Below are 56,916 nucleotides of genomic sequence, written 5' to 3'. Positions count from 1 at the left end.
TCGCTCAGTCGCGGGCTTGGAGCGGGTACTCGGCCGTGCGCTGGTCCTGCGCCCGCTCGTTGCGGGTGCGCACCGGCGCGTCGTCCGCGGGCGGGTCGGGCAGGCCGAGCATCAGCAGCAGCTCGCGGCAGTCGTTCGCGTCGACCGAGTTGTCGGCGACGGTGCGCGCGGCCTGGTTGCGCTGAACGGTCTCGGCCCGGTCGGCCGCGGCCCTCGCGTCGGCGAAACCGACCGCGGCACCCTGTGATCGACCAGGTCTGGTCTGCGTCATGACGACCCCGCCTCCCCTGCCGACAGGGCCGCGCCACGCATGGGGAGAGCGTGGTGGATCGGACCGGCGTGCCTGCGGGCCGTAGGGGTAGATGATGTGAACGGATGGTCCGGCGACAAGCCGGTGCTCCCGTCCCCGGCCCTGAGGTGCGGCCGGACTGGATCGGGGACCGCGCCGGCCGAGTGCCGACAGCTCGTGCCCCAACTCGCCGGACTCTACTCCACGACCCTCGTCGGACGAAGCGCGCCGCCTGTTGTCAACAACCAACCAACTACGGCGAGGTGTTGCCAAGAACCGCCGATCCGCGCTTGACTGGCTGCGCTTCGTCGGAGGTGGACCGGAGGTGGACGTGGTCAACGTCAGAGTCGCGGTGGTCGGTGCGCTGATCGGGTTGGCCGGCCTGGCGGCGCCCGCCGCCGCCGAGCCCCAGGCCGTCGCACTGCCCGTGGTCGACATGGAGTCCGTGCTCAAGGCCGCGCAGATCGACCCGCGCCGGGCCGACTCGGCGATCACGCCGGGCAGCGGCGACAGCGTGCGGCTGGTGGAACGGGCGCTCGCCGCGAAGGGGCACCTCGCCTCGACCTACGTGGACGGGCACTTCGGCACCCGGACGATCGACGCCTACGCGGCCTACCAGCGCTCGCTCGGCTACACCGGGCTCGACGCGTCCGGCATGCCCGGACCGACGTCGTTGCGGCTGCTCGGCGAGACGACCTACACCGTCACCCGCGTGGTGTCGGCGGGCAGCCGGGTGACCTACCACAGCGCGCTGATGAACACCCGCACGAAGGCCATGCTGGTCGAGGCGGAACGGCTGCTGGGCCGGACGCTCGGCATCACGCAGGGCTCGTACAACCCGGGCGGCGTGCCCGGCTCGGCGGGCACCCACGACGGCGGCGGCGCGCTGGACATCTCGGTGTCGGGCATGACCGCGACGACCCGCACGAACGTGGCCAGGGTGTTGCGCCAAGTGGGGTTCGCCGCGTGGATCCGCACGCCCGCGCAGGGCTTCGACTACCACATCCACGCGATCGCGTTGGGCGACCCGGACCTGTCCACGGGCGCGCGGAACCAGGCAGGCGACTACTACCTCGGCTTCAACGGGCTGGCCAACCGCGGTCCGGACGACGGGCCGGTGGTGACCCCGAAGCGGACGTGGGAGGAGTACCAGCGCCTCTGAGCGCCCCTAGGATGGGCTGATGGCCGTCCGAACGGGGTCGCGATGAGCAACGTGGAGACCCACCCGTCCGAGTTGATCTGCGAGAGCACGTCCGGCGTCGCGGCGGTCGAGGTCCTCGACCCCCGCGACGTGCCGCTGGGCGGGCCGCGGGCGATGACCGTGCGCCGCACGTTGCCGCAGCGGTCGCGGTCCCTGATCGGCGCGTGGTGCTTCGCCGACCACTACGGGCCCGACGACGTGTCGGTCAGCGGCGGGATGGACGTCGCGCCGCACCCGCACACCGGGCTGCAGACCGCGAGCTGGCTGTTCAGCGGCGAGATCGAGCACCGCGACAGCCTCGGGGTGCACGCGGTGGTGCGGCCGGGCGAGCTGAACCTGATGACCGCCGGGCACGGCATCTGCCACTCCGAGGTGTCGACGCCGGAGACGACCGTGCTGCACGGCGTGCAGCTGTGGATCGCGCTGCCCGACGCCCACCGCGACGCGCCGCGCGACTTCCAGCACTACGTGCCCGAGGCGGTGGCGCTGGACGGCGCGTCGGCGAGGGTGTTCCTGGGCACGGTCGCGGGTCGGACGTCGCCGGTGCGCACGTTCACGCCGTTGCTGGGCGCGGAACTCGTGCTCGAACCCGGCGCGCGGGTGGCGCTCGACGTGGACGCGGCGTTCGAGCACGGGGTGCTCGTCGACCTCGGCGCGGTGGAGCTCGGCGGCACGGCGCTGGCGAGCGGAACGCTCGGCTACGTCGGCCCGGGCGCGGCGGTGCTCCACCTGGCCAACGTCACCGGGACCCCGGCGCGGGTGGTCCTGCTCGGCGGCGAGCCGCTGGGCGAGGACCTGGTGATGTGGTGGAACTTCGTGGGCCGCAACCACGAGGAGATCGCCCGCTACCGCGAGCAGTGGCAGGCGGCGTCGGAGCGCTTCGGCCGGGTCGAGGGCTACCCGGGCGACCGCCTCCCCGCCCCGCCGCTGCCGATGGGCCGCCTCCGCCCGCGCGGCAACCCGCCGGCCTGACCTGCTCAGCGTCCGCGCACGGGAGACGGGCAACCACCTGGCCTGACGGTCAGGACGGCGTTCCTCCAGGTGACCACGACTGGCAACGAGCGGTGCGGCTTCAACCGGCGGCGCGGGCACGGCGACCCCCGCGCACGACCGGCACGACGAGCGACGCCATGCCGCTGCCGACCGGCCGTCAGGCCTCCGGGACCTTCACGGGCGCGGCGCGTACATGATCACGGCCACGCCGAGCAGGCAGATCGCCGCGCCGACGTAGTCCCACCGGTCGGGCCGGAACTTGTCCACCACCACGCCCCAGGCCAGCGACCCGGCCACGAACACCCCGCCGTACGCGGCCAGGATGCGGCCGAAGTGCGCGTCCGGCTGCAACGTCGCCACGAACCCGTACAGGCCGAGCGCCGCCACGCCCGCGCCGATCCACAGCAGGCCGCGGTGCTCGCGCACGCCCTGCCACACCAGCCACGCGCCACCGATCTCGGCCAACGCGGCCAGCACGAACAACAGCAACGAGCGGACCACGGTCATGGCCGCGACGATAGCCGGCATCCCGCTCTTGACAACACCGGGTTCCGTTGTGAACAGTTGTTCATGAACAGACGTTCACAACCAGGGAGGCACCATGCCGAAGATCGTCAACACCCACCAGGCCGAGGCGTGGAACGGGTACGAAGGCGAGCACTGGGCCGAGAACCACGACCGCTACGACGCCGTGAACGCCGGTTTCAACGACCTGCTGATCGCCGCGGCCCGCCTCTCGCCCGACGACCGGGTGCTCGACATCGGCTGCGGCAACGGCCGGATCAGTTGGCTGATCGCGCCCCACGTCGCCCACGTCACCGGCGTCGACCTGTCCGGACCGATGCTGGCCCGCGCGCGAATGACGGCCACGGGCGTGCCGAACCTGACGTTCGAGCAGGGCGACGCGCAGGTCTTCCCGTTCCCGCCGCACGCGTTCGACGTGGCGGTCAGCCGGTTCGGGGTCATGTTCTTCGCCGACCCGGTCGCCGCGTTCGCCAACATCCGCGGCGCGCTGCGGCCCGGCGGGCGGCTGGCGTTCCTGTCGATGCGCGACCTCGGCGACCTGGCCGAGGTGTTCGCGGCGTTCGGCGGCTCGCCGATGTCCACGTCCACCGAGACCGGACCGCTGTCGCTGTCCGACCCGGCCGTGGTCGACCGGGTGCTCACCGGCGCGGGCTTCACCGACGTGACGGCCGAGGCGGTGGAGGCGGAGCAGGTGTGGGGCCGCGACGTCGCCGACGCGACGGAGTTCATCATGGGCTGGGGCCCGGTGCGGTTCGCCCTGCGCGACGCCTCACCGTCCACTGTGGACCGCATCCGCGACTCCGTCGCCGAGGCGCTGCGACCGCACGCCGACGGTGACGCGGTGCGGCTGCGCGGCACGGCCCGGCTCGTCACCGCGAGGGCGTGACCGTGGCCCGGGTGGTGGTCTTCGGCGGGTACGGCGCGGTGGGCCGGGAGGCGGCGGCCGTGCTGTCCTCGTCGCACGACGTGGTGGTGGCCGGGCGCAACCCGCCGGCGACGGTCCCGGGCGCCACTGCGGTGCGCGTGGACCTCCGAGGCGACGTGACCGGCGTGCTGGACGGCGCCGACGCCGTGCTGATGTGCGCGGAGGTCGACAACGCCCGGATCGCCCGTGCCTGCCTGGACCGCGGTGTGCACTACCTGGACGTGACGGCGTCGCACGGCACCGTCGCCGCGATCGGGGCGCTGGAGGGTGACGCGACCGCGTTGCTCAGCGTCGGCCTCGCGCCCGGCGTCACGAACCTGCTGGCCCGGCACTGCGTGGAGCTGACCGGCGCTCGGGACGTCGAGATCGGCGTGCTGCTGGGCGGCGGAGAGCGGCACGGCGCGGCGGCGGTCGCGTGGACGCTCGACGGGCTCGCCGACCTGGGCCCGTCCTGGCGGGTGGAGTTCCCCGCGCCCTACGGCACGCGGACCGTGCACGGGTTCCCGTTCTCCGACCAGCGCACGTTGCCGGACACGCTCGGCGTGGACCGGGTGCGCACGGGGTTGTGCCTGGACTCCCGGCTGGTGACCGCGCTGCTGCCCGCCGCCGCGCGGTTCGCGCACCGGCTGGGGCCACTGGCGAAGGCGCACGTCGGCGGTGACGGGTTCGCGGTGGCGGTGTCGGCGGGCGGGGTGACGTGCGCGTTCAGCGGGAGGCGGCAGAGCCGGGCCACCGGTGTGGTCGCGGCGCTGCTCGTCGACCGGCTGCCCGCCCTTCCGCCCGGCGTGTGGCACGTGGACCAGGTCGTCGACCCGGTGCCGTTCCTGACCGAGGTCGCGGCCCACGGCTTCGACCTCCACCTACCGCCTACGATGCACCCCGATGGCACCGCGACGAGCAGCAGCACTGCGTGACGGCGACGTGAGCCTGCGCGACCACCTGATCGCCGCGGCCACGCGCCTCATCGCCGAACGCGGCACCGCCGGGCTCACGGTCCGCGACATCGCCCGCGCGGCCGACGTCGCGGTCGGCGTGCTCTACAACCACTTCGCGGACAAGGAGGAGCTGCTCGCGCTGGCCCTGCACGAGCACGTCCGCGAGGTGGAGCGGCGCGTCGGCCGGCCGGCCACCGACGGCACGCTGGCGGAGAACCTGCACGCCTTCGTGACGCACGCGCTGGCCGTGCACGCGGCGTTCCTGCCCGCGTTCGCCGGGCTGATCGGCCACCCCGAGGTGTTCGCCCGGTTCGACGCCCTGCCCAACCCGATGGCCGATGGACGCGGCCTGCACGCCGCCCTGGCCGACTACCTGCGCACCGAACGGGACCGCGGCCGGATCGCCCCGGGCACCGACCTCCACGCCGTGGCCACGCTCGTCGTCGGCGCGTGCCACGAACTGGTCCTCCCCCGCCTCTACCGGGGCCTGACCGAGCCGGTGGACGTGCCGGCGGACCAGGTCGACGCGCTGGTCGCCACCGTCCTGAACGGCATCACGCCGCGCTAGGCGGGTCGTCGCCGTGGTCGTACTCGTCCGGCAGCTGGACGCCCTGCCGCCACTGCAGGCACAGGCCCTCGGCCAGGCGCCGCTCGTCGGCCCTGGTCCGGGGCAGCGGCAGGTGCAGGGCGGTCAGCAGGGCGAACCGACCCAGGTCGAACGCCACGGTGATCGCCTCGCCGTACGCGACCGCGGCGCGCACCGCGCCGGCGTAGGCGAGCCACCCGACGCCCAACGGGGCCAGCGCCAGCAGCCACCACCACCCGCTGCGGGCCAGCAGGCCGGCGGAGGCGACCGCGGTGATCACGCCGGTCAACGCGAGCCGCGCGGTGCTGTCGAGGCTGTCGCGCCGGGCGTCCACCACGGCCCGCACCTGGTCGGTCAGCACGGGGTACAGGCGCGGCCACGCGACGACCGCGTCCCAGCCGTAGTTCGCGCCCGCCCGCTGTTCGGCGGCGGCCAGCACGTTGCCGAGCGTCGTGGCGCGCACGTGCTCCTCGTCGGGGTAGCGCCGTTCGAGCCGCGTGCCAGCCAGGCCGGCGGCGAGGACCTGAGCCGGCGTCGGTTTGGCGTCGCCGGGCAGCTCGGTCTTCTTCACGAGCCTGCCGCGCCGCCACCGCTGCACCACCCGCAGCAGGAAATCCACCGGCGTGAGGAGCCGCGGCCAGTACCCCTCCAGCAGCCGCACCATCGACAGCTGCAACGGCATCAGCGCCACCGCGAGCAGCGTCAGCGCCACCGCGAGAACGACGACCTCGCCCGCGCCGAGCCCGGCGGCGGTCTTCCAGGCGCGCGAGAACGTCAGCGGACCGGGCGCGCCCGCCCAGACCAGCAGGAGCAGGAACACCGCCGCCGCGAGCGAAGGCAGGTAGCTCACGACCACGAAGCGCGGCGAGAACCCCTCGCCCGCCGGTTTGGCCAGTCCGGCGAGCGTCACGGCGCGGCCTCCATCGGACCGTGGCCGTTCGGGCACCCCGGCGCGCCGGACATGCCGACGTGCACGCGGTAGGCCGTGCTCTCGCACGTGCCGCAGGCGAAGCGCAGCAGCGCGTACCGCGTCGACTCGCCGGGCAGGGTCGCGCCGTCGCCCTCGCCCAGCCCGCGCACGGCCGATCGCCCCAGCCGGTCCAGGTGTTCCCGGGTGGTCACGCCGACCTCGCCGTCCTCGACGCGCAGCACCAGCGCCGGCACCGCGGCGTCCGCGGCGAAGACGGTCGCGGCGGCGCGGGCGGCGTCCGCCGGCTCCGTCCCGGGCGGCAGGTCCAGGCACGGCGCGTCCGATCGGGTGGCGCCGGGGTCGACGAGGACTCGGTAGAGCCAGGGCTGACCGGTCATGCACCGGGACGATACCGGGAGTAACGAGCGGTCAGCGGCGTGCGACCCCCATTCAGGGAGGTCGGTGTGGACGTCGGGCAACTGGTCGAGTCGCTGTTCCGGAGGGTCGACGCCTTCCTCGATCACGGGGACGCGGACCCGGTCCTCGCGCCCGAGGCGATCGAGGAAGCCGGCGCGCTCGGGGACGTGGGAGACCCGGACGCGCTCGCGGCCGTGGCGTGGTTGTGCTGGTGCCGGTACTTCGCCGGCGATCCGGGCCCCGACGTCGTGTCCGCCTACCTGGACCGGTTCCTCGCCTTGCGGCCGGAACACCCCGACGCGGTGCCGGACCACCTGGTGGCCGCGCTCGACCTGCTGGACGGCGACGACACCAGCGGCGACGAGTTCGACCCGCACTTCCTCTACAGCCTGGGCGGCGCCTTCTTCCGGCGGTTCGACGCGACCGAGGACCGGCTCGACCTCGATCGCGCGGTGGCGGCGATGACGGCGGCCGCCGCGCGGTTGCCCGCGGACCAGGAGTTCCACGGCGCGGTGCTGTGCCAACTCGGGACGTTCCTGACCCGGCGAGGTCAGTCGGACGCGCCCGACAACCCGGACCACGCCGAAGCCGAACGGGTGCTCACCGCGTCCCTCGCGGCGGCGCGGCCCGAGTGGCGCTACCGGCCGGTGGCGCTGATGAACCTGGTCAACCTGCGGGTCGTGCGGTACGGGAACAGTCCCGGCCCCGAGACCGCCCGCCGGCTGATCGAGGAGATGGCGCGGACGTTGCGCGAACTCGATCCGGGCGACGAGATCCGGGGGCTCACCACCGACCTGGCCGCCGACCTGCTCGTCGACTTGGGCGACCACGTGCGGCTGGAGGAGCCGGACACCATGATCGCCCTGTACCGCCTCGGGGTCGAGGCCACGGAGCCCGGTCAGCCGCTGCACTTCCACGCGCTGAGCGAACTGGGCGGCGCGCTCACCTTCCGCGGCGGCAACGGCGCCGCGACCGCCGACTTCGACGAGGCGATCGAGGTGCTGCGACGCGCCGCGGACCTGGCCGAAGGACCGCTGCTCGCCTTGGCGCGCACCAAGTTGTGCCTCGCCCACCTGGGCCGGTTCGAACGGCTCGAAGACCCGCGTGACATCGCGGACGGCGTCGCGGCGGGGCGTGCCGCCCTCGGTCCGGCGCGCGGCGAGCGGATGTTGACCGACTTCTGCGTGACGAATTTGGCGAGCGTGCTCATCTCGGCGCACGACTCCGGCACGGCCGGCGCGCTGGCCGAGGCCATCGAGCTGCTGCTGACCGCGGCGGACACCGAGGACGCGAGCGTGCGCGCGAGGGCGCGGTCGATGCTCGGCAACGCCTACCGCAAGTCGTTCGGCGAGACGAGCGACCGCACGACCCTCGACGAGGCGATCCGCCGCCACCGGTCGGCGATGGAGGCGTTCCCGCCGGAGCAGTTCGGCTACGCCGACCACCTCAACAGCCTGGCCGCCGCGCTCGTCGAGCGGGCGCGGCGGTTCGGTGGCGACGAGGACCTGGACGAAGCGATCGAGCTGTTCACCGCGGCCGCCGCCCTCATGCCGGACCGGCACCCCGAGCGCTTGATGTACCTGGCGAACCTCGTGCAGGCGCACCTCGACCGGTACGACCGGCACGGTGACCCGGAGTCCGCCGCGCGGGCGTCGGCCATCGCGCGCGAGATCACCGGCGCCGAGGCGCCCGTGGGGATGGCGGCCACCCAGCTCGGGGCGGTCGGCAGCGCGCTGATCACCGCCTACGACTTCGGCGGCGCCCCCGGCGACCTGGACGAGGCGGTGGCGGTGCTGCGGCGCGGCGTCGCGGTCACGTCCGGCCGGAACCCGGCGACGCTGAACCAGCTCGGCAGCGCGTTGATCCGCCGGCACGAGCGGACGGGCGCCGTGGCCGACGTCGTGGAGGCCGTCGAGGCCCATCGCGGCGCGCTGGCGGCGGTCGCGACGACGGACTCGCACCGGGGCGAGTACCTGACGAACCTGTCCAACGCGTTGGAGCACCTCTACCACGTCACCGGCGACCTCGGACACCTGGACGAGGCCGTGCGCGCGGGCATCGAGTCGACCGCGGTGGACGCGGGGTCGCCCACCCGCGTCTCGTCCCTGACGAACCTCGCGAAGGCCTCCGCGGCGCGCTACCACGCCCGCCACGACCCGGCCGACCTCGACCGCGCCATCGAGGTGGAGCGCGAGGCGCTGGCGCTCGTCGTGCCGGGCAACCCGCGGCGGGTGCGGTACCTGTCGAACCTCGGCGGCTCGCTCGCCGACCGCTTCCTGGTCACCGGCGAGGCGGCGGACCTGGACGAGGCCGTCGCCCTGCTGCGGGAGTGCGCCGAGCGCACGACGGCGGGCGACACGAGGCACGCGACGCACCTGTACAACCTCGGTCTCGTGCTGCTCCGCCGCCACCGGGCCGGGCACGACCCGGCCGACCTCGCGGAGGCCGTCGAAGCGCTGTCGGCGGCGGCCTCGGGCACGTCGCCCGCGATCGTGCGGGTGCAGGCGGCGCGGTTGTGGGCCGTGTCGGTCGCCGAGCACGACGTCGCGTCGTCGCTGGCGGGCTACGAGCAGGCCGTGGCGTTGTTCCCGGTGCTCGCGTGGCACGGCCTGCACCGCCAGGACCAGGAACGGCACCTGCTCGACCTGGTGGGCGTCGCCTCCGACGCCGCCGCGACCGCGCTGGCGGCCGGTCGGCCGGAACGCGCCGTCGAACTGCTGGAGCAGGGCCGGTCCGTGCTCTGGTCGCAGCTGCTGGACCTGCGCACGGACTTCCTCGCGCTGCGAGGTGTGCGGCCGGACCTCGCGCAGCGGCTGGAGGAGTCGCGCGACGGCCTGGAGGAGCCCGCGGCGAAGGGCGACGTCGATCCCACGCCTGCCACCCTCGACCGTCGCATGGCGCTGGCCCGGCAGTGGGACGAGACCGTGGCCGAGGTCCGCGGGCTGCCGGGACTGGCGGACTTCCTGCGGCCCCGCCCGTGCGCCGAACTGCTCGGGGCCGCGGCCGAGGGGCCGATCGTGGTCGTCAACGTGAGCACGGTGCGCTGCGACGCCCTCGTCATGACGCCCGAGGGGGTCGACGTGGTGCCGCTGCCGGGCCTGACCGCGCAGGACACCGCCGAGCGCGCGGACGAACTGGCCGCGGCGGCGCACGCCGCGCACGACCTCGCCGGTGTCATCGCGCACAACGCGGTGCTGGACGACGTGCGGGCGTGGCTGTGGCGGGTGGTGGCCGAGCCGGTGCTCGCGCACGTCGGCCCGGCGCCCCGGCTGTGGTGGTGCCCGACCGGCGCCCTGACCCGGCTGCCGGTGCACGCCGCGGGCATCCCCGGCGGCCCGGCGTCCGTACCCGACCTCACGGTGTCGTCGTACACGCCGACGGTCCGGGCGCTTTCCCTGGCGCGCGAGGCGAAAGCGACCCGGGGCGACGGGGTGCTCGTCGTCGCGGTCCCCGAGGTGGAGGGCGCCGTGCCGCTGGACGTCGAGCCGGAGGTCGCCGCGCTCACCGAGCTGTCCCGCGGTCGGTGCACCGTGCGCCGCTCCGCCGACGCGGTGCGCGACCGGGTGCTCGCCGACCTGCCCCGGCACGGCCACGTGCACTTCGCCTGCCACGGCATCGTGGACTCCGCCCGGCCGTCCGCCTCGGGCCTCCTGCTGCACGACGAGCGGCTGACGGTCGCCGACGTGTCGCGGCTGCGACTGGGCGCGGAGCTGGCCTACCTGTCGGCGTGCGACACCGCGAGCGGCGGCGACCTGCCCGACGAGTCGCTGCACCTGGGCGCTGGGCTCAACCTGGCCGGGTACCGGCACGTGGTGGCGACCCTGTGGCCGATCCACGACGCCACCGCCGGCGAGGTCGCCCGCGGTTTCTACGAGCACCTCGGCGCGTCGGCCGCGCCCGACCGCGCCGCGTTCGCGCTGCACGAGGCCGTGCGGGACCTCCGGGCCAAGGGCTGGGACACGCTGCCCGCCATCTGGGCCCCGTACGTGCACGTGGGGCCGTGACCCCAGCGGGTGTCGGGCCGCGTGGCTCACCCGTCCGACCGCGTCGCGTTCGTCGACGCGGTCGGACGCCCCCCTTCCGACACCCGCCGCAGGGTGTCGGCGACGAGCGGCGACCCCGCGTCCCCCTGGAGCACCGGGTCGGCCGGTCCGTCGTCGACGACGATGGCGGAGCGGCGGGCGGCGGCGCGAGTGAAACGGGACGCTGGGACACCGCGGATCCGTTGACCTGCAAAGACGTGGACCGGTGGGACGGCCTGTGGGACGCTGGGTGATCGAGGGGGCGGGGAATGTCGTTATCGGGGCACGTGGGCGCGTTCGCGCGCGCTCTCGCCGAGCTGAAGCGGCGCAGCGGGCGCAGCTACCGGACGTTGGGCGAGCGCACCGGGCTGAGCAGCTCCGGGTTGCACCGCTTCTGCCAGGGCCTCGCCGTGCCGGAGCACTTCGAGGTGGTGGCCAGGATCGCGCGGGCCTGCGGCGCGACCAAGGCCGAACTGGTCGAGCTGCACCGGCTGTGGGCGATGGCGACGTCGGAGACCGCAGGCGCCCACGACGAGCCGGTGGCGCGGCAGCTGCCCGCTCCCCCGGCCAGGTTCGCCGGGCGGGAACGGGAGTTGGCGCACGTCACGGCCGCGCTCGCGGCACAGCCCGCCGCCGTGGTGATCTCGGCGATCAGCGGCGCCGGGGGCATCGGCAAGACCTGGTTGGCGCTGCACTGGGCGCACCGCAACCTGCACCTGTTCCCGGACGGTCAGCTGCACGTCGACCTGCGCGGCTTCGACCCCACCGGCTCGCCGGTGCCACCGGAGGCGGCCGTGCGCGGCTTCCTGGAGGCCATGGGCGTCGCGCCCGCGACCATCCCCACCGACCCGCAGGCGCAGGTCGGCCTGTACCGCAGCGTGATCGCCGGTCGGCGGATGCTCGTGGTGCTCGACAACGCCCGGGACACGGCGCAGGTGGTGCCGCTGCTGCCGGGCAGCCCGACGTGCACGGTGCTGATCACCAGCCGCCGCCGGCTGACCCGCCTGGTCACCGCGCACGGCGCCCGCCACGTCGACCTGGACGTGCTGCCGGTCCACGAGGCGCGCAACCTGCTCGCCCGGCACCTCGGCGCGGACCGGCTGGCCGCCGACCCCCGCGCGGTGGACGACCTGATCGCGTTCTGCGCCGGCCTGCCGCTGGCGCTGGGCATCGTGGCGGCCCGCGCGACCAGCCACCCCGAGTTCTCGCTGTCCGCCCTGGCCGACGAGCTGCGCGACCACGCGGGCCGGTTGGACGCGCTCAACATCGACGACGCCGAGGCCAACCTGCGGGCCGTGTTCTCCTGGTCCTACCGGGCGTTGGCGCAGCGGACGGCGACCGCGTTCGGGCTGCTCGGCCTCGCACCGGGGCCGGACATCGGGCTGCCGGCGGCCGCGGCGCTGATCGGCACGTCCACCGCCGAGGCCCGGGTGCGGCTGCGCGACCTGGAGGCGGAGAGCCTGGTGCAGGAGCACACGCCGGGCCGGTACCGGATGCACGACCTGGTGCGGCTGTACGCGGCCGAGCAGGCGGCGCGCGACCTGGCCGGGCCGGTGCGCGACGAGGCGTCGACCCGGCTGCTCGACTTCTACCTGCACACCGCGTACTCCGGTGAACGCCTGCTCGACCCGCACCGGCCGCCGATCGTGATCGGGCGCCCGGTCGCCGGCGTGGCGCCGCACCCGCTGCCGGACCTGGCCCGCGCGGTGACCTGGTTCGAGGTCGAGCACGCCAACCTGATGGAGGCGCAGCAGCTGGCCGCGCGGGAGGGCAGGCACCCGACGACGTGGCGGCTCGGCTGGGTGATGCACACGTTCCACTACCGGCAGCGGCACCGCCGGGACAACCTCGTCACGTGGCGCACCGCCGTCGCCGCCGTCGAGCAGCTGGACGACCCGGGCGACCAGGCCCGCGCGCACCGGCGGCTCGGCGTGGCGCTGCTGGACGTCGGCGAGCACCGCGACGGGCTGGCGAACCTGCACCGGGCGCTGGAGGAGTTCCACCGGGCGGGCGACGTCGCGGGCCAGGCGCGCACGCACGAGGCGTTCGCCGCCGCCTGGGACCAGCAGGGCGACAGCGAACGCGGGCTGACGCACGCCTACGAGGCGTTGGAGCTCTACCGGGGGCTGGACGACCGGACCCGTGAGGCGAACATGCTCAACTCGGTCGGCTGGTACCACGCGGTGCTCGGCGACCTGGCCCGTGCGGCGGAGTACTGCACGGCGGCGTTGGCGCTGCACCGGCGGGTCGGCTACGCCGACGGCGAGGCGTACACGTTGAGCAGCCTGGGCCACATCGCCCACCGCACCGGCGACCACGCGCGGGCGGTCGAGCACTTCCGCGAGGCGATCGCCGTGCTGCGCAGCCTGAACGACCGCGGCGAGGAGGCGAGCACGCTGGACCTGCTGGCGCAGGCGCATTCCGCGTTGGGGCAGCACGACCAGGCCCGCGAGGCCTGGTCGCAGGCGCTGGAGCTGTACCACTCGCAGCACCGCACCGCCGAGGTCCTGGAGGTCCGCTCACGACTGGCCGCGATCGACACCGTCGCCTGAGCACCGGGGAGCCGCCGGGTAATCCGCCTGACATCCCGGACCGGACACCCCACCCTGTGTCCATGGCACCGGGGATCGACCTGTCCACCATGCGCGACGCGGTCGCACTCTGGAACGTCGACCAGGGCAGCGCCGCCGATGTCGTCCGCGCGGCGTGCGACCTGCTGGTCGCGGGACTGGACGGCCCTGCGCTGTGCACGCTCGCGGCCGTGTCGATCCACCACGCCGGCGAGGACGTGCCACGACTGCTCGAAGCGGCGTTGGCGGACGTGGGCCTCGAGCACCACCCGAAAGGCTCGGCGGCGGCCGGCGAAGCCGTGCTGAAGGCGATGGCGTCGCGCGTCCTGTCGGGGGTCCTCGCACCCCGGGCTCTCGCCGAGTGGGCGCACTCGACCTTCGGTCACGAGACGCTGCCCTCGGCGGAGCGCCTGGCGGAACTGGACGACGCCTACGACCTGTCCGGGTATCCCCCGGGCCTGACCTTCGAGCAGCTGGACACCGAGATCACCGCCGAGGCACGGCGCATCGTGGCGTCCGACTCCACGGCGGTCAGCGGCTGAGCGCGCTTCGGGTGCCGTGCGCGATCTCCAGGTCTTCCCGCGCGGTCACGACGAGGGTCCGGGCCCTCGCGTCCGGCCCGGTGATGTCGGTGTCGCCGTCGGCGCGCTCGTTGCGCTCCGGGTCGACCGCCACCCCGAGGAACGCCAACCGCTCGGCGGCACGGCGGCGCACCGCGGCCGAGTTCTCGCCGACACCGCCGGTGAACGCGAGGACGTCCAGACCGCCGAGCGCCGCGGCCATCGAGGCGATGCCGCCGACCAGCCGGTGGGTGTAGACGTCCAGCGCCAGCACGGCGTCCGGGTCGCCGCCGGCCGCCGCCGCGTCGATCTCGCGCAGGTCGCCGGTGCCGGCCAGCGCGGTGAGCCCGGACTGCTCCTCCAACGCGGTCGCGACCTCGTGCGGGGTCAGCTCCTCGTGCTCCTCCAGCCACAGCACCAGACCGGGGTCGACCGTGCCCGACCTGGTCGCCATCACCAGGCCCTCCAACGGGGTGAAGCCCATGGTGGTGTCGACGCAGCGGCCGTCGGCGACCGCCGCCAGCGACGCGCCCGCGCCCAGGTGGCAGCTGACGAGCCGCCGGCCGTGCGGCACGAGTTCGGCCACCCGGCGCGCGCAGTGTGCGTGGGACAGGCCGTGGAAGCCGTAGCGGCGGATCGCGTACCGGTCCCGCCACTCCCGGGGCACGGCGTACGTGGCCGCCGCCGCGGGGATCGTGGTGTGGAACGCGGTGTCGAAGCACGCGACCGCCGGCACCTCCGGCAGCAGCCGGTGCACCGCGTCCAGGCCCGCCAACGACTTCGGCTGGTGCAGCGGCGCGAGCGAGGTCAGGTCGACCAACGCCTGCCGCACCAGGTCGTCCAGCACGACGGGATCGGTGAACCGCGTGCCGCCGTGCACCACGCGGTGCCCGACGGCGTCCGGTGCGGGCCAGTCCTCCAGCACGTCGGCGAGCCGCTCCGGGTCCGGCTCGACGTCGGCGGTGCGATCCACCTCGTCGTCGGCCGCGAGCAGGCGCAGCTTCAGGCTGGACGAGCCCGCGTTGACCACCAGGACCCGCACGTCAGCCCCACGTCCAGTCGGCGATCGCCGGGTCGTCCTCGCCGTGCTCGCGGGTGTGCTGCCGGGCGGCGAGCCGGGCGTCCGCCATCCGCTGCCGCAGCGACGCCGCCGCGCCGCCCAGCGACGGCACCCGGTCGATCACGTCCATGACCAGGTGGAACCGGTCCAGGTCGTTGAGCATCACCATGTCGAACGGCGTGGTCGTGGTGCCTTCCTCCTTGTAGCCGCGCACGTGCAGGTTGGCGTGGTTCGTGCGCCGGTAGGTGAGGCGGTGGATGAGCCACGGGTAGCCGTGGAACGCGAAGATCACCGGCTTGTCCTCGGTGAACAGCGCGTCGAAGTCGCGGTCCGGCAGGCCGTGCGGGTGCTCGGTGTCCGGTTGCAGGCGCATGAGGTCCACCACGTTGACCACGCGCACCTTCAGGTCGGGCAGGTGCTCGCGCAGCAGCTTCGCGGCGGCCAGGGTCTCCAGCGTCGGGATGTCGCCCGCGCACGCCAGCACCACGTCCGGTTCGCCCTCGGTGGTGCCCGCCCAGTCCCAGATGCCGAGGCCACGCGCGCAGTGCGCGACCGCGTCCGGCATGTCCAGGTACGTCAGCGCCGGTTGCTTGCCCGCCACGATCACGTTCACGTAGTGCCTGCTGCGCAGGCAGTGGTCCGCGACCGACAGCAGCGTGTTGGTGTCGGGCGGCAGGTAGACGCGGACGATCTCGGCCTTCTTGTTCACCACGTGGTCGAGGAAACCGGGGTCCTGGTGGCTGAACCCGTTGTGGTCCTGCCGCCAGACGTGCGACGAGAGCAGGTAGTTCAACGACGCCAGCGGCGCGCGCCACGGGATCGCCCGCGTCGTCTTGAGCCACTTGGCGTGCTGGTTGAGCATCGAGTCGACGATGTGGATGAACGCCTCGTAGCTGGTGAACAGGCCGTGCCTGCCGGTGAGCAGGTAGCCCTCCAGCCAGCCCTGGCACAGGTGCTCCGAGAGCACCTCCAGCACCCGGCCGTCCGGCGCGAGGTAGTCGTCGCCGGGCACGGTGTCCGCCCGCCACTTGCGGCCGGTCACCTCGAACAGGGCCGACAGCCGGTTGGACGCGACCTCGTCCGGGCCCATGACGAGGAAGTTGTCCGGGTTGAGGCGCACCACGTCGCGCAGGAACCCGCCGAGGACCCTGGTCGCCTCGCTGCTCCCGACGGCGGGCCGTTCGACGGTCACCGCGTGGTCGCGGAAGTCGGGCATCCGCAGGTCGCGCAGCAACCGACCGCCGTTGGTGTGCGGGTTGGCGCTCATCCGCCGGTCGCCGGTGGGCGCGAGGGCGCGCAGCTCGGGCACGAGCCTGCCGTCGTCGTCGAACAGCTCCTCGGGCCGGTAGCCGCGCAGCCACTCCTCCAGTTGCGCGCGGTGCCCGTCGTCGGTGCGGGTGGCGGCGAGCGGGACCTGGTGGGCGTGGAACGTGCCCTCGACCCGCTGCCCGTCCACTTCGCGCGGTCCGGTCCAGCCCTTCGGGGTGCGCAGCACGATCATCGGCCACGGCGGGCGCCGTCGCGACTGCTTCATCTCGGCGATGTCGTCCAACACGGTGTCCAATGTGGACGCGAGCTGCTCGTGCACGGCCTTGGGCTCGTCGCCGACGACGAAGTGCGGCGTGTGGCCGTAGCCGCGCAGCAGGGAGGCCAGTTCGTCGTCCGGGATGCGCGCCAGCACGGTCGGGTTGGCGATCTTGTAGCCGTTGAGGTGCAGCACGGGCAGCACGACGCCGTCCCGGGCGGGGTCGAGGAACTTGTTCGAGTGCCAGCTCGCGGCCAAGGGCCCGGTCTCCGCCTCGCCGTCGCCGACCACGCACAGCGCCAGCAGGTCGGGGTTGTCGAACACCGCGCCGTAGGCGTGCAGCAGGGCGTACCCGAGCTCGCCGCCTTCGTGGATGGAGCCGGGGGTCTCCGGTGCGACGTGGCTGGGGATGCCGCCGGGGAAGGAGAACTGGCGGAACAACGCGCGCAGGCCGTCGAGGTCCTCCCCGACGCCCGAGTAGACCTCGCTGTAGGTGCCCTCCAGGTAGGCGTTGGCGACGAGCCCCGGGCCGCCGTGGCCGGGCCCGGCGACGTAGAGGGCGTTCAGGTCGCGTTGCCGGATGGCGCGGTTCATGTGCGCGTAGAGGAGGTTGAGGCCGGGTGTCGTGCCCCAGTGGCCGAGCAGGCGGGGCTTGACGTGCTCGGGGCGCAGGGGTTCGCGCAGCAGCGGGTTGTCGAGCAGGTAGATCTGCCCGACGGACAGGTAGTTGGCCGCACGCCAGTAGGCGTCCAGCAGGTCCAGGTCGTCCGCGGTCCGCTCGGTCGACGGCATCCTCCGACGCTAGCTCTGATCACGGGGGTCCGAAACTCGGCGCGGGGCGTGGACGGGCGGGAACGAAGGCCTCGGGTGACGATGGGGCCCGGAGGTGGGGATGTCCGAGGTCGCCGGCACTCGGCAGGCGGGGTTGACCTCGGCGGAGGTCGCGGAGCGGGTCGCGGACGGGCGGACCAACGCCGTCGCGTCCCGCACCAGCCGCGGTGCCGGGCAGATCGCGCGGGCGAACGTGATCACGCCGTTCAACGGGCTGCTGACCGCGTTGTTCCTGGTCGTCCTGACCACCGGGCGTTGGCAGAACGGCCTGTTCGGGCTCGTCGTGGTGGCCAACACGGCGATCGGCGTGGTCCAGGAGCTGCGGGCCAAGCGCACCCTCGACCGCCTCGCCGTGCTCAACGCGCCACACGCCCGGGTGACCCGCGACGGTGTGACGTCCGAGATCGGGGTCGAGGAGGTGGTGGCCGACGACCTGATCGTCCTCCGCACCGGGGACCAGGTCGTCGCCGACGGCGTGGTCACCGACGCCGACGGCCTGGAGGTGGACGAGTCGCTGCTCACCGGCGAGTCCGACCCGGTGCACAAGGCCGTGGGCGACGAGGTGCGCTCCGGGTCGGTCGTGGTCGCCGGATCGGGCCGGTTCCAGGCCACGGCGGTCGGCGCGGACGCCTACGCGACCCGCCTCACCGCCGACGCCCGCCGGTTCACGGTGGTGCGGTCGGAGCTGGTCGCGGGCACGAACAAGCTGCTGCGGTGGATCTCGCTGATGATGCTGGTGGTCGGCCCGCTGCTGCTGTGGGGCCAGCTGCGCAGCCCGGACACCGACGACTGGCAGGAGGCGATGACCGGCGCGGTCGCGGCGCTGGTCGGCATGGTCCCCGAAGGCCTGGTGCTGCTGACCAGCCTGGCGTTCATGGTGGCCGCGGTGTCCCTCGCGCGGAAGCGGACGCTGGTGCAGGAGCTGCCCGCCGTGGAGGTGCTGGCCCGGGTCGACGTCGTCTGCCTGGACAAGACCGGCACGCTCACGCACGGCGACATCGTCTTCGAGCGGCTGATCGCGGACGGCCCGCAGGACGACGTGCGGGAGGCGCTGGCGTTGCTGGCGACGGCTCCCGACGCGAACGCGACCTCCGCCGCGTTGGCCGACGCGTTCTCCTCCACCACCTGGCGGCGCACGGGCGGCGTGCCGTTCTCGTCGGCCCGGAAGTGGTCCTCCGTGGACACCGACGGGCACGGCACGTGGGTGCTCGGCGCGCCGGAGGTGGTGTTCCCCGGAGGCGGTCGGTTGTCCGAACGCGCCGCCGGCATCGCCGCGCAGGGCAGGCGCGTGCTGGTGCTCGCCTCCGCCCGCTCCCCCGCCCGGGACTCGGCGCTGCCCGCCGACCTCGACGGACGGGCGCTCGTCGTGCTCGCCGAGCGGATCCGCGACGACGCCGCCGACGCGGTCCGGTACTTCGCCGAGCAGGGCGTCACGCTGCGGGTGATCTCCGGCGACAACCCGCGCACGGTCGGCGCGGTCGCGGTGTCGGTCGGCGTGCCCGGCATCTCCGACGCGGGCGAGGCGGTGGACGCGCGCACGTTGCCCGACGACCCCGACGCGCTCGCCGACGTGCTGGAGACCTCCGCCGTGTACGGGAGGGTCACGCCGCAGCAGAAGCGGGCGGTCGTGGGCGCGTTGCAGCGGCGCGGGCACGTGGTCGCGATGACCGGTGACGGGGTCAACGACGCGATGGCGTTGAAGGACGCCGACATCGGCGTGGCGATGGGCAACGGGGCCGCCGCGACCAGGGCGGTGGCGCAGCTCGTGCTGCTGGACAGCCGGTTCGCGCACCTGCCGGACGTGGTCGCGGAGGGTCGGCGGGTGATCGCCAACATCGAGCGCGCGGCGAACCTGTTCCTGGTGAAGAACGTGTACTCGCTGGTGCTGGCGCTGGTCGTGCTGGCGAGCGGGCTCGCCTACCCGTTGGCCCCGATCCAGCTCACCATGATCTCGACGTTGACGATCGGCGTCCCGGGCTTCGTGCTCGCCCTCGCCCCGAACCGGCGTCGTTACGTGCCAGGGTTCCTGGGGCGCGTGCTGCGGCTGGCCGTGCCGATCGGTGTGGTGATCGGGCTGGCGGCGTTCGGCGGCGACCTCGCGATCCGCTCGCTCGACCCGGGCGGTGGCCGGGTGGCCGGTCAGACGGTGGCGACGGTCGTGGTGCTGGTGGCGTCGTTGTGGACGTTGTCGCTGCTGGCGCGGCCGTTGACGGGGTGGAAGGTGGCACTGCTGGCGGGCTTGACGACGGCGGCGGCGGTGATCCTCACCGTGCCGGTGCTGGCGACGGACGTGTTCCTGCTGCACGTGACGCCGCAGCGGCTGTTCGTGGGCGTGGTCGTCGGCGCGGTGGCGGCGTGCTCGGTGGAACTGGTGGGCCGGATCAGCCGCCCAACCGCATCTTGACCTGCGCAGTGGTGCCGTTACGCGCCGACCGTGCCGTCGATGCCCTCGCGCAGGAAGTCGGCGTGGCCGTTGTGCCGGGCGTACTCGTGGATCACGTGGAGCATGACCAGGCGCAGCGACACGTCCTCGCCCCAGCGCTCGTGGTGGCCCGTGACGTCGAGCGACTCGGCCTCCCGCTCGATGCGACGGGCGTGCTCGACCTCGGCCTGCCAGGCCTCGAACGCCTCGGACCTGGTCGCGGTCGAGGCGTCGTAGGCCACCTGGAAGTCGCCGTCGGGCGACCACACCAGCGGGACGTCCTGGTGGTCGATCACGCGCCGGAACCAGGTCCGCTCGACCTCGGCCAGGTGCCGGACCAGGCCGAGCAGGGTGAGCGTGGACGGCGGCATGGAGCGGCGGCGCAGGTCCTCGGTGGACAGGCCGTCGCACTTCATGGCCAGGGTGGCGCGGTGGTAGTCGAGGAACGCGCGCAGGGTCTCGCGTTCGCCGGCGCGCAGGGGTGGGCCGACGCGTTCGGTGGTCATGGGCCCATCGTGCCCGCAGGGCTAAGGTCGCCTGCCATGGACCCGCTGGTGCCCCGGTACGGGGGCGGATCGCTGGCCGACGTCGTGCCGTCGTTGCTGGCCGGGCTCGGTGTGCCGGGGATGGTGGACGTGCTCGGCATCTCCGGCCCGTCCCGGGTGTGCGTGCTGCTCGTGGACGGTCTCGGGTGGCGGTTGTTGCGGGAGCACGAGGCGGACGCGCCGTTCCTGTCGTCGTTGGCGGGTCCGCCGATCACGGCCGGGTTCCCGTCGACCACGGCGACCAGCCTGGCCGCGTTGGGCACCGGGGTGCCGACCGGTGAGCACGGGCTGGTCGGGTACTCGTTCGCCGACGGTGGCGAGGTGCTCAACGCGCTGCGGTGGTCGCGGTACGGGGCGACCCCGCACGTCGACTTGCGGGACGTGCTCGTGCCGGAGGAGGTGCAGCCGCGGCGGACGGCGTTCGAGGCGGCGGCCGAGGCCGGGGTGGCGGTGCGGCTCGTGCTGCCGCGCGAGCAGAAGGGCAGCGGGCTGACGCGGGCCGTGCTGCGGGGTGGGCGGTTCCAGGGCGTGCTGGGGTTCGGCGACCTGGTGGCGCGGGTGGCGCAGGTGATGCGGTCGGACGACCGGGTGCTCTGCTACGCCTACCACGCCGACCTGGACGCGCTCGGGCACGTGTACGGGCCGGGCAGCCAGGCGTGGCGGTGGCAGTTGCGGTTCGTCGACCGGTTGGCGGCGGCGGTGGCCGACGGGTTGCCGGCCGGTGGGGCGTTGGTCGTGACGGCGGACCACGGGATGGTGGCGGCGGACGACCGGGTCGACTTCGACACCGACGACGTGCTGCGGGACGGTGTGCGGGTGCTCGGCGGCGAGGCCCGGGTGCGGCACGTCTACACGTCCAAGGCGGAGGCGGTGCGGGCGCGGTGGGCCGAGCGGTTGGGTGATCGCGCGTGGATCGCGACGCGCGCGGAGGCCGTGGCGGCGGGGTGGTTCGGGCCTCGGGTGGAGGACCACGTGCTGCCGCGGATCGGCGACCTGGTGGTGGCGGCGAAGGGGTCTCTGGCGGTGGTGCGTTCGACAGTGGAGCCGGGACTCACTACCTTCATCGGGCACCACGGCTCGCTGACGGAGGAGGAGCAGCACATCCCGGTCCTGAACACGATCGGGTGATCATGGCCCGAAGATGTACGGAAACAGTGTTCTCGTACATCGGTTGGATAGACCGAGCGCCGACCAGCCCCGCCCCGTCACCACAGGGCCCCGGCGAGGTCGCCGTCACGTGAGCTCCTCGCGCCGTCACGTGAGCTCCTCGCGCCGTCACGTGAGCTCCTCGCACAGGGCCCAGATGGCGTCCCGGTTGCGTTGGTCGAGGACCGCGTCGGGCCACGACGCGCGCCGGCAGCGGCTGGTGAAGTAGGCCCCGTGCACGCCCTGCGCCTGCGGGCTGGAGGCGAGGTAGATGCTGGATCTCGACGCCTTGACCACCGCCCGGTGTCCGTACAGGACCGGCATGGCCAGCCGCAGCAGCGGCACGATCGGTCGGGCCGGCGGCGGGTAGGCGCCGATGGTCAGGCTCTTGTTCATCGAGGTGTAGGCGTGGCCGGGGTAGGCCACGTTGAGGGTCACGGCGGTCCCGGCCAGGCGTTCGGCGAAGGTGTGGCTCATCGCCATCAGCGCCACCTTGGTCTGGTTGTAGAACGACAGCCCGACGTACGACTTCTCGCCCTGCAGGTTGTCCAGGTCGATCCGTCCACGTGGGACACCACCGGTGATGTTGATGATTCGGCCGGATGCGGCGGTCAGGGCCGGCAGCAGGAGTCGGGTGAGCGCGTAGGGGGCCAGGACGTTGGCGGCGAAGGCGGTCTCGATGCCGTCTTCGGTCAGCTCCCGCCGCTCCTTGGTCACCCCCGCGTTGTTGATCAGCACGTCCACGCGGTCGCACCGGGTGGCGACCTGCTCGGCGAGTCGGCGCAGGTCGCGCTGCCGGGTCAGGTCGGCGGTCAGCACGTCGACGTCGCCGTTGCCGGTGTCGCGGCGAAGTTCGTCGGCGGCCGCGTCGGCTCGGCCCTGGTCGCGGCCGACCAGGATCACCCGGGCGTTCAGCCGGGCCAGCCCGCGGGCGGTTTCCTTGCCGATCCCGCCGGTGCTGCCGGTCACCACGACGGTCTTGCCGGTCAGGGTCATCGCTGCCTTCTCCCCTCGTGCAGGTCGGTCCAACTATATGTCACCCGGTGACAAGTTTGACACCCGATGTCGCGAAGTAAACTCCGGTGCATGGCAGCAGGGCTACGGGAACGCGCCCGACGGGCGGTACGCGCCGAACTCGCGCAGATCGCGTTGGGCCTGTTCGCCGAACGCGGGTTCGACGAGACCACCGTCGGCGAGATCGCCGAGTCCGCGGGGCTGACCAAACGGAGCTTCTTCCGGTACTTCCCGGCCAAGGAGGACGTCGTCTTCGCCGGCACCGACGTCACCGGCGAACAGGTCGTCCAGGACATCCGCGCCCGGCCCGCCGACGAGGACCCGTGACAGTCCCTGCACCAGGTGCTGCGGCAGTGGCAACAACAGATCCGCGCGTCCGAGCAGGCGCTGGCGAGCCTCCGCCTGATCGAGTCGACCCCGTCGCTGCGCGCCCGCCTCCACCAGAAGCGGGCGCAGTGGCGCCAACAGGTCAGCGACGCGCTGCGCGACCGGCCCGGCGCCGACCTCGACCCCTTCACCGCCGACCTGCTCACCAACGCCGCGACCGCGGTCCTGGACACCGTCTCGCAGGAATGGCTGCGCACCGGCGGCGCCGCCGACCGGGCCGCACTGCTCGACCGCGCCTTCGCCACCCTGCGGCCAACGCGGTCGTGAACGACGGCCGGCCACCCCGCCCGTCACCGCGACAGCCGCTCGGAGCGGGCTCGGCATAGCATCACGTGTCGGCCGCCAGGGGACGCCGGGCGCTCCAGGGGGGCGCCGGGCCGTGCCGGGAGGCCGCCGACACGACCGCGGCCGGGGACGGGAGGCGACGAGTGGAGCACGGGTCGCCGGTGGTGGACACGTCGGTCGCCGGGGTCGTGGAGGCCAGGTGGGGTGTCCGCCCGGAGCCCGCGATCGCGCGGTACGCCGAGCCGGGCTGGCAGCTCTCGCCCCTGCCCATCGACCGGCGGTGCCCGAAGTGCGAAGGCGAACTGCACGGCCTCTACCGCGCCCACCCGGATCGCGGCAGGCAGCAGCTCCAGGCCGCCGTCGTGTGCCCCGCGTGCCCCGCGTCGTTCACGCTGCGGGAGTTGAAGCTCGCGCAACGCTCGGTGCTCGGCGACCTGCGCCCGGCCGCCGTCTCGCGCCGCCTCGCGGAGGACGCCCAGCTCGAAGCCCTGGCCCGCAACTCGCGCGCGGTCCGCCCACCGGCCGCCGATCGGCCCCGGAGCGCGCCGGCCGAGCCCGACGGACCACCGCGGAAGCCGTCGACTCGCCCTGCGGCATCGGAGCCGGGTTCGCGGCGACCGGAGTCCGGCGCCGGGTCGCCGGAGGACGGTTCGCGACGGCCGGGGGCGGCGGGTTCCGGGCGACGGCGGGCGGAGTCGCGGCGGGCGGAGCGGGCGCGGGACGACGCGGATCCGCGACGGGCGGGCGGATCGCACGGTGAGGCGGAGGCCGAGTCGCCTGCGACTGAGGGTGGTGCGCGGGGCGGGGCGGCTGCGGACGCCGGGGTGGAGGCGGCGGACGGCACGGCCGACAGCGCGGGTCAGGCGCGGGTTCGGGTGGGGCGGCGGGTGTCCACCGTGGCGATGGCGGCTCGGATCCGGTCGATCCTCAGCGGGTCGGAGGTTGCGCCGGCGGCCCGTTCGGCGGCGGTGCCCGTGTTGCCGCCGGCGTTGGCGGCGTTGGAGTCGCGGCCCGTCTGGTGGTGCAAGACGGTCGACCCGGCGTTCGACCTGACCGACGTGCCGGCCGGCGTGGACGCTCGGGTCGTTTTGCCCGATTCATCCGAATTCACCCCTGTGAAGGAACGACTCGAAGCGGCCGGGGTGCCGTTCCGCGCCATCCGCCACTGGCTGGAGCAGGAAGAAGTGTCCGCGACCGCCGCCACCGCCTGGCTGTCCGATGTCGGCGGTGTCGTGCCCGAACGGTGCGAGTCGGTCGTCGGCGACGGAGCCCGAGCGGCTCGCCTGGCCTTCGAGATGCTGTGGGACCTGCACGAACCGACCGACGCCGACGTGCCCGACCCCGTTCCCGTCGCACGGCACGTGCCCGCCGACTGGGCGCGGTTCCTGCCCTTCCCCGTGCTCAACCCCGCCCAGGCCCAAGCCGCGCCCCACCTGGTGGACGGCGACTCCCACCTGCTGATCACCGCACCGACCGGCGCGGGCAAGACCGCGATGGGCATGCTGGCCGTGCTGAAGGCGATCCTGCACGAGGGCCGCAAGGCCGCCTGGCTCGTCCCCCAGCGCTCGCTCACCGACGAACTCGACCGAGAACTGGAGACCTGGCGCGACGAGGGCCTCCGCGTCGAACGCCTCTCCGGCGAGTACGCCGTCGACGTCGAGGCCGTCAAAGCGGCCGACCTCTGGGTCGCCACCACCGAGAAGTTCGAGGCGATCTGCCGCGCGTCGTCCCTGCAGGCCGCGCTCGGCGAGGTCGGCTGCCTCGTCGTGGACGAGGTCCACCTGCTCGGCAGCCCCAACCGCGGCGCGTTGCTGGAAGCCCTGCTGGCCCGGGTCCGCGGCATCGACTCGCCGGTCCGGATCGTGGGGCTCTCGGCGACCGTGTCCAACGCCGCCGAGGTCGCCGAATGGCTGGAGGCCGACCTCGTGGCCACGACCTGGCGGCCGTCCAAGGTGACCTGGCAGCTCCCGACGATCCCGGCGGCCTCCGGCTTCACCGCGAACAACCGCCTGCGCGAACAGGTCGTGCTCGACCTGACCCGGCGGCACACCGCCGAGGGCGGCAGCGTGCTGGTGTTCTGCGGCTCCAAGCGCAACGTCCGCTCCACCGCGATGGCGATCGCCGCCGACCGGGGCGCGCCCGTGCACACCGTCGCCCCCGACGACGTCGACGGCCTGACCAAGGCGTGCGCGGAGGTCGGCGTCCGCCTGCACTACGCCGACTACGAGCACAAGCACGCCGCCGAACGTGCCTTCCGCGCACGTGAGGCGGACGTCCTGGTCGCCACGTCCACCGTCGCCGCCGGCGTGAACCTGCCCGCACGGGCGGTGATCGTGCGCGACGTCTCCATCGGCGGCGAGCCGATCGACACGTCCACCGTGCTGCAGATGTTCGGCCGGGCCGGCCGCATCGGCGCGGGCGAGACCGAGGGCTGGTCGTACCTGGTCGTCGACGAGACGCAGCGCGCCGACTGGCAGACCAGGCTGGTGGCCGGGTACTCGGTGTACTCGCGGATCCGCGACTCGCTGCCCGACCACGTGCTGGCCGAGGTGCTCCAGGGCCGGATCGGCACGACGGACGACGCGCAGGCGTGGTGGGTCGAGACGCTCGCGCACGCGCAGGGCGACGACGACCTGGAGCCGGTGCAGGAGGCCGTGGCGTTCCTGGTGGACGAGGGCCACCTGACGGCGACCGGCGACCGGCTCGACATCACCGAGCTGGGCCGGCTGACCGCGCGGATGATGGTGTCCACCCACACCGGCCACCGGTTGCGCCGCACGCTCGGCCTGCTGCCCGTGCCGCACGACCCGGACGAGGCGGAGAACGCGCTGAGCCTGGTCCTGTCGGTCGCCGTGCGCGACCTGGCGGGCATCCCGGTGCCGGAGCCGGTGCGGCCGGCCGTGGCCACGGTGATCAAGGCGGGCGGCAAGACGTCGCAGATCACCAACACGACGTCGGTCAAGGGCCTCGGCTCGCAGACGACCACCGCGCCGGGCGACCTGGCGTGGGCGGCGCTGCTGCTCGCGGCACGGTCGCCGCACCTGTTCGACTCGCCCGGACGGCGGGTGGCCGGCGGCATCCCGCTGGCCACCCTGCACCCGGTGTACGAGCAGGCGCCGAGGTTCCTGGCGTGGCTGGCCGCGCAGGGCGTGCTGGGCACCGTGCACCCGTGGATCGCCGTGGTGGCCGCCGACCTCGACCACCGCGTCCGCTGGCGGAGCCTCGCCCCGGGCCGCGGCGCGGGCCGGCTGCTGTGGATGTGCGAGGAGATGGCGACCCGTGCCCACCTCAGGGAGGTGGTGCCGGGCCTGTGGCGCTCGGCGGTCGCGCGGGGTCTCCGCGCGCCGGACTGGCCACCGGGGCGTTCGCCGGCGGGCTGCGTCCTGGACCACGCCGGCTACACCGCGCTGCTGCGCGAACGCACCACCAACCACACCCTGACCGCGCACGCAGACCACGCCACCGTCACCGGCGGCACAGGCGCGACCGCGATCGCCTGGCGCGGCCGGACCTGGACCACACCGACGACCTCCGCGACCGTCCCCTACCCACCGGCGGACGACGACGACCCGAGCGAAACCGGGGTAGCCGTCTTCACCCGCCGCGGCGACTACCGCGCCACCGGCTGGCTCGCCGCCTACACCGGCCTCTCCACCGAAGACACCCCACCACCACCGGCACGCCCCCGCCGTGGACTCGGCCGCTGACTACCCGCGATCGAGCGCCTCGGCCAACACCGGCGTGAGGCTCCGGCTGAACGCGGCGTTGAGGTGGTCGGGGTCGTAGTACACGGCGATGTTGCCGACCACCCCGTGGCACTTGTGCTCGTCGCAGAAGTAGTCGGTGAAGTCCGCCAACGACACCATCGCGTTGTCGCTGGTCCGCGCGACCTCCGACAACGGGTCCGGGGGCTGCGCCGTCACGCGGTCCACCGCGCACACCCCCGGATCACCGGGGTTCAGCGCCACGCACTGGTGGTCGCGCACCTCGCCGTTCAACGGCGGGTCGCCCAGCACGACCACGCGCGCACCCGCGTCGGTCCACCGCTTCCAACGCGGTTCGAGCCCGTCCCGGTACTGCTCGGTCTGCGAACGGCCGCTGCCGTCGTCCACGAGCTCCTTGCGCGCGTAGAACGAGGTCAGCACCAGCGACGGCGAGTCCTCCGCGATCTCGTCGGTCATCCGCGCGGACCAGTCGGCGCACTTGCGCCTGGCCTCGTCGGTCGCGGCGCCTCGGTAGCCGACGAAGTCGACCTCCGCGAACGGGCACCCGCCCAGGTAGGCGTACTTGAGCACCCAGCCCCGCTCACGTGCCAGGTCGACCACCGGTGGCTGCCACTGCTGGGCGTGCGAATCGCCGACGAGCCAGAGGACCCGCGCCGACGCCGACCCACCGCTGTAGTCGCACACCGAGACGTCGGCCACGCCCTCGACACCGCCACAGCCGGGCGGCGTCTTGAAGTACTCGTTGGCGGGCCCCATGTGCACGACCTCCGCCGGGCCCAACGGGTTCGGGCAGCCGTTGGTGGGGATCAGGGCCTGGCCGCCGACGCACACCCCGACGCCGTGCTCCTCGGCTTCCCGCTCCGCCTGCGCGACGTGCCGCCCGTACGTCCAGTTCAACCCGGCCGCGGCCGCGGAAACGACGAGGAGGCCGACCACCATCGCGGCGAACGTGCGCCCGGTCCCGAGGCGGACCGCGATGCCCTTGTCCTCGACCAGGACCTTCGACAGGTACGCCGCCACGAGCGACGCCCCGAGCACCGCGAGCAGCAGTGGCGTGGTCATCCGGCCCGCCTGCAACGCGTCGGCGAACACGAACGGCGCGACCATGATCAACGGCCAGTGCCACAGGTACAGCGAGTAGCTGATGCCGCCCAGGAACTGCACCGGCGACGACGCCGTGACCGCCGCGTGCCACTGCCGCCCGGGGCGCTGCCCCGCCGCGATGACGAGTGCCGTGCCGACGGTCGGCACCAACGCGAGGTAACCGGGGAACGGCGTTGCGTGGTCGTAGTGGAACGCCGACGCGAGGATCATGGCGAACCCGATCGCCGAGGCCGCCCCGGCCAGCCGCTTCGACAGCTCGACGCCGGTCAGCGCGATGAGCGCGCCCAGCGCGAACTCCCACACGCGGCCCTGGGTGACGAAGTACGCCTGGTTCGGCTCGACCTGCGTGTAGTGGACGCTGAACGCCAACGACGCCGCGCCGACCAACGCGATGCCGACGACCTGCGCCCGCCGTCGCCGGACCTTGAACAACACCACCAGGAGCAACGGCCAGACCAGGTAGAACTGCTCCTCCACCGACAGCGACCAGTAGTGCTGCACGAGGCTGGCGGCCGTGTTGGCCGCCGAGTAGTCGACCGACTTCGCCGCGAGGAGCCAGTTCTCCCAGTACAGGGCGGCGGCGACCGACTCGGCCGCGGTCGCCTCCCAGCGCGGGTACGGCAACAGGAGGTACGCGGCGACGACGCTCACGCCGAGCACGAGCAACGCGGCGGGCAACAGCCGGCGGATGCGGCGGGCGTAGAAGCGGCCGAGGCGGACGCGGCCGGTCGAGGTGATCTCGCGGTCGAGGTGCGAGCTGATCAGGTAGCCGGAGATGACGAAGAACACGTCGACGCCGACGTAGCCGCCGGTGAGACCGCTCGGCCAGAGGTGGTTCACCACCACGGCGAGCACCGCGACGGCGCGCAACGACTGGATGTCGGTGCGGAACGCCGACTGTCTTCGCGCCTCCACGGGGGCGTGTTCCTCGACGACTGTACTCACTCTTCAGCCTGTCCCTCGAACGTGTCGCCTGGCTACAGGCTGATTGGCGCAGGAGAGTACCTGATCAGCTGCGCCGACCCAGCCACTTGTGCCGGAAGCCCGAGTTCACGGCCCCTTGGACGAGCGGGTAGCCGCCGGGGTTGGTCAGGCCTCCCGCCGCGGCACGGGTCACGGTCGTGTGATGCCCAGGTCCTCCACGGTGATCGGCTCGGCGATGTCGGCGCTGTCCGCGTAGATCCACAGCGCGCCCAGGTCGGTCTGCCAGTTCGGCTCCCGGCTGCCCGTGCGCAGCAACGTGTTCCGGCGGATCGAGGTGGTGCCGGCCAGGGGCACCGGGTCGACCTCGTGCCGACCGCGATACCCGGCGCCGAGGTCACGGTGTCCGCGACGTGGTCGCCTTCCGCGCGGTTGCCGGTGCCGCGCTGCGGTCGTGGAGCCTGGACGGCGCGGCGGTGCCCGACGACGTGTCTGTGGTGGGGTTCGACGACCTCGACCTGTGCGAGTACGTGACGCCTGGGTTGACGACGGTTGCGCAGGACGTCGCGGGCAAGGCGATCACGGCGATGCGGATGCTGCTGGACTCGGTGGAGACGGGCGAGTTGCCCGAGGAGCCGGTGACGATGGGCGTCCGGCTGGTGGAGCGCGAGTCCACCGCGCCCGTGGGCGGTCAGCCGGCGCGGCGGCGTCGGCCGTAGTCGCCCGGGGTGGTGCCGCGCCAGCGGCGGAAGGCGTGGATGAAGGCCGCCGCCTCGGCGTAGCCCAGGCGTGCCGCGATCCGTTCCACCGGCAGGTCGGTCGTGGTCAGCAGCTCCTCCGCGCGCGCCGCCCGCGCCTCGTCCAACAGCTCCTGGTAGCCGGTGCCGCGGGCGGCCAGCCTGCGCCGCAACGTCCGCGCGCTCATCCCCAACTCCCCCGCCACCTCCGCCACCGTGACGTCGAAGGCGTCCGACCCGGCCAACCGCGACCGCACCGCCGCCACCACCCCGAGCCGGTCCCGGCGGCGGGCCACCAGGTCCCGGAGCTGCGCCTCGCACATCGCGCTGGTCTCGGGGCTCGCCAGCGGCAGGTCCCGCCCCAGCAACGAGATGTCGAACGACGACCCGCACCGCGCCGCCCCGAACGTCGGCCGCACCCCGAACACGGCCTCGTGACCGTGATCGGCGGGCTCGGGGAACCGGAAGTCCACCTCCAGCACGGGCACACCGCCGGGCACCAGCTCGCCGATCACCGTGTGGATCGCGGCCAGGTCCCGTTCGGCCAGGAACCGGGCCACCCCGGCGGGCAGCGCGGTGTCGTCCAGCTCCACCCGCACCCGGTCGCCGTCGACCGACGCGGTCGGGTTGGTGAACGCGAAGCTCAGGTCCAGGTAGCGCAGCGCGGTGTCGACGGCGTCCCGCACGGTGGCGCAGCTGAGGAACGCGTAGCCGAGGATGCCGAACGTGGTCGCGTGGTACCGGCGGCCGACGTCCACCCCGCTGTCCGGCAGCACGGCGACGAGGTTGCGCACGACCCGCAGCTCCTGGCGCGCCTCGACCTCCGCGGCCGGCTCGGCCAGGTGCGCGGCGTCCAGCCCGCTGCCCGCGAGCAGCCGGTCCGCGCCGATGCCGTGGTCGGCCCCGAAGCGCACCAGCAGCGCCACGCTCGCTATGCCGCGGCGGAAGTCCCAGTGCCGCACCGCCGGCTCGGTCAACGTCGCCATGGCCACCATTGTCAATTACCCGGCCGGTGATGTCCTGGTGCGTTCGAGGGGTTCCTCCCTACCGTCGCCGGGGTGACGGCGGTCGTGGTGATCGGGGCGGGGTTCGCGGGCATCGGCATGGCGCTGGGCCTGCGCCGGGCCGGGTTCACCGACGTCACCGTGCTGGAACGCGCGGACGACGTCGGCGGCGTGTGGCGGGACAACACCTATCCCGGCGCGGCGTGCGACGTGCCGTCGTCGTTGTACTCGTACTCGTTCGCGCCCAACGCCTCCTGGCCGCGCCGGTACGCCGCGCAGCCCGACATCCTCGCCTACCTGCGCGACGCCGCGGCCCCGGTGCGCGACCTCGTGCGGCTGGGCTGCGACGTGACCGGCGCCGCGCGCGAGGGCGGTCGGTGGCGGGTCGAGCTGGCCGGCGGCGAGGTGGTCGAGTGCGACGTGCTGATCAGCGCGGTCGGGCAGCTGTCCCGGCCGGCCGTGCCCGACCTGCCGGGGCGCTTCGGTGGGCCGGCGTTCCACAGCGCGCGCTGGCGGCACGACGTGGACCTGCGCGGACGGCGGGTGGCGGTGATCGGCACGGGCGCCAGCGCGGTGCAGTTCGTGCCGCACGTGCGGCAGGTCGCGGAACGCGTGACGGTGTTCCAGCGCACCGCGCCGCACGTGCTGCCGAAACCCGATCGCGCCCGCCCGTCGCGGTTGCTCGGCGGACGGGTCGGCCGCGTGGCGACGTGGCTGACCGGCGAGCTGCTGACCGCCGCGCTGACGTCGGGCCCCGGCTCGCGCAAGGCGGTGGAGGCGTTGACCGCGCTGCACCGGTTCTGGCGGGTGCGCGACCCGGTGTTGCGGGCGAAGCTGATCCCGGGCGCTCCGGCCGGCTGCCAGCGGCTGCTGTTCTCCAACGACTGGTACCCGGCGTTGACCCGCCCGGACGTCGACGTCGTCACCTCGCCGGTCACCGGGCTCACCGAGCACGGCGTGCGCACCGCCGACGGCGTCGAGCACCCCGCCGACGTGCTGGTCTACGGCACGGGCTTCGCGGCGGCCGACTTCCTCGCGCCGCTGCGCGTCCGCGGCCGGGACGGGCGGGAACTGGCCGACGCGTGGGCCGGCGGCGCCCGCGCGCACCTGGGCGTCACCGTGCCCGGCTTCCCGAACCTGTTCCTGCTCTACGGCCCCAACACGAACCTGGGCGGCAACTCGGTGCTGACCATGATCGAGGCGCAGATCCGGTACGTGCTGCGCGTGCTCGACCGGCTCGTCCGCGCGGGCGTGGCCGGGGTGGAGGTGCGACCGGAGGTGGCGGAGGCGTTCGACGCCGAGGTGCAACGCCGCCTGCGGCACAGCGTGTGGAGCCTGTGCTCCAGCTGGTACCGCGCGGACGGCGGCCGGATCACCACCAACTGGCCCGGCCTGGTGTGGGAGTACCGGCGGCGCACGGCACGGGCGGACCTGGCCGACTTCCGAGCGGTGGGAGGGTGAGGGTGGACTACGACGTGCTGGTGATCGGGTCCGGGTTCGGCGGCGGCGCCACCGCGTTGCGGCTGAGCGAGAAGGGCTACCGCGTCGGGGTGCTGGAGGCCGGCCGCCGGTTCGCCGACGAGGACTTCCCGCGCACGTCCTGGCAGGTGCGCGACTACCTGTTCGCGCCGTCGCTGGGCTGCCTGGGCATCCAGCGGGTCGACCTCCTGCGCGACGTGCTGGTGCTCAGCGGCGCGGGCGTGGGCGGCGGGTCGCTGGTGTACGCGAACACGTTGTACGAGCCGCCGGAGGCGTTCTACCGCGACCGGCAATGGGCGCACATCACCGACTGGCGGTCCGAGCTGGCGCCGCACTACGACCAGGCGTCGCGGATGCTCGGCGTGACCGGGAACCCTCGAACCACGGCGGCGGACCGCGTCCTGCGTGCGGTCGCCGAGGAGATGGGCGTCGGCGAGACCTACCACCGGTCGCGGGTCGGCGTGCACTTCGGCGCGCCGGGCGACCCGTTCTTCGGCGGTGTCGGGCCGACCCGGTCGCCGTGCACGCACTGCGGGCAGTGCATGACCGGCTGTCGGCACAACGCCAAGAACACCCTGGTGAAGAACTACCTCCACCTCGCCGAGCTCGCGGGCGCGCGGGTGCACCCGCTGACCACGGCGGTCGACGTGCGGCCGGCGCCCGGCGGTTTCACGGTCGCGACGCGGCGCACGGGCGGTCGGCGCGGACGGGACTTCACCGCGCGGCAGGTCGTGTTCGCGGCGGCGTCGCTGGGCACGCAACGACTGCTGCACCGGCTGCGGCGCACCAGCCTGCCGCGCCTCTCGCCGAGGCTGGGCACGTTGTGCCGCACCAACTCCGAGGCGGTGCTGGGCGTGCGGGTGCGCGACGGCGGGGCGGACCACTCGCTGGGCGTGGCGATCACCTCGTCGTTCCACCCGGACGAGCACACGCACGTGGAACCGGTGCGGTACGGGCGGGGCAGCAACCTGATGGGCCTGCTGATGACCGTGCTGGTCGACGGCGGACCGCGGCGGTTGCGACGCGGCGCGCGCGAGCTGGCGCGCGGGTGGCGCGACTTCGGGTGGCTGCACGACCCGCGCCGGTGGTCGGAGGAGACGATCGCGTTGCTGGTGATGCAGAGCCTGGACAACTCGCTGACCACGGTCGAGCGCCGGGGTGTGCTCGGCAGGCGGATGACCACGCGGCAGGGCGACGTGCCGAACCCGACGTGGATCCCGCTCGGGCACGAGGTGGCGCGGCGGATCGCGGCCCGCGTCGGCGGCGTCGCGCGCGGGGCGTGGCCGGACCTGGCGGACGTGCCGCTGACCGGTCACCTGATCGGCGGGTGCGTGATCGGCGACTCGCCGGCCACCGGCGTGGTCGACCCGTACCACCGGGTGCACGGCTACCCGGGCCTGCACGTGGTCGACGGTTCCACGATCCCGGCGAACCTCGGCGTGAACCCGGCGCTGACCATCACCGCGCTCGCCGAGCGCGCGATGTCGTTGTGGCCCAACAATGGTGACCGCGACCCGCGTCCGGAGCCCGGTGCGGCGTACGTCCGGCTGAACGCGGTCGCGCCGCGGAGCCCGGTCGTGCCGCCGACCGCTCCCGGGGCGCTGCGCCTGACCGTGAGGGGTGATCGATGAGCTATCCGCCGGAGCCGTGGCAGCTGCACGGCCGCGCGTGCGTGTCGGTGTGGCTGGTCCGGGCGACGGCGCTGCCACCGCTGCCGGTGCGGCCGGTGACCGTGTTCGGGCGGGCCGTGGTCGGCACGGCGTTCGTGGACTACCGGCCGCCGGGCATGGCCTACCACGAGGTGCTGGCCGCCGTGCTGGTGCGGCGTGGCCTGCGGTTCGGGGTGTCGATCCCGCGCATCTGGGTGGACAGCCCGGCGTCGCTGGCGGGTGGCCGCGAGCTGTGGGGCATCCCGAAGGAGCCGGCGGAGTTCGAGTGGGGTCGGGACCTCGCCGCGTCGGCCCGGGACGAGCACGGTCCCCTCGCCTCGGTCCGCGCGCGGACGCCCCGGTTCGACGTGTGGCTGCCGGCGGCGGGGTCGACGTGGCAGGCGTTCGGCGACGGCCTGGCCTGCACACCCCTGCGCGCCACCGGTCGGGTCGCCCCGGTCCGCGCCCGCTGGCACGTCGACCCGGCGGGCCCGCTGGCGTGGCTGCTCCCGCACCGGCCGCTGGTCGGCGTCGCCGTCCGCCGGCTGCGCATGACGTTCGGGCCGCGCCGCCGCTAGGACCAGACCGGCTCGGGCACCTCCTCGACCCGGCCGTCCCGGTCGACGTGCAGGAACCGGTCGAAGTCCGCGGCGAACCAGCGGTCGTGGGTGATGGCCAGAACGGTGCCGGTGAACGCGCGCAAGCCCTCCTGCAAGGCGTCCGCGGCGGCCACGTCGAGGTTGTCGGTCGGCTCGTCCAGCAGCAGCAGCGTCTCGCCGGCCAGCTCCAGCAGCAGGATCTGCAACCGCGCCTGCTGGCCGCCCGACAACGTCTCGAACGGCTGCCGCCACGCGGGGGCGAGCTCGTAGCGGGCGAGGGCGGCCATCGCGTCGTCGCGCTCGATCCCGTGGTCCCGCGTGACGATGTCGGCCACCGCCCGTCCGACCAGGTCGGGGCGGGCGTGGGTCTGGGCGAAGTGGCCGGGCACGACCCGCGCGCCGAAGGAGATCCGGCCCGAGTGCCGGGTCGCGGACGGGTCGGCGAGCACGCGCAGGAGCCAGGACTTCCCGGTGCCGTTCGCGCCGAGGACGGCGATCCGCTCGCCGAACCACACGTCGAGGTCGAACGGCTCGATCAGACCGGACACCGCCAAACCCTTGCAGCTCAACGCCTGCTTGCCGGTGCGACCACCCTGCAGGCGCATGCGGACGGTGCGCCGCTTCGGCGGCCGTTGCGGCGGGCCGGCCTCCTCGAACCTGGCCAGCCGGGCGCTCGCGGCGCGGTAGGCCGAGGACACGGCGTCGTCGCGGGCGGCGTTCTGGCGCAGGGCGTGCACGGTGGTCTTCAGCCTGCGGTGCTCGTCGCGCCACCGCTTGCGCCGCTCGTCCAGCCGGTCGATCCGGTCGTGCCTGGCCTGGGCGAACGTGGCGAAGCCGCCGCCGTGCACCCAGACGTCGCGGTCCTCGACGGCGACGATCCGGTCGGCGGCGTCGGCGAGCAGCTGCCGGTCGTGCGAGACCAGCAGGATCGTCTTGCGGCTCGCGGCCAGCTCCCGCGCCAGCCACTGCTTGCCGGGCACGTCCAGGTAGTTGTCCGGCTCGTCCAGCAGCAGCACGTCGTCCGGGCCGCGCAGCAGGGATTCCAGGACCAGGCGCTTCTGCTCGCCGCCGGACAGCGTGGCCACGGGCCGGTCGGCGGCCCGGGCGAACGGCAGGCCGAGCGCGACGGTCGTGCAGGTGTCCCAGACGACCTCGATGTCGTAGCCGCCCGCGTCGACGTGCTCGGCGATGGCGTCCGCGAGGGCCAGTTGGGTGTCCTCCTCGTCGCGCCCGGCCACCGCGGCTTCGGCTTCGGCCAGGGCCTTCGCGCTCGCCCGGACGCGGTCCGGCGCGACGGCGAGCAGCAGGTCGCGGACCGCGTCGCCGGTGATGAACTGCCGCATCACCCCGACGCCGCCGCTGGTGGCGATCTCGCCGGCCGCGGGCCGCAGCTCACCGGCCACGAGCCGCAGCAACGTCGTCTTGCCCGCGCCGTTCGGCCCGACCAGCCCTGCGGTGACGCCCTCGCCGACGCGGAACGACACGCGGTCCAGCAGCACGCGCCCGTCGGCCAGGGCGTAGGTCAGGTCGGACACCTCGACGTGAGCCATCGGCCACCCTCTCGAACGTTGGTCGAGAACCCGACCAACGTACTAGAGTCCCGATCGTGGACGCGACGGGTTATCAGGGCGGGGTGTGGTTGAGGCCGGCCAGGGGACGGCGGGACGCGCCGCTCACGGTGGACCGGATCGTCGTGGCGGCGGTGGCGCTGCTGGACGCCGAGGGCCCGGCCCGGCTCACCATGCGCAGGCTCGCCGAACGCCTCGACGTCGCCCCGCCCACCCTGTACTGGCACGTGAAGACCAAGGACGACGTGCTCGACCTGGCCGTGGACGCGATCTTCGCCGAGGTGCGGGTGCCGGACGGCGGCGAGTGGGCGGACGCGGTCCGGGCGCTGGTGCTGGCGTGGCGGGCGACGATGCTGCGCCACCCGTGGTCACCGCCGTTGCTGGGTCGGCCGACGCTGGGCCCGAACGTGCTCCGGCGCACCGAGTTCCTCCAGGCGACGCTGGCCGGCGCGGGCTTCCGGGGCGTCGACCTGGCCGCCGCGACGCACGGCCTGGCCAACTTCGCCATCGGCTCCGCCCTGACCCAGTCCACGTGGCGCAACGCGGCCGTCCGGGACGCCGCCAACGCGCACGTCCGGGCGAACGCCGACGCCTACCCCACCCTGGCCGCCAACGACCACCTCGACGACCCCGACTGGGACGCCCTGTTCAGCCAGGGCCTCGACCGCTTCCTGACCGGCCTGGCCGGCTCCCTCTGACCCGGCGAAGGCCGGTCCGGGCGCACACCCGGACCGGCCTCCACCGATCGCGCGTCCGTCCGTCCAGGGTTCGCCGGCTCACGCCCGACCGGAGCGCACGAACCCGGCCACCCCGTCGAGCAGCCGGTCCACCTCGGCCTCCGTCGAGTACGGCGCGAGCCCGACCCTCAGCCCGCCGGTGTCGCCGAGCCCCAGCCACCGGGACGCCTCGATCGCGTAGAACGAGCCCGCCGGCGCGTTCACGCCCAACCCGGCCAGGTGCCGGTACACGTCCGCCGCCGCGTGCTCGGCGAACGTCGCCAGCACGGTCGGGGTGCGCAGCCGGGCCCGCGACCACACCGTCACGCCGGGCAGCGCCGCCAGCCCCGCCTCGACCTTCTCCCGCAACCGGTCCTCGTGCTCGGCCACCGCCGCCAACGACGCCGTGATCCGCTCACGGCGGGTCCCGGCCGACGGCGCCAGGTCGGCGATGAAGTCCACCGCGGCCGTGCAGCCGGCCAGCACCTCGTACGGCAGCGTGCCCAGCTCGAACCGCTCCGGCACCGCGTCCGTCGACGGCAGCAGCTTGTCCGGCCGCAGGTCCGCCAGCACCTCCGGCCGCCCCACCACCACACCGCAGTGCGGCCCGAAGAACTTGTACGGCGAGCACGCGAAGAAGTCCGCCCCGATCGCCTCCACGTCCACCGGGTGGTGCGCGGCGAAGTGCACTCCGTCCACGTAGAACAGCGCGCCGGCCTCGTGCGCCGAAGCGGCGATCCCGGCCAACGCGGGCCGCGTGCCGATCAGGTTCGACGCCGCCGTGACGGCCACCAGCCGGGTCCGCTCCGACAGCACGCCGGCGACGTCGTCCAGCTCGCCGGTCGCCGGGTCGAAGCCGACCCACCGCACCACCGCGCCCACCGCCTCGGCCGCCTGCACCCACGGCCGCACGTTCGCGTCGTGGTCGAGCCTGGTCACCACCACCTCGTCGCCGGGCGCCCAGGTCCGCGCCAGCGTGCGGGCGAAGTCGTAGGTCAGCTGCGTCATGCTGCGCCCGAACACCACGCCCTCCGGCGGCGCGCCGAGCAGGTCGGCCACGGCGCGCCGGGCGTCCAGCACGATCGCGTCGGCCGCCCGTTCGGCGTCGGTCACCACGCCGCGGTTGGCCAGGGACGAGGTCATCGCGTCGCGCACGGCGTCCGCGACGGCGGCGGGCACCTGCGAGCCGCCCGGACCGTCGAAGTGGGCGGTGCCGGTGGCGAGGGAGGGGAAGCGGGCGCGGACGGAGTCGACGTCGTAGGTCATGCCACCACTCTGGCCGCCGATCCACATCGGACTCCAGTGGTGCGGGTCACGTTCTGCCCTTGACATTGGTCCAACCATCGCACAACGCTATGGAAGCGCTCTCACGGACCCGTCCGCGTCGGCGTCCGACCGCTTGGCCGCCCTGGAACCGGCCGGGAGGTCGGGACAACCTTGCCCTGCACCGAGGAGTCGCAACCATGCGCACCCTGACGAAGTGGTTGAGCGCGTTCGCCGCGCTCGCCACGTCGGCGTCACTGGCCGCCGCCACACCGGCCGCGGCCGTCGGACCGGACCTGCTGCCGATCACGATCACCAACAACAGCGGCCGTGCCGAGGCCGTCCACCTGTACGTGCTCGGCACCGACATCCGGCCCGGCGGCCGGCTCGGGTACGTCAACCAGTCGGGCACGTTCACGCCGTGGCCGGCCGGGGCCAACCCGCCCTCGCCCGCGCCGGACGTGTCGATCGCGGGCCCGCCCAACGGCGGCTCCGTCACCCTGCGCGTGCCGCGGTTCATCTCCGGCCGCGTCTACATGTCGTTCGGGGAGAAGCTCAAGTTCTTCCTCACGCCGGACGGCCTGGTGCAGCCCGCGCCGTGGTCGCCGAGCGACCCGAACCGGGACATCCTGTTCGACTGGAGCGAGTTCACCTACAACGACGCCGGCCTGTGGTTGAACAGCTCGCAGGTGGACATGTTCGCCGTACCGCACGCGGTCACCGTGACCGGGGCGAGCGGCGTGACGAAGAAGACCGGCGAGCTGGTCGCGAACGGCCGCGACAACGTGATCAACGGCGTGCGCAACCAGGCCGGCTGGGCGAACTCGGTCCGCACCCGCGCCGACGGCACGGTGGTGCGCGTGCTCGCGCCGGGCAAGGCGGCGGACGCGGGCCTGTTCGACCGCGCCTACCTCGACCCGTACATCACGCAGGCGTGGAACGCCTACACCACCAAGACGTTGACCGTGGTGCCGTTCGGCGACCGGCCGGACATCCGCTACTTCGGCCGCACGTCGGGCACCACCATGAACTTCACCGACTCGTCGGGACGTCAGGTGGCGTCGTTCGCCAAGCCGTCCACGTCGAACGTGTGGGGGTGCGACGGGGCGCTGCACGCGCCCAACGACCAGGTCGTCGGGCCGATCGCGCGCACCCTGTGCGCCGCGCTGCACCGCTCCACGCTCGGCAGGATCGACACGCAGCCCGGCGGCGGGCCGGCCGACTTCTACCAAGGTGCGCTCACCAACCACTACTCGCGGCTCGTGCACCAGAACATGGTGGACGGCAAGGCTTACGGCTTCGCGTTCGACGACGTGCAGGCGCAGGAGTCGTTGGTGCACGACGGCGACCCGCGTTCGGCGGGGATCATCCTGACGCCGTTCACGGGTGGTGGCGGCACCCCGCCGCCGGGGCCGGCGGGCGGCATCGTCAGCGCGTGGCACGGCAAGTGCGTCGACGTGCCGAACTGGAACTTCACCGACGGCCAGCGCCTGATCGTGTGGGACTGCACGGGCGGCACGAACCAGCAGTGGGAGTCGACCGGCGGCACGTTCCGCACGCAGAACAACATGTGCATGGACGTGGCCTGGGGCTCGACCTCGAACGGCGCCGCCGTCCAGGTCGCGAGGTGCAGCGGGAACCCGGCCCAGCAGTTCGTCCTGACCGCCGCGGGCGACCTCGTCAACCCGCAGGCGAACAAGTGCGTGGACATCGCCGACTGGAACCCGAACAACGACGCGGTCCTGCAGATGTGGGACTGCGCGGGCACGGCGAACCAGAAGTGGCGTCGCTAGCACTGACCTGGCGGCCGTGACCGCTTGAGCCGGTGTGACCGGCTTGACGTGACCGGCTTGACGGCCGTGCTGGTGGTGGACGGCCGGGCGCCGCACTCGCCGGCGCTATCACCGGCCGGCCGGTGGGCCGTCCACTACCTGTCGGACGCGGCGTGACGCGGGTGCCCGCGTTTGCGCCGCGTCCGGTGGGACGACGGCGGGGTCGAGGAGCTGACCGCGAGCCCTCGGGGCTGACCGACCACCGGCCGCTCGTCGGTCGGCCTTCCAGGCTCCGGGCTCACACTTGGGTCGCACGCACGTCGAGGCGCATTCTCCGGTGTGGTGGCATGATGATCAGGGATGGCGACTGGCCTACCTGGCCACGACCCCTCCGAGCCTGGAAGGGAGGCCGAGCGATCTTCCACCTCCCACCCCGAACCAGGTCCCCCAATGGGGTGATCCTGAAAATGCCCTCAAAGAAAACACCGTTATCGCCAACCTCGAACGTCGGTTGAAACAACGAGGCCGGCAACCAACCGCCGCACCGCCGACCAGACCCTCGAACCGTGCTGATCCTGCAAGGCTCACATCAGCGGACCCGGGATCAGAGGAAGTCCCGGAACCACGAACCCGCCAGCTGCGCGACCTGGTCCAACGCCCCCGGCTCCTCGAACAGGTGTGTCGCGCCCTCCACCACCTCGAGCCGCCACAGCACCGCCAACTCCTCCGCCGCCGCACGGTTCAGCTCCAGGACCTCCTCGTCACGACCGCCGACCACCAGCAACGTCGGCGCGCGCACCCGCGACAACGCCCGCCCAGCCAAGTCCGGCCGACCGCCCCGCGACACGACCGCCCTCACCAGGTACGTCCCGGCCGCCGCGACCAACGCCGCCGCCGCGCCCGTGCTCGCACCGAACAGCCCGATCGGCAACCCCCGCGTCGCCGGCGCCCGCGAAGTCCACTCCACCGACGCCGCCACCCGCTCCGCCAGCAACCCGATGTCGAACCGCAGCCGCCCGGTGACCCGGTCCTCCCGCTCCTCGCGCTCCGTCAGCAGGTCGAGCAGCAGCGTCGCGTAGCCGTCCCGCCGCAACGACTCCGCCACGGCCTGGTTGCGCCCGCTGTGCCGCGAGCTGCCCGAACCGTGCGCGAACACCACCACCCCGGCCGGATCGGACGGCACGCCGAGGTCAGCGGCCAGGTCGACACCCCAGGCGTCGACCGACACCGCCATCGTGCCGCTCCTCGTCATGCCCTCGAGGTTTCACCGGCGCACGCGCGAGCAAACGAGCAGTGTCCGATCGGGGCACACGGGTAACCCGTCTGTGTGCCCCCTGCCCGGCACGGGAGGAGCGACCATGGCCGACGAACGAGCGCACGCCCGAGGAGGACCGATGTCCGAGCAACAAGAGGCGATCGAGCCGCGATGGGGCACGGGCGAGGGCCACGGCCTGCGACGCGACTCCGAAACACCCGGCCCGCAGTTCTCCGCGCCCGACGACGACGGCGACTTCATCGACGAGGAACCGACCTCGATCGCCGACGAAGCCGGGTCGAACTACCTGCGCGGCCCCGAGGACGCGGCCATGCACATCGAGGACGAGGACGGCCGCCCTCTCGAATGACCTGATCAGGTGACCGCGCCACGATCAAGTGATCCCCGATCGGGCACGCTCAACGCATCGGGCGCCCGCGTGCCCCCGCGTGCCACGGACCCGACGGCGCGCGCGAACTGCTCGGCGCCGCCCTGTGTACCTGCTCGCGGTGGTGGGCGCGTACTCGGTTGGTTCATGCCACCAGAACGCGGTCCAGCGCGGCGTGACCCGCGGGTTCCCAGGTCGGTTTGCCGCCGGCGAGGCCGAGCCGGCCGTTGCGCCCGATCCCGATCAGGACCAGGGCGCGCAGGACGGCCCAACCGCGGGCCCGGGTGACGGTCGCTTCGTCGGCCTGCCCGTAGGCGTCGAAGAATCGGCCCGCCGCGCCGGCGGGCAGCAGGACCCAAGCGGCGGCGAGGTCGGTGGCGGGGTCGCCCGCGCACAGCTCGCCGAAGTCGATCACCCCGGTGAGCGTCCCGTCGCGGACGACGACGTTCGCCGGGTGCAGGTCACCGTGCAGCCACCGCGGCGCGCCCGGCCAGTCGGGCGCCGCCACGGCCTTCTCCCATACCTCACGCGCGCGGTCGGCGCCCGGGTGGTCGGCGATCAGCTCGAACCAGCCGTCGATCCCGTCGCGCAACCCGACCAGGGGGATGCCGCGGGTGGGGTTGACCGGCGCGTCGGCGGGCGCGGGTTCGTGCAGCGCGCGGAGGAACTCCGCGAGGACGTCGGCCGCCTCGACGCGGGTGATCGGCGCGTGGTCGGCAGGCTCGCCCTCGACCCAGCGCGCGACCGTCCAGGTGTCCCCGAACAGGTTCGAAGGTCTGCCGAGGCGCACCGGGACGGGCGTGGGCAGCGGCAGGCGGTCGGCCAGCACCGGCAGCCACGTCTGCTCGGCGTGCAGCATGGCGGGCCCGCGATCGGTGCGCGGCAAGCGCACGGCCAGCTCGTCCCCGAGCCGCCACACCTGGTTGCCCCAGCCCCCGTCGACGTCCCGGAGTTCGAGGTCCGCGAGGTCCGGGTGCTGATCCCGCAGCAGCGCCCGGACCAGGTCCTGGTCGAACATGACGTCCCCCATCACCGAGGCCCCGATCGCCGCATGGCCGGGCACGCTAGCACCGGCCGACCGGTAAGATCGCCGGGATGCCAGGTCGAGCGCGGGCCCGCACGATCGCCGAGGTGTACCGGCGGTTCGGCGAGGCCGACGCCGGGACTTCGCCGTTGCACGGGCGCGTCGCAGTCGCCCTGAGCGGGTCCGACGCGGCGTTGCGCGCCATCGGGTCGGCGCCGGCGCGCAAGCGGCACCCCGCGGTGATCCTCGCCGCGCTGCACGACCTCGCCCTCGCCGGCCACGCCCCGGCGCTCGCCGCCGCCTATGCCGCCGGGGACGGCGACGCCGCCGCCGACGCCGCGATCGACGCGCTGCTGCGCCTGACCGGCCCGGTCGTGGACCTCGCCGTGCACCGGCGGCCCCGCACCGACGAAACCGGGCGCGGCGCGGTGCTGTACCCGGCCATCGCCGAGGCGGCACGGCGGGTGGGCGCGAACGCGGTCGGGCTGATCGACGTGGGCTGCTCGGCCGGCCTCAACCTCACCGTCGACCGCGTCGGCATCACCTACGACAACGGGGACCCACTGGGCGACCCGTCATCTCCTGTGCAGGTGTCGGCCTCGACCGTGGGCGGCCGGCCCGTCCCGACACAGGCGCTACCCGAGGTCGTCGCCAAGGTGGGCGTCGACCTCGATCCGCTCGACGTGACGGACCCGGACGACGCCCGCTGGTTGCGCGCCTGCCTGCCACCCGACGAGCCGGCACGGCTCGCGAGGCTCGAAGCGGAGATCGCGTTGGCGGCGACGGACCCTCCGCTGCTGCTGCGCGGTGACGCCGTCGACGTGCTGCCCGACGCCGTCGCCCTGGTACCGGCGGACGCGCTGCCGGTCGTCACCACGACGTGGGCGCTGTCGCGGTTCCCGCCGGAGAGCCGGATGCACTTCCTGCACCGCCTCCACGAAGCGGCGGCGGACCGGCCGGTGGCGTGGGTGTCGGTGGAAGGGGTCGGGGTCGCACCGTCGGTACCGACCCTCGGCGATCGGCGCGCCTCCGGCCACAGCATCATCGGCGTGGCGGTGTCCCACGGGTCGACCCGGCACGCCGAGGCCGTCGGCCGCTGCTGGTCGCGCGGCCGGCTGCTGGCGTGGCTGGCGGAGCCCTAGTGCGCTGACCCGCCGTGGGCGTCCCACCAGTCCAGCACGCGGGTCCCGTACAGGGTCAGCCACTTCGACGGCTCCCCCGCCGGCACGTCGACCTCGAACCACACGCGTCCGGGGTGCCTGCGGGCCTGGAGCCACGTGCCGTCGGGCTGCCGCTCGGCGCGGACGAGCTCGATCGCGTCGGCCAGGCGCGGGTCCGGCGGGGTGCCGTCGAGCAGCCAGACCTGGCGGAAGTACTCGGCCGCGTTGAGCACGTTGTAGTACCAGCGGAACGGGTAGGAGAAGCGGTTCACCCACGGCGCCACCGGCTCGCCCGTGGACAGCCGGCGGAACAGCCCGCGGGCCAGCAGGTACTCCTCCCCGGCACGGCGGGCGGCACGCGTCGCTTCCGTGCCGCCGGTCGCGGCGTCGTAGGCGAGCAGTCCCTTGAGGGAGTTGAGGGTCGAGTGGAACGACGACCGCGTCGAGCCCTCGACCCACTCGCAGTTCCAGCCGCCGTCGGGCAGGCGGTGCTCGACGAACCAGTCCACGATGCCGGTGACGTCCGCGCCCAGCCACAGGCCGTTCTGGACCGTCCACGCGTTGATGCAGCAGTCGACCTCGCCGCCCCAGTACGGCAGGTCGTCGTACTCCCAGCGGCAGTTGCGCTCCAGCAGCTCGGCCGTGCGGCGTTCGCGCAGGACCGCGGCGTCCAGGCCCCACTCCCGCAACGAGCACAGCGTCCACGTCGTCGCGGTCCACGGCTGGCCGGCGCCCTCGGCGGCTTCCGGGCCGTGGAAGTCGAAGCCGGCGGGGAAGAACGCGCCGCCCGCCCACTGGCCGTCCGGGTCTTGGAGCGCGAGCAGGCGTGCGCCGAAGCCCTCGGTCGCGATCCTGGCCCGCGTCGCCTCCCAGACCTCGGGCGGTTCGCCGACGAGGTCGCGCTCGACCTGCCAGCGCAGCGCCGGATCGGCGTCGAGCAGCCAAGGCACCCTGGTCATGGCGTGACCCTAGTCGACCTGCTCGTCCTCGGGGCTGCCTTCGGCGAGCGCGGCGAGCACGTCCAGCGCGGCGGCCAGGGTCGGCGTCGACGCGGAGGCGAGGGCGAGGCGGACGGCGTTGGGCGCGTGGCCGGGCCCGACCGCGAACGCGGCGGCGGGCGTGATGGCGATGCCCCGCCGTGCCGCGGCGGCGACGAACGTCTCGGCCCGCCACCGGTCCGGCAGCCGCCACCAGCAGTGGTAGGAGCCGGGGTCGGCGCTGATGTCGAAGCCCGCCAGGCGGGCGCGCACGAGCTGCTGCCGTTCGTGCGCGAGGGCGCGTTTGCGGTCCACTACGGACTCCACGGTGCCGTCGACGAGCCACTCGGTCGCGGCGGCGAGCGCGAAGTGGCCGACGGCCCAGCCGCCGGAGCGCGCGGCGGCGGCGACCCGGTCGACCAGGTGTCCGGGCGGCACGGCGAACCCGACCGTCAGGCCGGGCGCGAGGCGCTTGGACAGGCTGTCCACCACGGTGGTGCGCTCGGGCGCGAGCGGCGGCAGGTCGGGGCCCAGGAAGGCGTAGATGGCGTCCTCGATCACCTGGACGTCCAGGTCGCGCACGGTGTCGGCGAGCTCGGCGCGGCGTCGTTCGGGCATCGTGGTGCCGAGCGGGTTGTGCAGGGTCGGCTGGAGGTAGACCGCGCGCACGTCGGCCGCGCGCACGGCCTTCGGCAGCACGCCCGCGTCGTCCACCGGCAGCGGCACGAGCGTGACGCCCAGCCTGGTCGCGATCGCCTTCACCACCGGGTAGGTGACGGCCTCCACCCCGAGCCGCCCGCCGACCGGCACCAGCGCCGACACCGCGGCCGCGATCGCCTGCCTGCCGTTGCCGGTGAACAGGATGCGGCGCTCGTCCGGCGCCCACCCGCCCCGTGCCAGCGTGCGTGCGACGGCCGCGCGTGCTTCGGGCGTGCCGCGGACACCGACCGGCCCGAGCGCGTCGCCGAGGCCGTGCCGGACGAGCCGGTCGAGGCCGGGAGCCAGCAGGGCCGGCTGGTCGGGCAGCACGCAGAAGTTCAGCTCCAGGTCGACCCGCGCGCCGCCCGGCTCGGCCAGCGCGGGCTCGACCGGTGGTCGGGTGGCCCTCACGAACGTGCCGCGGCCGACCTCGCCGACCGCGAGCCCGCGTCGGATCAGCTCGCCGTACACGCGGGCGGCCGTGGAGCCCGCGATGCGGTGCCTGCGGGCGAACGCGCGTTGCGGGGGCAGGCGGTCACCCGGCTTGAGCCGGCCGGCCGCCACCTCGGCGGCGAGCCGGTCGGCGATCAGGCGGTAGTCCGCCACGCGGGCACCCCACATTGCACCGAGAGCATTGTTTTCATTGCACCGGCCATGGTGGCCTTCCTAGGCTGCTGCCGTCAACCGGCGCAAGGGGAGGTCATGCGGGTCAACGACATCGACATCGCTTACGACGACGAGGGCGACGGCGTCCCGGTGCTGCTCGTGCACGGCCACCCGTTCAACCGGACGATGTGGCGGCCGCAGGTGGAACGGCTCCGCTCCCGTTACCGGGTCATCGCACCCGACCTGCGGGGATATGGCGAGACGACGGTCGTGCCGGGCACGACGCCGTGGGGCGTGTTCGCCGACGACCTGATCGGCCTGCTCGACCGCCTCGACCTGGACCGGGTGGTGGTGTGCGGGCTGTCGATGGGCGGCCAGATCGCCATGGAATTGCACCGATCACACCCGTCACGGGTCCGTGCGCTCGTGCTGGCGGACACGTTCCCCGAGGCGGACACGACGGCGAGCGCTGACTTGAAGCGCGAGCTGGCGTCACGCGTGCTGCGCGAGGGCATGGGCCCCTACGCCGACGAGGTGCTGGACAAGATGATCTCGCCGCACAACGTCGTCGCCCTGCCGGCCGTCGCCGAGCACGTGCTGGGGATGATGCGCGGCACGTCGCCGGAAGGCGCGGCGGCGGGGTGGCGCGGGCGCGCGGAACGGCCCGACTACCTCGAGTCGCTGGCCCGCGTCGCCGTGCCCGCGCTCGTGGTCGTCGGCGAGGAGGACGAGTACACGCCGGTCGCCGTGGCCGAGCGGATGCACGCGACCATCCCCGGTTCGGCGCTCGCGGTGATCCCCGGGGCGGGCCACCTGCCCAACCTCGAACGGCCGGCGGAGTTCACCGACGCGGTCGAGCGGTTCCTGGCGGCGCTCTAGGCGGGGCGGGCGGGCGTCCGGACACCGCAGAGGAGCCGGTCGCGCGGCAGGGCGGCCGGTGCGGGGCGCAGCTTGTCGGCGACCTGGGCGGCCGTGGGGCGGCGACGGGGGGACAGCGAGGTCATCTGCGCGAGCAGGCGGGCCAGGCCGGCGGGCACGTCGTGCGGCACGTGGGGCGGGCGGTGCAGGCGGGCGACGGCGGCCTCGACCCGGTCGCCCTGGTACTCGCGGTAGCCGGTCAGGCACTCCAGCAGGAGCAGGCCGAGCGCGTAGACGTCCGCGGGCGGGCCGACCTCGTCGCCGCGCACCTGCTCCGGCGCCAGGTAGGCGGCGGTGCCGACGACCTCGCTGGTCTTGGTGATGCGGGTCGAGCCGAGCGAGCGGGCCAGGCCGAAGTCGGCGAGGTAGGCGGTGTCGGAGCCGTCGAGCAGGACGTTCGACGGCTTCACGTCGCGGTGCACGACCTGCTGTTCGTGCACGTGGGCGAGGGTGTCGGCGAGCTGGTGGCCGAGGGCGCGCACCTGCGCGGGCGTGAACGTGCCGTCCAGCAGCCGGTCGCGCACCGTCGTGCCTTCGACCAACTGCATGACCACGAACGACGTCCCCTCGCACGTGCCGACGTCGTAGACGGACAGCAGCCCGGGGTGCGACAGCCCGGCCAGCGTGCGGACCTCGTTGTCGAACCGACGCCCGTCCACCTCGTCGCCGTCGAACACCTTGACCGCCACGAACCGCCTGAGCAGCAGGTCCCACCCCCGGTGCACCTCGGCCGCGCCACCCGCGCCGAGCCTGCCCGCCAACCGGTAGCGACCTTCGAGCACTCGGTTCTCGGTGGCCAACGACATGGCCCCACCCTTCGGTCGCCGATCCGGACGTCTGGCGAATTCCCGAACGGCGACGACGCCAAACGCCGGCGTCACCGGGCAGAGGTTTCTCCTCAGAGGACATCCAGGCGAGGCGCGGCGCCGGCCCGTTCGAGGGCTTGTGCCACGTCGGGCCGCGGGGTCGGGGCGGGCGACGGCTGGACCGGTGGCGGCGGAGCGGCCGGCCGCACAAGCCGCTCGCCGGGTCAGCCGCCCATGCCGCTCGCACGCCACCCACCAACTCAACGGCCCGGGGTGCTCGGCGCATCGGCCGTGCAGGTGCCTCAGCGGACCCTCCGACCGACCTCTCGGCAAGTCCCTCAGCCGACCCCCGAACAGCCCCCGCGGCAAGTCCCTCAGCCGATCACCCCACCGACCGGTCAGCCGGGCGCTCGGCACCTCAGTCGCGCAGGGTGGCGCACTGTTCCGTTCCGACGCAGTTCCGCAGCAGCCGCACCTGCGGCGGGAGGGTGATCGTGGCCGGCGGGTCGATGGCGTTGCCCGGCCAGCGGATCGAGACGGTCATGGCCGAGGCGTTGTTCGCGTACGACTTCTCGACCAGGGTGCGGTCGCCGTTGACGATGTTCACCACGTCGTAGACCCCCGACGGCACCTTGCTGATGTCCAGCCACTGGAAGTCGACCGTGTGCGGGTAGTCGTCGCCCGAGCCGACCGAGATGCCCTGCACCACGCTCAACGCCTCCGGCTCGTGGTGGCCGCACCGGTTCTTCCGCAACAACGCCGCCAACTTCCCCTGCGGGGTGTCGTCCAGGGCCGGCCGGTTCGGCACGCGGCCGTCGACCCCGTACCGGTCGCCGAGGCAGAAGCCGTTCTTCCGGTCGGTCACCACCGTGTCACCCGAGAGCGCGCGGAGTTGGAAGTGCTCGAAGCCGAGCAGGTGCCAGTGCTCGTGCGTCGCCGCCGGCTCGTAGTACATGGTGGCGGGGATCGGGTGCTGCGCCCGCGCGTAGTCCATCGGGATCGAACCGTCCACAGCGGACTGGAACGCCTGCCGCGCCGCCATCTCCCGCTGCCCGACGCCACCCCGGCTGCCGTGGATCAGCAGCGGCCCGTCGCCGATGTTGTCCGCCGATGTGGTGAACCTCAACCGGACTGCCCCGATCGGGCCCACCTGCACGCACTCGCCGTTCGGCGCGGCCGGGTCGGCCACCGGGCACACGTCCCAGTCGACGCACCGCGACGGGTCGCCGGAGAACCCGCCGGCGCACCCCACCGGCGCCTGCCGGAGGTCGGGCAGCAGCACGGTCCGGGACGCCTGAGCGTGCGCAGGGCCCACCAACCCCGCGACGAGCAACGCCGTGGTGATCAAGGCCGCGTGTCTTCGCAACATCGGAAATCCGTCCACTCCAGAATGATCCACTCACCAATCTACTGAGCCACACCGACAACTCGGCCCCTACCACCGCCAGGTTCACTCGATCGACTGAGCCACAACGGAAATCGGCCCCTGGGACTCTAACCTTCACCGCGATCGCGCCCCGGGCGCGCGTCATCCGCGACTGGAGGTGGGTCCGATAGACCAGGGAGTTCCCGGCACCGTCACGATGGTGTGCGGCACCAGGCCGGAGCTGATCAAGCTCGCGCCGCTGATCCGCGTGATGGGGGCCGACGCCACCGTCGTCTACACCGGACAGCACTACGACACCGCGATGTACCACCGGATCCGGCAGGACATCGGCCGCCCGGGCCGGTTCCACGAGCTGGCCGTCGGCGGCGGCAGCCGCGGCGGCCAGCTCGGCGCGGCCATCGCGGCGGTGGACGAGCTGCTGGCGCAGCACCCGACCAGGGCGGTGATCGTGCAGGGCGACACGACCTCCGCGCTCGCGGGCGCGTTGGCCGCCAACGCCAACGACGTGCCGCTGGTGCACGTCGAAGCGGGTCTGCGCAGCTACGACCGGGCGATGCCCGAGGAGCACAACCGGGTCGCCATCGACCACCTCGCCGACCTGTGCTGCGCGCCGACCTCGCTCAACCACGCCAACCTGCTGGCCGAGAGCGTCCCCGAGGAGCGCATCGCGATCACCGGCAACACCGTGGTCGAGGCCCTCCAGACCGCTTTGCCCGGGCATGACGAGGAGGCCGTCGTCCTGGCCGCGCACGAGCTCGAGCGCGACGGCTACGTGCTGGCCACGGTCCACCGGCCGGAGAACGTGGACGACCCGGCCAACCTGGAGACGATCCTGCGCGAGCTGAACCGCCTGCCGCTGCCCGTGGTGCTGCCCCTGCACCCGCGCACGGCCAAGCGGGTCGAGGCGTTCGGCCTCACCGCCCTGCTGCGCCGGCTCAAGGTCGTCGAGCCCCAGGCGTACCCGGCGTTCCTGGCGCTGGCCCGGTGCGCCGCCGTGGTCGTGTCCGACTCCGGCGGCATCCAGGAGGAGGTCAGCGTCCTCAAGCGGCCGGTGGTCGTGGTGCGCCGCAGCACGGAACGCCCCGAGATCGAGGGCACGTTCGGCACCCTGGTGCCGCCGGGGCCGCGGGTGTGCGCGGAAGTGCTGCGGTGGCTGGACGACGTGGCGGGCCACCGGGAACGCCTGGAGCACATCCCGTCGCCCTACGGCACCGGCTCGCCGTCCGCCCGGATCGCCGACGCGCTCCGGCAGCTGGTCCGCGGCGAACCGGTGCACGCCCGGCGGCTCAGCCCGGAACAGGTTGTGGTGCCTCCGCCAGCCTCGCGGCGACCCGTCGCGCGAGTCCCGCACTCGAGTTCCAGCTCGTGACGTCCGGGTAGACGTGCGCGGTGGTCGCCAGCAGCAGCGGGGTGCCGGCGACCACCACGGGCGGCCGGCGCGCCAGGTACCCGAGCGGGTACACCGGTTCCACGAACGGCGCCTTGAACACCCGCACGTCGTCCACGTCCTCGCGGCACAACGCGGGGTGCAGGGCCAGCAGCTGCGAGGTCCACCGCGCCGCGATCGCCGCGTCGTCCTCCTGGAACAGCGCGGACTCCCGGTCGGTGTACCGCATCGCGTAGACGAGGTGCCTCCCGTCGTACCGCTCCACGCCCGCGAGCGGCGTCATCTGGATCAGGCCGTCGAACTCCGTGCCGGACCGCACCACCGGCGTCCAGTAGTGCCCGGACAACGGTCGCCGCAAGAAGAACAGCGCGTTCACCACGCCCTGGTACGGCAACCGCACGTCGGGCAGCCGCGCGGCCAGGTCCTCGTCGGCGAGCCGCCGCAGCAGCGGCAGGGGCAGCGTCGACACGACGTGGTCCGCCGACACCGACTCGCCGCCGTCCAGGGTGATCCGCATCCGCCCGCCGGTCACGCCCATCCGCCGCACCGGCGCGTCCAGCCGCACCACGCCGCCACCGGCCTCGATCGACGCCCTGAGCGCGTCGATCACGGCCCGGTAGCCGCCTTCGGGGTACCCGCGCACCGACACGGCGCCTTCACGCCCCAGGCGCTGCCACAGGTACAGCGCGGGCACGTCGCCGAAGCGCGCGCCGAACTTCGCGCCGAACAGCGGCGCGAGCAGCAGCTCCCACACCCGGTCGCCGTACAGGCCGCGCAACCAGTCCTCGGTGCGCGTGCGGTCGAGGTCCTTGCCCTTGCCCAACCGCCGCAGCAGCACCGAGACCGCGCCGAACCTCAGCCGGTCGGGAACGCCCAACGGGGTGAACTTGAGCAGGTCCAGCGCCGTGTTGAACGGGAACGCGCGACCGTCCACGACCATGCCCATCCGGGTCGGCCGCCAGCTGATCGAGTCGCGCAGCCCGAGTTCGCCGAGCAGGTCGAGCAGGTGGTCGTCGGTCGGCATCACGCAGTGGTAGAAGCGCTCCACCCAGCGGTCGCGCCACGCGAAGAACGTGCCGAGCCCGCCGAGCTGGTCGCTGCCCTCCAGCAACGTCACCCGCGTGCCGGCGCGCACCAGCCGGTGCGCGGTGGCCAGGCCGCAGATGCCGCCGCCGACCACCACGACGTGCCCGCGCTCCGCCCGCCGCATCACAGCGCCCGGTACGGCGCGGGCGTGAGCCGGTCGCGGACCAGCAGCTTCGCGTACTGCCCGACGGTGCGGGCGATCCGGATCTTGCTGGGGCCGTGCTTGCGGTCGTAGCGCAGGGCCAGCGGCACCTCGGTGACGACCGGCCGGCAGTGCCGCAGCTTGAGCAGCAGCTCGACCATGCAGGCGAACCCGCGCTCCTCGATCAGCCGCTCGCCCCAGTGCCGCTCGGCGCGGGCCAGCAGGCTGACCCGGTAGGCGCGGAAGCCGCTGGTGCAGTCGCGGACGCCGTCGAGGCGCAGCACGCGGCGGAACAGCACGGCCGCGCCGCGCGACAGCAGCCGGCGCAGTGGTGGGGCGGTCGCGTCGTCGCCGCCGTCGACGAACCGGGAGCAGATCACCACGTCCGCGCCGGCCGCGATCTCCCGCTCCATCCGGTCGATGAGGGCCGGGTCGTGGGTGTCGTCGGCGTCCATCACCACGACGACGTCCTCGTCGCCCGCCTCGGACAGCACGGCGCGCAGCCCCGATCGGACGGCCTGGCCGAGGCCGAGGTTGACCGGGTGGCTGACCAGCCGCACGTCCAGGCCGGGCCACCCCTCGGCGACGACCTCGGCGGTGCCGTCGGACGAGCCGTCGTCGACGACCCAGGCGGTGATCTTGCCGGCGAGGGTCGCGTCGGCGAGCCGGGTCAGCAGCGGCGGCAGCGAGGCCGCCTCGTTGTAGGCGGGCAGCACGACGTGGGCGCGGGCGTGGGTGCGCGCGCCGTCGGAAAGGGCCCGTCCGCCCTGTTCCGACGTGGCGCGCACGTCTTCTTCATCGACGCTCAATGGGCCCCATTTCACTGGATGGCGGATGACGGTCCAGAATTATTCGCCTCCGGACCGCGACGGGATTCGACCACCCCGGGGGCATCTCGTCGCGCGTCTGGCTGAATTACCGCAGAAGCCGAGCCCGACCGTCACCAGAAAGGAGAACGGTGATCACCGAAAGAGTGAATTAGGTCCTCAAAATCACGCTTGATACACACCGAGTGAGCAGAGAGGCCCGTTCGGATGGTCTCGAACGGGTGACCAAATAATCGGGTTCATGGTGGGAAGGACGTCGTCCGAATGTGGTGTGGCGTGGACGGGACGCGCTCGGTCCCTGGCAAGGGCGGTCCGAGGTGAACGGGGTCGGCTCGGCGACCACCCCGACCCTGGTGTCGCGGTGGCGGCAGCAGAGGCCCCGCGAGGCCGCGGGGTCGGACCTGCTGCGGCGGGTGAACGCGGTGGCGGTGCTGCTGGTCGCGGTGGACGCGACCGCGGTGGCCGCGGTGGCGGCCCGGTACTCGCCGGGCGCGGGGTGGACCGCGGTGGTGGCTGCGGCGCTGCTCGGCGTGCGGGCCGCGTGCCGGCTGTACCGGCGGCGGCTGTGGCTGTCCTGGTTCCACGACCTGCCGCGCTCGGTCGGCGCGACGGCCGTGGCGTTCGCCCTGGTCACGCTGGCCGGCCTGGTCAGCGGCGCGCCGCCGGGCACCACCCTGGCCACGCAGTGGGCGGTGCTGGCGTTCGCCGCGCTGAGCGAACCGGCGCGGCTGCTCGTGTTCGCCTTCGGCCGCTGGTGCAGGCGGAAGTACGACCGCTGCGACCGCACGATCGTGGTCGGCGCCGGGAAGGTCGGCGTCGACCTGGTCGGCGCGATGCTGGCGCACCCGGAGTTCGGCCTGCGCCCCGTCGGGTTCGTCGACCCGGAGCCGGCGCTGGACCGCACGGCCCTGCCGGTCGCGCTGATGGACGAGGCCCTGGCCGACGCGATCACCCGGTTGGGTGTCGGCACGGTCGTGCTGGCGTTCTCGCACGCCCGCGAGTCGTCGGTGGTCGACTCGGCCATCACCGCGCACCGGCTCGGCTGCACCACCCTGGTCGTGCCCCGGATGTTCGAGCTGTACCAGGACGGGCCGGACATCGAACGGCTGCGCAGCTACCCGCTGATGCGGCTGGGCACCGCGCCGACCAGCAGGCCGAGCTGGTGGGTCAAGCGCGCCATGGACGTGCTGCTGGCCGCCGTGGCGCTGGTCGTGCTGTCCCCGGTGATCGCGCTGTGCGCGCTGGCCGTGCTGCTGGAGAGCGGCCGGCCGGTGATCTTCCGCCAGGTCCGGGTCGGGATGGATGATCAGCCGTTCGTGCTCTACAAGCTGCGCAGCGTGAGAATGAACGGTGAAGACGATTCCCAAGTCACCTGGTCGGTGGTCGGAGATCGCCGGGTCGGGCCAGTCGGACGTTTTCTGCGTAGCAGTTCGCTGGACGAACTCCCCCAGTTGTGGAACATCATCAAGGGCGACATGTCCATCGTCGGACCACGCCCGGAGCGACCCGGTTTCGTCCGCGAATTCTCGGCCATCCACGAGCTATACTGGGCCCGGCACCGAGTTCCGACGGGGCTGACCGGGCTCGCGCAAGTGCACGGGCTGCGGGGTGACACGTCGATTGTCGACAGGTCTCGATACGACAACTACTACATAGCCAACTGGTCGTTGTGGCTGGACGTGAAAATCCTGTTGCAGACGGTGGGTGAGCTGTTGTGCCGAAGGAATCGCTGAACCGGCGACGATCCCGCCGCGTCTTCGGCCTGGTGTGCGCGGTCGCGCTCCTGGTGCCGAGCGCGGCGTGCACGACGACCGCCGCCGCGGGCAGACCGACGCCACCGCACGCCCCGCTCGGTCCCGTGCCGAAGCCGCTCGCGCCGTGCGGCTGGTGGTACGGCATCGGCGAGCCGCCGACCGGCCGGGACATCACGTTCGCCGCGCAGCACTACAGCCTGGTCGTGCTCAACGCGACCGAGACGTCGTCGCTGCGCCGGCTCAAGCAGCTCAACCCGAAGATCAAGGTGCTGGTCTACAAGGACTTCTCCAGCGCGCGCAACTACCCCGGCGCGGTCAACGGCGAGGTGGACGCGCCGTTCCTGCCGACCGGCATCGGCTACTTCAAGGCCCACCGCGAGAACCCGAACTGGTTCGCGGTGGACACCAAGGACAACCGGATCGAGTGGAACTCCTACCCGAAGCACTGGCAGATGACCGTGTGGGACCCGGCCTACCAGAAGGCGTGGAGCGAGGCGGTCACCGCCGAGGTGGTGCGCGAGGGCTGGGACGGCGTGCTGGCCGACAACGACTTCAGCTCCCTGAAGTACTACTCCTCGGCCGTGCTCAAGGGCACGGAGAACGCGGCCGAGTCCGACCGGATGATCCGCGAGGGCATGGACACGTTCCTCACCACGGCCGGTGACGCCCTGCACAAGGCCGGGAAGATGCTGATCCCGAACGTGTCCGAATCCCACCTGACCGCGGGAAGGTGGACGGCGCACTCGCGCTACGACGGCGCGATGGAGGAGAACTTCGGCCTGCGCGACACCGGCACGGGTGAACTGCTCACCTTCAAGGGCAACGAGTGGAAGGAGCTGCGGTCGCAAGCCGCCCTCGGCGAGACGTGGCTCCTGCTGATCACCCACACCAAGGGCGCCAGGGAGGAACGAGTCGGCTACGCCACCGCGGCCCTGCTGGCGAGCCCGCACACGTGCTGGTCCGGCGCGACCACCAAGGACTACCGCAACCCCGACTGGTCGCGCTACCAGGACGCCCCCCTGGGCGAGGCGACGGAAACCGCGAACCGCCTCCCCTCCGGCGTGTGGGACCGACGCTTCACCGGCGGCTACGTGGCCGTGAACCCGACCGGACAACCCGCGAGGGTCACACCCCCACCGGGCCTGGTCAACATCGACGGCGGCGCCGCCGCCCCGGCCACGATCGAGATCGCCGCCGGCGACGCCATCGTCCTCGTCAACCCAACCCACATCACCACCACCACCGCCGCAACAGCCACCACCAGCTCAACCACCACCAACCCCGCCACCACAAACCCAAGCACCACCAACCCATCCACCACCAACCCATCCACCACCAACCCGTCGACCACCAGCCCACCCACCACGAACCCATCCACCACCACCAACCCAACTACCACCAACCCCGTCGTCACCACCCCGACCACCTCACCACCCGACCCATCACCCCCTCCCTCCTAACCACCCCTCCCTCTAACCACCGCCTCACAACCGCCTCACAACCGCCATCACCCCTCACCCGACCTCACCGACTCACTTCATCGTCGGCACCGACTCACTTCATCATCGGCTCAACCCACGAGCTGCCCATGACCTCGCGGTAGAGGGCGAGGTGGCGGCGCGCGCACACGTCCGGCGCAAACCGCTCCCGCGCCCGCTCAGCGAGCTCCAACCCGATCCGCCCGGGATCGGGCTCCGCGAACAACTCCCGCAACCGAGCGGCCAACCCCTCGACATCACCCGGCACCGCCAACGCCCCAGCCGCCGCCCGGTCCCCCAGCATGTCCGCCACCCCACCGGTGTCCGTCGCCACCACTGGCTTGCCCGCCGCCATCGCCTCGGCCACCACCAACGGCTGCTGCTCCATCGTGGACGGCAGCACGAGCGCGTCGTGGTGCCGCAGCAAGTCGGGCACATCGCTCCGGAAACCCAAGAACTCCACCCTGCCGCCCAACTCGCGCGCCAACGCCTCCGACTTCCCCCGCTCCGGCCCGTCCCCCACCACCGTCAACCTGGCGTCCGCCGGCATCACCCCGGGCAACGCCAAGGCCGCCAACAGGGTGGCCAACCCCTTGCGCTCCACCAACAACCCGACGAACACCAACCGCCGCACCCGTCCCGCCGGCGGCTGCACGTGCGCGGGCTCCACGCAGTTGTCGATGTGCGCCAACCTCGACGCGGGCACCGTCAACCGCGCCGACAGGAACCGCCCCATCGCCCGCGCCGGCACCACCGTCCGATGCACCACCCGCGCCACCACGGCATCCGCCGCCAACACCACCCGCGTGTAAGCCGAAGGCCCCACCGCCCCCGGCACACCCCGGAACCACTCCTCACCCACATCGTCCGGCACACCGTGATAGGTCTGGATCACCTTGTGCCGCAACCGCAATCCGGCACTCACCAACCCGGCACGCCGATCCTGCGCGTGCACCACGTCCGGCCGCCACTCCCGCACCACCGCCCGCGCCCGCCGCCCGGCCCGGACATCAGCCTTGTCGCCCACCTCGACAACCTCGTGGTGCCCGCTCAACACCTCCGCACCCCTCCGGGGCAAGGGCCCGAACACCCGCACCTCCGCCTGCCCGGACCCGATCACCGCCCGCGCCAACCGAACAGTGACGTCCACCGGCCCCCCACTGTCCTGGGTCAACAGATACGCAACCCGCAACCGACCGCTCACACCCACCACCAATCCTCTCAACCACAACGGACCCGAAACACGACCCACCGAGGCCCGATTTGACATGGGTTCGGGTGCTTTAGGCTGGTCGAAGCCGGCAGGCCTGGCGGGACGCTCTTCCCCGCCGGGCCTG

At 73.5% G+C, this 56,916-nt stretch carries 47 protein-coding genes; 25 read left to right on the top strand and 22 right to left on the bottom strand.

The genetic code is table 11. From position 1 onward, the window contains the following. Nucleotides 1–4: 4 nt before the first annotated feature. Entirely contained in the window at nucleotides 5–271 is a 267-nt protein-coding gene (locus tag ABTZ99_RS29850) for a hypothetical protein (RefSeq protein ID WP_498773242.1), read from the bottom strand. Between the two features lie 343 nt (nucleotides 272–614). Between ABTZ99_RS29850 and ABTZ99_RS29845 the strand changes: the two genes are divergently transcribed. After that, nucleotides 615–1,451, top strand: a complete 837-nt coding sequence (locus tag ABTZ99_RS29845) for a peptidoglycan-binding domain-containing protein (protein WP_498773240.1) — start codon at nucleotides 615–617, stop codon at nucleotides 1,449–1,451. Nucleotides 1,452–1,493: 42 nt separating this feature from the next. Beyond that, nucleotides 1,494–2,462, top strand: coding sequence for a pirin family protein (locus ABTZ99_RS29840; RefSeq protein WP_499615903.1), 969 nt, complete (start codon nucleotides 1,494–1,496; stop codon nucleotides 2,460–2,462). A gap of 195 nt (nucleotides 2,463–2,657) precedes the next feature. Here the strand turns inward: ABTZ99_RS29840 and ABTZ99_RS29835 are convergent, their stop codons facing one another. Next, nucleotides 2,658–2,990 (bottom strand): YnfA family protein, encoded by a 333-nt coding sequence (locus tag ABTZ99_RS29835; protein WP_498773236.1) that lies wholly within the window; start codon nucleotides 2,988–2,990, stop codon nucleotides 2,658–2,660. A gap of 94 nt (nucleotides 2,991–3,084) precedes the next feature. On the opposite strand from ABTZ99_RS29835, the gene ABTZ99_RS29830 reads away from it, so the two are divergent. Genes ABTZ99_RS29830 through ABTZ99_RS29820 form a run of 3 tightly spaced genes read left to right on the top strand, consistent with a single transcriptional unit; the run spans nucleotide 3,085 to nucleotide 5,436 of the window. Beyond that, a complete protein-coding gene (locus ABTZ99_RS29830; RefSeq protein ID WP_498773233.1) occupies nucleotides 3,085–3,894 on the top strand; it encodes a class I SAM-dependent methyltransferase in 810 nt (269 codons plus the stop codon). Next, a complete protein-coding gene (locus ABTZ99_RS29825) occupies nucleotides 3,891–4,847 on the top strand; it encodes a saccharopine dehydrogenase family protein (RefSeq protein ID WP_499615900.1) in 957 nt (318 codons plus the stop codon). Before ABTZ99_RS29830 ends, ABTZ99_RS29825 begins: the two co-directional genes overlap by 4 nt. Continuing rightward, a complete protein-coding gene (locus tag ABTZ99_RS29820) occupies nucleotides 4,816–5,436 on the top strand; it encodes a TetR/AcrR family transcriptional regulator (protein ID WP_498773229.1) in 621 nt (206 codons plus the stop codon). Before ABTZ99_RS29825 ends, ABTZ99_RS29820 begins: the two co-directional genes overlap by 32 nt. Here the strand turns inward: ABTZ99_RS29820 and ABTZ99_RS29815 are convergent. Both ABTZ99_RS29815 and ABTZ99_RS29810 read right to left on the bottom strand, forming a co-directional pair. Further along, the gene (locus ABTZ99_RS29815) at nucleotides 5,423–6,364 is read right to left on the bottom strand and encodes a hypothetical protein (protein WP_499615898.1); all 942 of its coding nucleotides are present in this window, start codon (nucleotides 6,362–6,364) and stop codon (nucleotides 5,423–5,425) included. The two genes, ABTZ99_RS29820 and ABTZ99_RS29815, sit on opposite strands and share 14 nt — an antisense overlap. Beyond that, on the bottom strand, nucleotides 6,361–6,762 hold the full coding sequence (locus ABTZ99_RS29810; RefSeq protein WP_498773226.1) for a hypothetical protein: 402 nt from the start codon (nucleotides 6,760–6,762) through the stop codon (nucleotides 6,361–6,363). The genes ABTZ99_RS29815 and ABTZ99_RS29810 overlap by 4 nt, the downstream gene beginning before the upstream one ends. A gap of 66 nt (nucleotides 6,763–6,828) precedes the next feature. Between ABTZ99_RS29810 and ABTZ99_RS29805 the strand changes: the two genes are divergently transcribed. The 3 genes from ABTZ99_RS29805 (at nucleotide 6,829) to ABTZ99_RS29795 (ending at nucleotide 13,915) form a co-directional block, all read left to right on the top strand. Beyond that, nucleotides 6,829–10,785 carry a CHAT domain-containing protein gene (locus tag ABTZ99_RS29805; RefSeq protein ID WP_499615895.1) on the top strand — a complete coding sequence of 1,319 codons (3,957 nt, stop codon included), beginning with the start codon at nucleotides 6,829–6,831 and terminating at the stop codon, nucleotides 10,783–10,785. Nucleotides 10,786–11,072: 287 nt separating this feature from the next. Then, nucleotides 11,073–13,355 carry an ATP-binding protein gene (locus ABTZ99_RS29800; protein WP_499615892.1) on the top strand — a complete coding sequence of 761 codons (2,283 nt, stop codon included), beginning with the start codon at nucleotides 11,073–11,075 and terminating at the stop codon, nucleotides 13,353–13,355. Between the two features lie 62 nt (nucleotides 13,356–13,417). Continuing rightward, a complete protein-coding gene (locus ABTZ99_RS29795; RefSeq protein WP_499615889.1) occupies nucleotides 13,418–13,915 on the top strand; it encodes a hypothetical protein in 498 nt (165 codons plus the stop codon). Here the strand turns inward: ABTZ99_RS29795 and ABTZ99_RS29790 are convergent. Together ABTZ99_RS29790 and ABTZ99_RS29785 are read right to left on the bottom strand one after the other, a co-directional pair. Further along, on the bottom strand, nucleotides 13,905–14,975 hold the full coding sequence (locus ABTZ99_RS29790) for an acetate/propionate family kinase (RefSeq protein ID WP_499615886.1): 1,071 nt from the start codon (nucleotides 14,973–14,975) through the stop codon (nucleotides 13,905–13,907). The two genes, ABTZ99_RS29795 and ABTZ99_RS29790, sit on opposite strands and share 11 nt — an antisense overlap. A gap of 1 nt (nucleotide 14,976) precedes the next feature. Continuing rightward, nucleotides 14,977–17,310 carry a phosphoketolase family protein gene (locus ABTZ99_RS29785; protein WP_499615883.1) on the bottom strand — a complete coding sequence of 778 codons (2,334 nt, stop codon included), beginning with the start codon at nucleotides 17,308–17,310 and terminating at the stop codon, nucleotides 14,977–14,979. 100 nt (nucleotides 17,311–17,410) lie between these two features. Between ABTZ99_RS29785 and ABTZ99_RS29780 the strand changes: the two genes are divergently transcribed. Then, entirely contained in the window at nucleotides 17,411–19,753 is a 2,343-nt protein-coding gene (locus tag ABTZ99_RS29780) for an HAD-IC family P-type ATPase (RefSeq protein ID WP_499615880.1), read from the top strand. Between the two features lie 17 nt (nucleotides 19,754–19,770). Here the strand turns inward: ABTZ99_RS29780 and ABTZ99_RS29775 are convergent, their stop codons facing one another. Next, on the bottom strand, nucleotides 19,771–20,277 hold the full coding sequence (locus ABTZ99_RS29775; RefSeq protein ID WP_499615877.1) for a DinB family protein: 507 nt from the start codon (nucleotides 20,275–20,277) through the stop codon (nucleotides 19,771–19,773). 36 nt (nucleotides 20,278–20,313) lie between these two features. Between ABTZ99_RS29775 and ABTZ99_RS29770 the strand changes: the two genes are divergently transcribed. Further along, a complete protein-coding gene (locus tag ABTZ99_RS29770; protein WP_499615874.1) occupies nucleotides 20,314–21,444 on the top strand; it encodes an alkaline phosphatase family protein in 1,131 nt (376 codons plus the stop codon). Between the two features lie 147 nt (nucleotides 21,445–21,591). Here the strand turns inward: ABTZ99_RS29770 and ABTZ99_RS29765 are convergent, their stop codons facing one another. Next, nucleotides 21,592–22,458, bottom strand: a complete 867-nt coding sequence (locus ABTZ99_RS29765; RefSeq protein ID WP_499615872.1) for an SDR family NAD(P)-dependent oxidoreductase — start codon at nucleotides 22,456–22,458, stop codon at nucleotides 21,592–21,594. 90 nt (nucleotides 22,459–22,548) lie between these two features. Between ABTZ99_RS29765 and ABTZ99_RS29760 the strand changes: the two genes are divergently transcribed. From ABTZ99_RS29760 to ABTZ99_RS29750, 3 genes are all read left to right on the top strand, one after another. Then, the gene (locus ABTZ99_RS29760) at nucleotides 22,549–22,803 is read left to right on the top strand and encodes a TetR family transcriptional regulator (RefSeq protein ID WP_499615869.1); all 255 of its coding nucleotides are present in this window, start codon (nucleotides 22,549–22,551) and stop codon (nucleotides 22,801–22,803) included. Between the two features lie 15 nt (nucleotides 22,804–22,818). Continuing rightward, nucleotides 22,819–23,130 (top strand): acyl-CoA-like ligand-binding transcription factor, encoded by a 312-nt coding sequence (locus tag ABTZ99_RS29755; RefSeq protein WP_499615866.1) that lies wholly within the window; start codon nucleotides 22,819–22,821, stop codon nucleotides 23,128–23,130. A 161-nt stretch (nucleotides 23,131–23,291) separates the two neighbouring features. Further along, the gene (locus tag ABTZ99_RS29750) at nucleotides 23,292–26,855 is read left to right on the top strand and encodes a DEAD/DEAH box helicase (RefSeq protein WP_499615863.1); all 3,564 of its coding nucleotides are present in this window, start codon (nucleotides 23,292–23,294) and stop codon (nucleotides 26,853–26,855) included. Here ABTZ99_RS29750 and ABTZ99_RS29745 read toward each other — a convergent pair whose 3' ends face one another. Both ABTZ99_RS29745 and ABTZ99_RS29740 read right to left on the bottom strand, forming a co-directional pair. Continuing rightward, entirely contained in the window at nucleotides 26,856–28,892 is a 2,037-nt protein-coding gene (locus ABTZ99_RS29745; RefSeq protein WP_499615860.1) for an acyltransferase family protein, read from the bottom strand. Nucleotides 28,893–29,090: 198 nt separating this feature from the next. Then, nucleotides 29,091–29,255, bottom strand: a complete 165-nt coding sequence (locus tag ABTZ99_RS29740; RefSeq protein ID WP_498773201.1) for a hypothetical protein — start codon at nucleotides 29,253–29,255, stop codon at nucleotides 29,091–29,093. 56 nt (nucleotides 29,256–29,311) lie between these two features. On the opposite strand from ABTZ99_RS29740, the gene ABTZ99_RS29735 reads away from it, so the two are divergent. After that, nucleotides 29,312–29,617: a substrate-binding domain-containing protein gene (locus tag ABTZ99_RS29735; protein WP_499615857.1), complete on the top strand. Its 306-nt coding sequence runs from the start codon at nucleotides 29,312–29,314 to the stop codon at nucleotides 29,615–29,617. On the opposite strand, the gene ABTZ99_RS29730 is transcribed toward ABTZ99_RS29735, so the two are convergent. Next, nucleotides 29,590–30,621 (bottom strand): AraC family transcriptional regulator, encoded by a 1,032-nt coding sequence (locus tag ABTZ99_RS29730; protein WP_498773197.1) that lies wholly within the window; start codon nucleotides 30,619–30,621, stop codon nucleotides 29,590–29,592. The genes ABTZ99_RS29735 and ABTZ99_RS29730 overlap by 28 nt on opposite strands. Nucleotides 30,622–30,693: 72 nt before the next feature. On the opposite strand from ABTZ99_RS29730, the gene ABTZ99_RS29725 reads away from it, so the two are divergent. From ABTZ99_RS29725 to ABTZ99_RS29715, 3 genes are read left to right on the top strand one after another with little or no spacing between them, the layout of a single operon-like run. Beyond that, entirely contained in the window at nucleotides 30,694–32,100 is a 1,407-nt protein-coding gene (locus ABTZ99_RS29725; RefSeq protein WP_499615854.1) for a flavin-containing monooxygenase, read from the top strand. A 2-nt stretch (nucleotides 32,101–32,102) separates the two neighbouring features. Then, complete coding sequence (locus ABTZ99_RS29720) at nucleotides 32,103–33,749, top strand: FAD-dependent oxidoreductase (protein ID WP_499615911.1); 1,647 nt, start codon at nucleotides 32,103–32,105, stop codon at nucleotides 33,747–33,749. Then, the gene (locus ABTZ99_RS29715; RefSeq protein WP_499615851.1) at nucleotides 33,746–34,345 is read left to right on the top strand and encodes an acetoacetate decarboxylase family protein; all 600 of its coding nucleotides are present in this window, start codon (nucleotides 33,746–33,748) and stop codon (nucleotides 34,343–34,345) included. The genes ABTZ99_RS29720 and ABTZ99_RS29715 overlap by 4 nt, the downstream gene beginning before the upstream one ends. Here ABTZ99_RS29715 and ABTZ99_RS29710 read toward each other — a convergent pair. Continuing rightward, complete coding sequence (locus ABTZ99_RS29710; RefSeq protein WP_499615848.1) at nucleotides 34,342–35,916, bottom strand: ABC-F family ATP-binding cassette domain-containing protein; 1,575 nt, start codon at nucleotides 35,914–35,916, stop codon at nucleotides 34,342–34,344. The two genes, ABTZ99_RS29715 and ABTZ99_RS29710, sit on opposite strands and share 4 nt — an antisense overlap. A gap of 56 nt (nucleotides 35,917–35,972) precedes the next feature. Here ABTZ99_RS29710 and ABTZ99_RS29705 point away from each other — a divergent pair, with 56 nt between their 5' ends. Next, the gene (locus ABTZ99_RS29705) at nucleotides 35,973–36,632 is read left to right on the top strand and encodes a TetR/AcrR family transcriptional regulator (protein ID WP_499615845.1); all 660 of its coding nucleotides are present in this window, start codon (nucleotides 35,973–35,975) and stop codon (nucleotides 36,630–36,632) included. Nucleotides 36,633–36,710: 78 nt separating this feature from the next. On the opposite strand, the gene ABTZ99_RS29700 is transcribed toward ABTZ99_RS29705, so the two are convergent. Then, nucleotides 36,711–37,916 carry a cysteine desulfurase-like protein gene (locus tag ABTZ99_RS29700; protein ID WP_499615842.1) on the bottom strand — a complete coding sequence of 402 codons (1,206 nt, stop codon included), beginning with the start codon at nucleotides 37,914–37,916 and terminating at the stop codon, nucleotides 36,711–36,713. A gap of 197 nt (nucleotides 37,917–38,113) precedes the next feature. Between ABTZ99_RS29700 and ABTZ99_RS29695 the strand changes: the two genes are divergently transcribed. Continuing rightward, entirely contained in the window at nucleotides 38,114–39,706 is a 1,593-nt protein-coding gene (locus ABTZ99_RS29695) for a glycoside hydrolase family 64 protein (protein ID WP_499615839.1), read from the top strand. A 583-nt stretch (nucleotides 39,707–40,289) separates the two neighbouring features. Here ABTZ99_RS29695 and ABTZ99_RS29690 read toward each other — a convergent pair. After that, nucleotides 40,290–40,937 carry a dienelactone hydrolase family protein gene (locus ABTZ99_RS29690; RefSeq protein ID WP_498773183.1) on the bottom strand — a complete coding sequence of 216 codons (648 nt, stop codon included), beginning with the start codon at nucleotides 40,935–40,937 and terminating at the stop codon, nucleotides 40,290–40,292. 142 nt (nucleotides 40,938–41,079) lie between these two features. Here ABTZ99_RS29690 and ABTZ99_RS29685 point away from each other — a divergent pair, with 142 nt between their 5' ends. After that, nucleotides 41,080–41,310: a hypothetical protein gene (locus ABTZ99_RS29685; RefSeq protein ID WP_498773181.1), complete on the top strand. Its 231-nt coding sequence runs from the start codon at nucleotides 41,080–41,082 to the stop codon at nucleotides 41,308–41,310. Between the two features lie 163 nt (nucleotides 41,311–41,473). Here the strand turns inward: ABTZ99_RS29685 and ABTZ99_RS29680 are convergent, their stop codons facing one another. After that, nucleotides 41,474–42,346 (bottom strand): aminoglycoside phosphotransferase family protein, encoded by an 873-nt coding sequence (locus ABTZ99_RS29680; protein ID WP_499615836.1) that lies wholly within the window; start codon nucleotides 42,344–42,346, stop codon nucleotides 41,474–41,476. Between the two features lie 77 nt (nucleotides 42,347–42,423). Between ABTZ99_RS29680 and ABTZ99_RS29675 the strand changes: the two genes are divergently transcribed. Next, nucleotides 42,424–43,494 (top strand): DUF2332 domain-containing protein, encoded by a 1,071-nt coding sequence (locus tag ABTZ99_RS29675; RefSeq protein WP_499615833.1) that lies wholly within the window; start codon nucleotides 42,424–42,426, stop codon nucleotides 43,492–43,494. Here the strand turns inward: ABTZ99_RS29675 and ABTZ99_RS29670 are convergent. Together ABTZ99_RS29670 and ABTZ99_RS29665 are read right to left on the bottom strand one after the other, a co-directional pair. After that, complete coding sequence (locus tag ABTZ99_RS29670; protein WP_499615831.1) at nucleotides 43,491–44,471, bottom strand: squalene cyclase; 981 nt, start codon at nucleotides 44,469–44,471, stop codon at nucleotides 43,491–43,493. The two genes, ABTZ99_RS29675 and ABTZ99_RS29670, sit on opposite strands and share 4 nt — an antisense overlap. Nucleotides 44,472–44,480: 9 nt before the next feature. Continuing rightward, the gene (locus tag ABTZ99_RS29665; RefSeq protein ID WP_498773173.1) at nucleotides 44,481–45,794 is read right to left on the bottom strand and encodes an aminotransferase-like domain-containing protein; all 1,314 of its coding nucleotides are present in this window, start codon (nucleotides 45,792–45,794) and stop codon (nucleotides 44,481–44,483) included. A 96-nt stretch (nucleotides 45,795–45,890) separates the two neighbouring features. Between ABTZ99_RS29665 and ABTZ99_RS29660 the strand changes: the two genes are divergently transcribed. Beyond that, a complete protein-coding gene (locus ABTZ99_RS29660; RefSeq protein ID WP_498773171.1) occupies nucleotides 45,891–46,673 on the top strand; it encodes an alpha/beta fold hydrolase in 783 nt (260 codons plus the stop codon). On the opposite strand, the gene ABTZ99_RS29655 is transcribed toward ABTZ99_RS29660, so the two are convergent. Next, on the bottom strand, nucleotides 46,670–47,518 hold the full coding sequence (locus tag ABTZ99_RS29655; protein WP_498773169.1) for a serine/threonine-protein kinase: 849 nt from the start codon (nucleotides 47,516–47,518) through the stop codon (nucleotides 46,670–46,672). The genes ABTZ99_RS29660 and ABTZ99_RS29655 overlap by 4 nt on opposite strands. 418 nt (nucleotides 47,519–47,936) lie before the next feature. Then, nucleotides 47,937–48,887 (bottom strand): lysyl oxidase family protein, encoded by a 951-nt coding sequence (locus tag ABTZ99_RS29650; RefSeq protein ID WP_499615827.1) that lies wholly within the window; start codon nucleotides 48,885–48,887, stop codon nucleotides 47,937–47,939. A 214-nt stretch (nucleotides 48,888–49,101) separates the two neighbouring features. On the opposite strand from ABTZ99_RS29650, the gene wecB reads away from it, so the two are divergent. Next, nucleotides 49,102–50,274: a non-hydrolyzing UDP-N-acetylglucosamine 2-epimerase gene (gene wecB / locus ABTZ99_RS29645; RefSeq protein WP_498773460.1), complete on the top strand. Its 1,173-nt coding sequence runs from the start codon at nucleotides 49,102–49,104 to the stop codon at nucleotides 50,272–50,274. On the opposite strand, the gene ABTZ99_RS29640 is transcribed toward wecB, so the two are convergent. After that, nucleotides 50,192–51,502, bottom strand: a complete 1,311-nt coding sequence (locus ABTZ99_RS29640; RefSeq protein WP_499615824.1) for an FAD-dependent oxidoreductase — start codon at nucleotides 51,500–51,502, stop codon at nucleotides 50,192–50,194. The two genes, wecB and ABTZ99_RS29640, sit on opposite strands and share 83 nt — an antisense overlap. Further along, a complete protein-coding gene (locus ABTZ99_RS29635) occupies nucleotides 51,502–52,308 on the bottom strand; it encodes a glycosyltransferase (RefSeq protein WP_498773163.1) in 807 nt (268 codons plus the stop codon). Before ABTZ99_RS29635 ends, ABTZ99_RS29640 begins: the two co-directional genes overlap by 1 nt. A 356-nt stretch (nucleotides 52,309–52,664) precedes the next feature. Between ABTZ99_RS29635 and ABTZ99_RS29630 the strand changes: the two genes are divergently transcribed. Both ABTZ99_RS29630 and ABTZ99_RS29625 read left to right on the top strand, forming a co-directional pair. Then, entirely contained in the window at nucleotides 52,665–54,080 is a 1,416-nt protein-coding gene (locus ABTZ99_RS29630) for a sugar transferase (RefSeq protein WP_499615821.1), read from the top strand. After that, nucleotides 54,062–55,561, top strand: coding sequence for a putative glycoside hydrolase family 15 protein (locus ABTZ99_RS29625; protein ID WP_499615818.1), 1,500 nt, complete (start codon nucleotides 54,062–54,064; stop codon nucleotides 55,559–55,561). Before ABTZ99_RS29630 ends, ABTZ99_RS29625 begins: the two co-directional genes overlap by 19 nt. A 94-nt stretch (nucleotides 55,562–55,655) precedes the next feature. On the opposite strand, the gene ABTZ99_RS29620 is transcribed toward ABTZ99_RS29625, so the two are convergent. Beyond that, a complete protein-coding gene (locus tag ABTZ99_RS29620; RefSeq protein ID WP_499615815.1) occupies nucleotides 55,656–56,729 on the bottom strand; it encodes a glycosyltransferase family 4 protein in 1,074 nt (357 codons plus the stop codon). Between the last annotated feature and the right edge of the window lie 187 nt (nucleotides 56,730–56,916).

The organism is Actinosynnema sp. NPDC002837 (assembly GCF_040295345.1).
Lineage (GTDB): Bacteria > Actinomycetota > Actinomycetes > Mycobacteriales > Pseudonocardiaceae > Actinosynnema.
This window is presented reverse-complemented; position numbering and strand designations above follow the sequence as displayed.

Excerpts from the sequence above, each read along its gene's own strand:
- ABTZ99_RS29850 (WP_498773242.1), bottom strand. The coding sequence starts at position 271 with ATGACGCAGACCAGACCTGGTCGATCACAGGGTGCCGCGGTCGGTTTC.
- ABTZ99_RS29840 (WP_499615903.1), top strand. The coding sequence starts at position 1,494 with ATGAGCAACGTGGAGACCCACCCGTCCGAGTTGATCTGCGAGAGCACG.
- ABTZ99_RS29835 (WP_498773236.1), bottom strand. The coding sequence starts at position 2,990 with ATGACCGTGGTCCGCTCGTTGCTGTTGTTCGTGCTGGCCGCGTTGGCC.
- ABTZ99_RS29830 (WP_498773233.1), top strand. The coding sequence starts at position 3,085 with ATGCCGAAGATCGTCAACACCCACCAGGCCGAGGCGTGGAACGGGTAC.
- ABTZ99_RS29820 (WP_498773229.1), top strand. The coding sequence starts at position 4,816 with ATGGCACCGCGACGAGCAGCAGCACTGCGTGACGGCGACGTGAGCCTG.
- ABTZ99_RS29810 (WP_498773226.1), bottom strand. The coding sequence starts at position 6,762 with ATGACCGGTCAGCCCTGGCTCTACCGAGTCCTCGTCGACCCCGGCGCC.
- ABTZ99_RS29800 (WP_499615892.1), top strand. The coding sequence starts at position 11,073 with ATGTCGTTATCGGGGCACGTGGGCGCGTTCGCGCGCGCTCTCGCCGAG.
- ABTZ99_RS29795 (WP_499615889.1), top strand. The coding sequence starts at position 13,418 with ATGGCACCGGGGATCGACCTGTCCACCATGCGCGACGCGGTCGCACTC.
- ABTZ99_RS29785 (WP_499615883.1), bottom strand. The coding sequence starts at position 17,310 with ATGCCGTCGACCGAGCGGACCGCGGACGACCTGGACCTGCTGGACGCC.
- ABTZ99_RS29780 (WP_499615880.1), top strand. The coding sequence starts at position 17,411 with ATGTCCGAGGTCGCCGGCACTCGGCAGGCGGGGTTGACCTCGGCGGAG.
- ABTZ99_RS29775 (WP_499615877.1), bottom strand. The coding sequence starts at position 20,277 with ATGACCACCGAACGCGTCGGCCCACCCCTGCGCGCCGGCGAACGCGAG.
- ABTZ99_RS29770 (WP_499615874.1), top strand. The coding sequence starts at position 20,314 with ATGGACCCGCTGGTGCCCCGGTACGGGGGCGGATCGCTGGCCGACGTC.
- ABTZ99_RS29765 (WP_499615872.1), bottom strand. The coding sequence starts at position 22,458 with ATGACCCTGACCGGCAAGACCGTCGTGGTGACCGGCAGCACCGGCGGG.
- ABTZ99_RS29760 (WP_499615869.1), top strand. The coding sequence starts at position 22,549 with ATGGCAGCAGGGCTACGGGAACGCGCCCGACGGGCGGTACGCGCCGAA.
- ABTZ99_RS29730 (WP_498773197.1), bottom strand. The coding sequence starts at position 30,621 with ATGGCGACGTTGACCGAGCCGGCGGTGCGGCACTGGGACTTCCGCCGC.
- ABTZ99_RS29715 (WP_499615851.1), top strand. The coding sequence starts at position 33,746 with ATGAGCTATCCGCCGGAGCCGTGGCAGCTGCACGGCCGCGCGTGCGTG.
- ABTZ99_RS29710 (WP_499615848.1), bottom strand. The coding sequence starts at position 35,916 with ATGGCTCACGTCGAGGTGTCCGACCTGACCTACGCCCTGGCCGACGGG.
- ABTZ99_RS29700 (WP_499615842.1), bottom strand. The coding sequence starts at position 37,916 with ATGACCTACGACGTCGACTCCGTCCGCGCCCGCTTCCCCTCCCTCGCC.
- ABTZ99_RS29695 (WP_499615839.1), top strand. The coding sequence starts at position 38,114 with ATGCGCACCCTGACGAAGTGGTTGAGCGCGTTCGCCGCGCTCGCCACG.
- ABTZ99_RS29690 (WP_498773183.1), bottom strand. The coding sequence starts at position 40,937 with ATGACGAGGAGCGGCACGATGGCGGTGTCGGTCGACGCCTGGGGTGTC.
- ABTZ99_RS29685 (WP_498773181.1), top strand. The coding sequence starts at position 41,080 with ATGTCCGAGCAACAAGAGGCGATCGAGCCGCGATGGGGCACGGGCGAG.
- ABTZ99_RS29680 (WP_499615836.1), bottom strand. The coding sequence starts at position 42,346 with ATGTTCGACCAGGACCTGGTCCGGGCGCTGCTGCGGGATCAGCACCCG.
- ABTZ99_RS29675 (WP_499615833.1), top strand. The coding sequence starts at position 42,424 with ATGCCAGGTCGAGCGCGGGCCCGCACGATCGCCGAGGTGTACCGGCGG.
- ABTZ99_RS29670 (WP_499615831.1), bottom strand. The coding sequence starts at position 44,471 with ATGACCAGGGTGCCTTGGCTGCTCGACGCCGATCCGGCGCTGCGCTGG.
- ABTZ99_RS29660 (WP_498773171.1), top strand. The coding sequence starts at position 45,891 with ATGCGGGTCAACGACATCGACATCGCTTACGACGACGAGGGCGACGGC.
- ABTZ99_RS29655 (WP_498773169.1), bottom strand. The coding sequence starts at position 47,518 with ATGTCGTTGGCCACCGAGAACCGAGTGCTCGAAGGTCGCTACCGGTTG.
- ABTZ99_RS29650 (WP_499615827.1), bottom strand. The coding sequence starts at position 48,887 with ATGTTGCGAAGACACGCGGCCTTGATCACCACGGCGTTGCTCGTCGCG.
- wecB (WP_498773460.1), top strand. The coding sequence starts at position 49,102 with ATGGTGTGCGGCACCAGGCCGGAGCTGATCAAGCTCGCGCCGCTGATC.
- ABTZ99_RS29640 (WP_499615824.1), bottom strand. The coding sequence starts at position 51,502 with ATGCGGCGGGCGGAGCGCGGGCACGTCGTGGTGGTCGGCGGCGGCATC.